We start from the raw sequence: 56391 nt of genomic DNA, 5'->3' as shown, positions 1-56391 counted from the left end.
TTACCCAGAAGGTTGGGGGAGCCGCGCCAGCCAACAAAGCTTCGGATTTGAACACGGCAGCTGCGTGGTTGGTTTCCGGAGATTTGACGAAAGTTCCAAAGGAATTGGCTGACATCATTCGCGAATGCCGAGCAGCAATTGATCAGGGTGATATCGACCAGATCGAATTGTTGTATGTGCACAATCTGATGCAGTCAAAGAATGTAGCAGACGAGCTTGAAACTGCCCGGAGACATTTGGAACGGGGTTTCGAAGGAAGAAATATTCAGGTTACTGCCAAGGAGATTGGGCTAGAAGAATGCGAACGCCTCTTCGTGGCGAGGGAAAGTGGCATCCTCGTGAAAGACGAGATCCTTGTCCCCGCCCCTGTATTGTTCGAAGAACAAGGTAAAGATTGGCGAGCAGCTGTAATTTCGCTTCCAGCTTCTTGGCTGTACGAGCAGTTTCACACTCATTCCACAGAACTGTTTTCCGCGAACTATCGCGGATTCCTGGGTGTAAGCAAGCGTAGGAAGATCAACGCGGGCATAAAACAGACGGCTGAGAACGCCCCTACGGATTTCTGGATGTTCAATAATGGGCTGACACTGTTGACCCTCGATTACCAGCAAACGAGGGATGGCACCCTAATTTCAGGATGCTCGATCATCAATGGTGCGCAGACCACTGGCTCTATAAGTCAAATCGATCGTTCGAAACACGATCTGTCTCAAGTGCGCGTGTTAGCGCGTGTGGTCGCTTGCGGGCAACAAGAGACGGTTCGGAACATAGTGAGATTCAACAACACCCAGAACGAGATCACGACCTGGGATCAATATAGCAACACAGAGACGCAACGGAGGCTCGCCGATGAGTTTGCTGCTTTGGGCCATGGATACTCATTGAAGCGTGGCTTTGGTCAATCGCTTTCCGGCCTTGGGATTGAGGTGGTGGCGCAGCCGCTTCTTGCGTTTTCCGGAGCGCTGGACGACGCGGTACGAGGAAAAAACACAATCTTCGACAGGAAGTCTGCCTACAACCGAGCCTTTGAAGGAAAGTCAGCCCGTCACATCCTGTTTGTGTATGCGCTAGCAAAAGCTATCGACGATATTCGTTCTGAGCTTAAGTCGAAGAATGCAGCAGGGCAACTCATTAAAGCGCAGCAAAAGCAACTTCGGATTGCACGCATAGTGCGTTTTAAGTACTTTTTCATGGCAGTTGTTGGCGCCTGCCTAGAAACTATCGTTGCGAGACGGGTGGACACAGAGCACGTTGCGTTCAGCCAGGAGGCATCTGACGCCAGGAGAAAAACCCTCGAGGAGCTTGCGTTAGCGTGGAAGCCTGTGGTCATGGCCATTTTTTCGATCTTCGCAACTCAGATTGGTGATGAGCCTGCTGACGTCTTGGCCGACGGCGCCCAAGTGACGCGTCTGGCGGAGACCATTTCCGGCATCGTGCTTGCCACAAACCTCAATCAGCAGCCTGCCATCCAAGAATTTATCGCTTTGCTGTAGGAGTCTTTGGGAGCCGCCGCAAACCTTGTTGGCTCCACAAGTTTCTTAGGAAGACTGATCAGCGTGAGGGTATTTTTGCGGGTATTTTTATTTGTCTGGTGTGTAAGGTGCTTATTTTTCAATAGCTTGATCGCATTGTTCGAATCCCACCATCTCCGCCAGATTTCCAGCCTGGCATGCCAGGCTGGCAAGAAACCCGCAGAACGCAAGTTCTGCGGGTTTTTTCTTTGCGCGCGCGTCGTCGCGCGGCGGGCCGGCGCCACGTCGGCTTTAAGAAAATTCTTGGTTTGGGCGGTAGGACGGAATTCTATGATCGGCGGCATGATCGTAGCCCCCCGCACCCGGGAAGCCCCGACCGCGGCGGCGCCGGGGCTGTCCATGCTTTTACTGCACCTGTTCGCCGTCGCGCTCGCGGCCTGCTTCCTGGTGGGGACCGCGCTGTACGCCTACGGGGCGTTCACCGCCGAGGTCTCGAAGTACCGCCGCCGCATGAACGCCGGCGCCTACAACGCCCAGTTGTATTTCGACCAGCGCGAGGCGCTGCTGCGTTCCGTGGCGGCTTCAACTGTGCGCAACAGCCGCCGCTTGCCGCTGTCGCAGATGCCGCAGACGCTCGGTCCCTCCGGCCAGGTCACGGTGGCGCCGCTGGCCGATGCCGGCGGCGCCTTTGACTGGGCGTTGATCCTCACGCCGCGCGATCGCGTCAACGTGGCGCAACTGCGCGCCCACATCGTCTACGTCTCGCCGTCCGGCGGCGCGGCCGCCCGCCTGGCGATGCCGGCAGATGGCGGCGTCACGCCGATGTCCGGCGACACCGCCCGCTGGCTGGCGCAGGCGCTGCGGCTGCGCAGCGCGCGGCCGGGGCCGGACGGCCGCACGCCGATCGTCTGGCTGCGGCCGCCGATGGATCCGGCCAATCGCCTGTTCCTCTACACGCCGGCCGATGTCGCGGGCGAGGACCGCACCTGGATCGGGCTCGAGGTGGGCGGCCTGGGGGCGGTGCTCGACCCGGTGGAGTGCGCCAGCGGAGGGGCCAGCTACGCGCTGTATGACGGCGACGGCGCCATGGCCCTGCATGGCGGCAAGCTGCCGCCTCGGGTCGAGGAGACGCCGGCCTACCTGTCGCGCGATTCGTTCCGCCTGCGCGGGGCGAGCTGGTGGCCGCAGACGCTGGTGCTGGTCAAATCGGTGGGCGAGGCGGGTTGGCGGCTGGCCTATTACGTGCCGATCAGCGACCTGATCGAGGATGGCGCGCCGGCGTTCGAGGCGGCCGCCGGCGTGGCGCTGGCGCTGCTGGCGGCGGTGCTGCTGGCGGTACGCCATCTGCGCCTTCGGCTGGTGCGGCCGGCGCAGCGGCACTACGCGGCGCTGCTGGACAGCGTGGCGCTCAACCGCAAGATCGTCGAGGTGGCGCCGGTCGGCCTGTGCCTGCTGCGGCGCGCCGATGGCGCGGTGCTGCTGTCGAACGCCGCGGCCCGTCAATGGCTGGGCGAGCGCGACCACTGGCGCGAGACGCTGCTGCGGGCGGGCGCCGAGACCGGCGGCGAGGAATGCACGCTGGAGAACGGCCGCAGCGCCTACGTGGCGTTCGCCGCCACCACCTATCAATCCGAAGACGTCGTGCTGTGCGGCATCAGCGACATCACGGCGCAGAAGAAGGTCGAGCACGCGCTGCGCCAGGCCAAGCTGGCCACCGACCAGGCCAGCGCCTCGAAGGCGATGTTCTTTGCCGCCATCAGCCACGAAATCCGCACGCCCCTCTACGGCATTCTCGGCACGCTCGAGCTGCTGGCCATGAGCGGCCTGAGCGCGCCGCAGCGACAGTACCTGGACACGATCCAGCAGTCGTCGTCGACGCTGCTGCGCACCGTCAACGGCACGCTGGACCTGTCGCGCATCGAGGCCGGCCGCGAGGAGCTGGAGATCGGCGCGTTCTCGCCGGCCGAGCTGGTGGAACAGGTGGTGGCCAATTACGCGGCGCGGGCCGCCGCCAAGGGGTTGACCCTGTATGGCCTGAGCGAGGTCGGCATGCCGATGACGGTGCGCGGCGACGCGGTGCGCATCCAGCAGATCCTCAACAATCTGGTCAGCAACGCGGTCAAGTTCACCGAGGCGGGCCGCGTGGTGCTGCGCGCCTGCGCCGCCGTCGCCCGCGAGCCGGGGCAGGTCCGGCTGCGGTTTCAGGTGGCGGACACCGGCCCGGGTATCCGCGAGGACCACCGCGCGCGGCTGTTCGAGCCGTACTTCCGGATCCCCGCGGGGCAGGGGGGCGACAGCGGCGGCACCGGCCTGGGGCTGACGATCTGCCGGCGCCTGTCGGATCTGATGGGCGGCGCGCTGTCGGTGGTCAGCGAGGAAGGGCTGGGCACCAGCATTGCGTTCTGCCTGACGCTGGCGGCGGACGAGCCGGTCGGCGCCGCGCCGGTCGCGCTGGCGCCGCGGCCGGTGTATGTCGATGGCGCGGTGCCCGAAGTGGTCGACAACGTACGCGGCTGGCTGAGCGCGTGCGGCGCGGCCGCGCTGCCGTACCGCCAGGCGGGCGACGCCGCCGGGTCGGCGGATGCGGTGCTGGTGCGGACCTGGCCGCCGTCCGCGCCGGCGCCGCAGTGGCGGCAACGGCAGGTCACGGTGTGGGCGCCCGGGGCGAGCCAGGACGCCTTCATGGCCGACGCGGCCGAAGGCGTGGCGAGCGCGTCCGACCCCGCCAGCATCTGCCGCGCCGTGCGCATGGCGCAGGACGGAGTCGAGCCCGGCGCGTCCGGCGTGGCGGGGGCTGCGTCGCGGTCGCTGGACCTGCGGGTGCTGCTGGTCGAGGACAACGCGATCAATCAGCGGGTGCTGCGCGAGCAGCTCGAATACCTGGGCTGCGTGGTGACGCTGGCCAGCCAGGGCGACGAAGCCTTGCGGCAATGGCGCGCGCAGCCGTTCGACCTGGTGCTGACCGACCTGAACATGCCCGTGTCCGACGGCTACCAATTGGCGCGGGCGCTGCGCGACGCGGGCCACGCCGGACCGATCATCGGTCTGACGTCGGGCTCGAGCGCCGAGATCGTGCAGCGCGGCCTGGCCGCGGGCATGGATCAGGTGCTGGGCAAGCCATTGCCCTTCCTGGTGCTGGCGCAGACCCTGCACGGGATCGCGAAGGATCCGACATGACTTCGCCGGCCGCCTGCCGGGCGCTGGTCCTGGACGATCATCCGCTGCAGTGCCTGTCGCTGCGCGACCTGCTGCGACAGGCCGGCGTCGGTCTCGTCGATACCGCCGAGAACGCCGCCGCCGCGCTCGAATGCCTGCGCGTCGCGCGCTACGATCTGGTGCTGACCGACATCCGCATGCCCGGCATGGACGGCGCGCAGTTCATCCGCGAGCTGGCCGGGCTGGCGCGGCCGCCGATGCTGGCGGTCGTCACGGGGTGCGGGCGCGCGCTGGCCAACAGCATCGGGTTGATGGCCAGCGAAATCGGGCTGCCGCTGCTTGGCGTCTTCGTCAAACCCGTCACGGCCGAACAGGTCCGCGGCCTGGTGGCGCAGTGGCGCGCCCGCGTCTCGGCGCGGGCGGCGGGGCGGCCCGCTGGCGCGGGCTACGCGCCGTCGCGCGGCGACGTGATGGCGGCCTTGCGCGCGGGCGACATACAAGCCTGGTTCCAGCCCAAGCAGTCGCTGGCGTCCGGCGCCATCGCGGGGGCCGAGGCGCTGGCGCGCTGGCGCCATCGCGACCAGGGCCTGCTGCTGCCTGGCGCGTTCCTGCCGACGGTGCGCCGCCACGGCCTGGAGCACGAACTGCTGATCCGCATGCTCGACGACAGCCTCGCGGCCATCAGCGCCTGGCGCCGCGCCGGCTTCCGCATCCCGGTCTCGGTCAACCTGCCGGTGCGCCTGCTGGACCGGCCGCGGCTGCCCGAGGAATTGTGCGCGCGGGTCGCGCGCCGGGGCCTGGCGGCCGAGGACATCACCTTCGAACTGCTGGAAGACGACATGACGGTGGCGCCGGGCAATTATCATATGGGGGCCAGCCGGCTGCGGCTGCAGGGTTTCGGCCTGGCCCAGGACGACTTCGGCAAGGGCTACAGCTCGCTCTACAGCCTGATCTCGACGCCTTTCACCGAATTGAAGATCGATCGCGCCTTCGTCCACGGCGCCCCCGAAGACGAGTCCCGCGCGGCCGCATTGCTGTCCGCGGCGCAGCTTGGACGGCGATTGGGGCTGCGGGTCACCGCCGAGGGCGTCGAGACCGAGGCAGCGCGGCAATTCCTGCGGCGCATCGGCTGCGATTATGCGCAGGGCTTCCTGATCTCGCCCGCGGTGGACCCGGCGGCGTTCCAGGCGCTGCTGGGCGCGCCGCCCTTTTCCAATCACCCGATTCCACCCGTGAATCCCCGCGACCCGCGTGAGCCGGTCGGCGCCGCGCGCATGGCGCGGCGCCGGCCTGGCGCGCGCGGGCAATGACGCATCCATGAAACTGGACACACCGTTGATAAGAGTCATACGCGCATCGCGCCGATTGAATATCGTCCTGTTCGCCATCCTGACGCTGCTGCTGGTGCTGGGCGGCGTGCTCTATTGGGGCGGGCAGCGCATCCTGCAGCAGGAGGAGGAAAAGCTGCGCACCGACTTCACCGTGCTGGTGGGATATATCCACGCCCACGAGAGCGTGCTGCAGGGCCTGTATGCACAGGGCCTGAACCCCGACGGACGGCGGCTGGTGGCGCCGACGCGGGTCAGCGAGACCGCCGGGTTCGAGCGCGGGTCGTGGGCCTTCTACGACGGCCAGCACGCGATCGCGGCGATGCCGTTTTCGCTGCTGTGCCAGAGTCCGGACGCGTGCCCGGTGGCCGGCGGCGTGTTCACCGGCATCGGCGATTACCTGTCGGATTTCTACGCCACGCGCTGGGCCGCGTCGGTGTATCCGGCCGCGCCGCTGTTCGTCATGTCTCCGAGCCAGCAGCTCAGCATGAGCGTGCCCGCGATCGCCACCATGTCGGGCTACGAGCCGCTGACCCGGCAGACCTTCCTGGCGGTGGTGGATGCGGTGCAGCGGGCGGGCGGCGCCACCGATCCCGAGGATCGCTCGGGCAGCGAGGGACCGAGCGTCCTGTGGGTGCGCGACCCGCATCTGCCGGATGCGATAGTCGGCATGCTGCCGGTGATGCTGCCGCTGAACGGGCGCGGCGCCGAGCCCGCCACGCGGCGCAATGTCTACGCGGTCTCGCTGCTGAGCCGCGGCCGTGTCAGCATTTCCGAGCGTATCCGGCAGGTGCCGTTGTTCGACCGCTTCTGGCTGGTGCGCCAGGGCGGCGAGGTGCTGCTGGGCGAGGGCGCTCCGCCGGTGATGGCGCCGGGCTTTCGTTTCGCCCGCGACGGCCTGCTGCTGCGCATCGCCGACAAGAGCGGTCAGTGGAACGGCTATTACCAACTGGCCTACAGCGGCTTCTTTCGCGCCAACATGTGGTTGCCGGCCGCGGTGCTGCTGATGCTCGGCCTGGGGCTGGCGGCCGGCTGCGGCTACCTGTTCTGGTACAACCGGCGTGTCATCCATCCCGCCGAGATCGCCCATCTCGACATGGTCGAGAGCGAGGAGTTCAACCGCACCGTGCTCGACACGGCGCCGGTGGCGCTGTGCGTGCTGTCGCGGCTGGAGGGCCGCATCGTGTTCGGCAATGCGCTGGCGGCGCAGTGGCTGGGCATCGGCGTGGGCGAGCAGTTGCGCGATTCGGCCGAGACCAACAAGCTGCTGCGCCAGGTGCTGGGCGCGTCCGGCCCCGGCACCCTCGAGACCTTCCGCACCCATGACGGGCGCACGCTGTTCGTTGCGTTCGCGCCGACCCGCTACAAGAAGCAGGATGTGGTGCTGTGCGCCTTCGCCGATATCAGCGCGCGCGCCGAGATGGAGCACACACTTGCGCAGGCCAAGCAACAGGCCGATCGCGCCAACGAGGCCAAATCGACCTTCCTGGCCACCATGAGCCATGAAATCCGCACGCCCCTGTACGGCGTGCTGGGCACGCTGGAGGTGTTGTCGCTGACGCCGCTGAACGAGGCGCAACGCCGCCACGTCGACCGCATCCAGGATTCCTCCGTGATCCTGCAGCAGCTCATCAGCGACATCCTCGACATCACCAAGATCGAATCGGGCCAGTTGGCGCTGCAGCGCGAGGGTTTCGATCCGCGCGAGCTGGTCGAAAACTGCATCGCCTCGTATGCCGGCGTGGCCGAGCGCAAGGGGCTGGTGATCTACAGCGGCATCGACACCGCGACGCCGGCCTGGGTGATGGGCGACGGCGGCCGGATCCGGCAGATCCTCAACAACCTGGTCAACAACGCCATCAAGTTCACGGACTCCGGCCACGTGGTGGCGCGGCTGCGGGCCGAGGCGCTGGAGGGCGGGCGCGCGCGCCTGCATTTCCAGGTGGTCGACAGCGGCGTCGGCATCCGCGAGGAGGATCAGGCGTTCTTGTTCGAGCCCTTCTACCAGATCGACGGCGGTTCGCACCTGGTGCGCGGCGCCGGCATCGGCCTGTCGATCTGCGCGCGGCTGGCGGCTTTGATGGGAACCGCCATCCAGGTGACCAGCGAGCCGGGGCTGGGCAGCAGTTTCTCCATCGCCATCGACCTGGACCTGGCCGAGGCGCCGCCGGCACCGTCGCCGCGGTTGCACGGGCTGCGGGTCTACGTGCGCAGCGCGCGCCGGGCGCTGAGCGCGAACCTGTGCGAATGGCTGGAGCATTGGGGGGCGCAGGCGAGCGTGGCGCCGGCCGTCCTGCCGTCGGACGAGTCAGGCGAGCGCGTGCTGCTCGACGTGCAGATCGGCGGCGAGGCGGCCGCGCCCATCGAGTGGGACGGGCCGGTGGTGCTGGCGGGCGGCCAGGACGACGCTGGCGCCACACTGCACCGCGCCGACCGGCACTACCTGAACAGCATCGGCTTCGCGCTGGAACGCTGGGCCAGCGGCGACGCCGCCGTCGCCACCAGGCAGGCCGCCGCGCCGCACTACGCGCCGCTGAACCTGCGGATCCTGGTGGCCGAGGACAACCCGATCAACCAGGTGACGATGCGCGACCAGTTGCAGCAACTGGGGTGCGAGGTGACGCTCGCGCCGGACGGAGCCGAGGCGCTGGCGCAATGGAACATCGGGCCGTTCGATGCCGTGCTGACCGACGTCAACATGCCGCGCATGAACGGCTACGAGCTGGCCAGCGCCTTGCGGGCCCAGGGCGTGGCCGTGCCGATCATCGGGGTGACGGCCAACGCGTTGAAGGACGAGGAAGCCCGCTGCAGGGCCGCGGGCATGAGCAGTTGGCTGGTCAAGCCGCTCAAGCTGAGCCTGTTGTGGAGCGAGCTGCGCGCGCAACGCGGTGGGGCCGCCGAACCGGGGCAGCCGCCCAGCGCATCGGAAGCCGCGGCCGCCGCCGCGTCCATCGCCGCCGCCTGCGCCGCGGGGGCGCCGCCGCTCGTGGGCAAGTATCGCGAGGTCTTCGTGCAGACCATGAGCGAGGACCTGGCGCGGTTGGAGCGGGCGCTGGCCGCCGCCGACGTGCGCGACCTGAAGGCGGTGCTGCACCGGATGCGGGGCGGGTTCGGCGCGGTCCAGGCGATGGCGCTGTACCAGCAGGCCGAGGCGGCCGAAGCGCGGCTGCGCGCCGGGAAACCGCTGAGCGATCCCGCGCGCGCGCAGGTGACGGCGCTGGCCGATGCGTTGCGCGCGATGCTGGCGGCGTTGTGAGCGGGCGGGTTCAGTCCAGCGCGTCCAGCAGCGCCCGCGCCTGCGCCACGACATCGTCGTCGTTGGGGCGGAACACCAGCGGCAGCGCCTGCGCCAGGCGCGTGAAGTGCGCCTGGCTGCTGCGCGCGTAGGCCGGGTCGTAGTGGCGGTCGATGAGTTCGCGCGCCAGCTCGGTGCGACGGCCTTCGTCGATCAGGCGCAGCCAGCCGCCGACGGTGTCGCGGCTGTGCAGTCCGACCAGGCGCTGCAACTGCGACTTGAAGCCGGCGGGATCGTCGAACAGTTGCGCGTAGTCCTGCTGCAAAAACTGCGCGCGGTCTTCGCGGCTGGCGGTGACGGCGACGCAGGCGCCCCGGTGCAGCGCGGCCAGCAGCGAGTCCGGCAGCGCCACGGCGCCGATCTTGCGGCTTTCGGCTTCGACGAACACTGGCCGGTCCGCGTTCAGCGCGCGCAGCCGCGCCGCCAACCGCGTGTCGAAGCCCTTTTGCGTCGGTTGCGGCACCCCCGCAAGGGCGCCCAGCAGCGAGCCGCGATGCGCCGCCAGCGCTTCCAGGTCCAGCGTCTGCGCGCCGGCCTGCGCCAGCGCGTGCAGCAGCCGCGTCTTGCCGCTGCCGGTGGGGCCGGTCAGCACCACGAAGCGCAGGCCGGCGGGCAGGGCGTCCAGGGCCTCGAGGGTGGCGCGGCGGTAGGTCTTGTAGCCGCCATCGAGCTGGCGCGCGCGCCAGCCGATCATGTTGAACATCACCGTCATGGAACCCGAGCGCTTGCCGCCACGCCAGCAATACACCAGGGGACGCCAGCTTTGCGGGCGATCGGCGAAGGTGGTGTCCAGGTGGTTGGCGATGTTGCGCGCGGCCAGGGCGGCGCCCAGCCGCGTGGCCTCGAAGGGCGATTGGCGGTACAGCGTGCCGACCCGGGCCCGCTCTTCATTGCTGAACACCGGCGCGTTCAGGGCGCCGGGGATGTGGTCATCGGCATACTCGAGCGGCGTGCGCACGTCGATGATGTCGTCGAAGTCATCGAGCCGGTCCAAACCGGCCAGCAGGTGTTTCAAGGCGGGGCCATCCAGGAGGGAATGGCGAATTTTCGCACGGCGCCGGGTCGGACCCGTGCCGGGCGCGCAACGGGGAGCACTTGCGGGACCGTGGGAAGGGCGGAGGGCCGGCCGGGCATGTGCGCCCGGCCGGCCCTCGCGGAACACGGCCGCCGCCGGCGGCGATCAGGCGCCGAAGGTCAGCGCGTTGGTCAGGTCGCCCATCGGCTTCTGGCCGCGCGCGGTCATGGCGTCGTCGCGCGCCTTCAGGCCCTCGAGCGTCGGCAGGTCGAACAGGCGGGTGGCCAGGCGCAGGATCGAGCCGGTGTCGTAGATGGTGTGGTCGACGGAGCCCTTCTTGGCGAACGGCGAGACCACCAGCGCGGGAATGCGCGTGCCGGGGCCCCAGCGATCGCCCTTGGGCGGCGCCACGTGGTCCCACCAGCCGCCGTTCTCGTCAACGGTGATGACCACCACCATGTTGGCCCACTGCGAGCTCTTGCGCAGGCTGTCGACGATGTGGGCGATGTGGCGGTCGCCCGAATCGACGTCGGCGTAGCCCGCGTGCATGTTCAGGTTGCCTTGCGGCTTGTAGAACGTGAGCGGGGGCAGCTTGCCGGCTTCGGCATCGGCCAGGAACTTGTTGGTCGACGACAGATCGCCGAGGCCGCCGTCGCGCAAGTGCGCGGTGCGCGCGGCGGTGCCGGGGCCGGTGCTCTGGAAGTAGTTGAAGGGCTGGTGGTGCGCCTGGAAGTTGGGCGAGGAGGGGAAGCCGGTGTTGGCGGTGGAGTCGATCGCCGCCTGCCAGCCGCCCGCGTACCAGGCCCAGTCCAGGCCCTTGGCGGTCATCAGGTCGCCGATGTTGTCGTGCGTCTGCGGCACCATGAACACCGAGGTCGGATCGGCCTGGGTCGGGTTGGCGGCATCGCGGGAAAAGGCGGGCCAGTAGGGCGGGCCCATGGTGTTCACGCCGTAGCCGTCCGGCGTCAGGGCGCTGGCGCCGAACTGCGGCGCGCCGGTGAGGGCGCTGGCCGGCGAGGTCGGCTTGGGTTGCAGGTTGGGATCGGTCGGATCGGCGCTCTGCAACTGGGCGATCTGGCCGCGCACGTTGATCGAGGCGTTCGCCAGGTCCGGATAGAACGGCGGACGGGCGGCGGCGAGGTATTGATGGTTCAGGAACGAACCGCCGAACGCGCCCTGGAAAAAGTTGTCGCACAGCACGAATTCCTGGGCCAGTTTCCACAGGCGCAGGTTGTAGGCGGAGTCGCTGTAGCGGCCCATGACCAGCGCGCCGGAGTCGGCCCAGGCCACGAAGCGGTCGTTCTTGCCGCCGTTGATCTGCATCTGATTCTGGTAGAACACGTGCCACAGGTCGCGCGTGACCACGCCTTGCGGCAGTGGCTCGCCTTGCGGGCCGCGCAGGTCGAAGGGCGCGTTGGGCAGGTTGTTCATGTAGGGCGCGTTCTCGGCGACCTGGTAGGTGACGTGGTTGGCCTGTTGCGAGGTCGGCACCATGCCGCCCCACACCGGCGGCAGCACCGATAGCGTCGTGCCGTCGCGGTCCTTCTGCGTGTAGTCGGCGGCGGTCAACGCCGACAACGGCTTTTCGACGCCGGGGAAGTTGGAGAACAGGTTGTTGAAGCTGCGGTTTTCCGCGAAGATCACCACCAGCGTCTTGACGTTCTTGCGCAGTTGCGTCGTCAGGTCGGGGGCGGGAGCGGGGGTGTTGTCGTCATCGTCGCTGTCGCCGCTGGAACAGCCGGCCAGCGCGCCCATGGCGGCGGCGCTGGCGCCGAGCGCGGCGATACCGGTCAGGAAGCCCCGGCGGGTGGCGCGGACGGGAGTGTCGGCGTCAGCGTGATCGGCGGCCGTCGACGTCGCGGCAGCCTGCGCGTTCGCGCTCTTTTCTTTTTCAGACATGGTTGTAGACCTTGCGGAGAGGGTGGCGCCCTGTCATGGCGACACGAGGGTTGCCGGATGACAGCCGGCATTCACGGCGGCTAGCCTAGGTTTGCGACGTTGTATCAATGTGACCATCGGCTGTCGGCAAGCTGTACGCCAGGGAGACTCCCGCCAAATTCCCTTAGACTGGCGCCATGGCTGACATCCGAGTGAAAGCAATGACCGACCATTCCGCAGGCGGATCCGCGCGCCAGGCGTCGCCTCGCACCAAGCCGCCGGAGGTGCGGCTGGACGAGTTGATGGGCGCCGCGCAGGCGCTGTTCCTGGAAAAAGGGGTCGACGCCACCACCATCAGCGAGATCACGGAAGCGGCGGGCGTGGCCAAGGGCACGTTCTATGTCTACTTCCCGTCCAAGCACGAGATGCTGCATGCGCTTGCCGAGCGCTACGTGCGCGAATTCGTCGCGCAACTGGCCAGCGCGATCGACGCCTGCGACGCGCACGACTGGGTCGGGAAGCTGCGCGCATGGGTGCATGCCAACGTCGCGACCTATCTGCGCACTTACCGCGTGCACGACATCGTTTTCACGCATCAGCATCACCATGCGCGCGAAGGGCATACCGGCAACGACGTGGTCAGGCAACTGCAAGGCATCCTGCAGGCCGGGGCCGAGGCGGGCGCATGGCGGGTGGACAATCCGCGCATGATGTCGCTGCTGATCTACGCCGGGGTGCACTGCGCCACGGACGACGCGATCCTGTCGAAGCTGTCGGATCCCACCGACTTCGCGCGCGGCATCGCCGACGCCTATCTGCGCATGCTCGGCGCGGCCGTGTAGCGCCGCGACGATTCAGGACGGCAGCCGTGGCCGGCCGTGTTTTGGGTAGGCACGGCGCCCGACTTGCGCGGTCTGCGAAACAACGCTATGATTCAAGGCTTGCTTTTTAACGCGCCCGTAGCTCAGCTGGATAGAGTACCTGGCTACGAACCAGGGGGTCGTAGGTTCGAATCCTGCCGGGCGCGCCATTGAATGTTTGCTGTATGGTTGGCTAGAGTTTGATTTGAAAGTCAGCTCAAAGGTTGCCTTATAGGCTAAACGATGGACCGCCCAAGTCGAGCGCTTGGGTAAAAATGAAGAGCAAATGCAGTGCGGTGGTGAAATTATTCTGATATAATTTTGCCTCTTTACCGGAGCGCCCGTAGCTCAGCTGGATAGAGTACCTGGCTACGAACCAGGGGGTCGTAGGTTCGAATCCTGCCGGGCGCGCCACTCACTTGGATGCATATTCCGAGGTGAGTACGGAAAAGGGAAAGAAACGCAAAAAAGCCGCGCCGCCACATGAAAATGTGGCAATGAAAAATGTGGCAATGCATGGCGTGGCAAGGTGGCGCAGTCATATGCGCCGCGACAATGAGAAGGCCTTTGATCTCGGATCGAAGGCCTTTTTGTTTGTATGCAGCATGTTTGTATGCAGCATGTTTGTATGCAGCATGTTTGTCTGCGGCATGGTTGTGCACTGCATGCTTGCCGGCCGTTCTTGCCGAATGTTCCTGCTCGGCGCCTTTGTCGGCCATGCCATGGTCGGGCATCTTGGGGGCATGCCGTGGAACGTCGCGGGCACGGGCGCATGCCGGCACGGTTTCCGACGGGATCAGGGCGCGGCAATGGCGCCCGTCGCGGCAGGGGCCGGCGTGGCGGCGGCGACGTCGTCATCCTCCAGCCCCCAATTGCCCACGGTGTACCAGTCGTCGCCCAACAGTTCGGCCGGGTGCATGGTGCGATCCGAGCCATTGCCACAGGCCAGTTCGTTGGTGGAACAGTAGCGGTCGCAGCCCCAGCAGACGCGCTCGGGGTGTTTGGGGTGCAGGGGAAATTTCTTGGCCATGCCGGTGTGTCTCCATGCTCGCTGGATCCAGCGTAACGCCGTGGGCGACCGCGGCGATTGATCTGGCGCAATCCGGGTGGGAGGCAGCCGGCGGCCCTCCGATTTGCGGACCGTCGCGAATCCATGTTATAAACACGCCTCTTTAGCGCGCCCGTAGCTCAGCTGGATAGAGTACCTGGCTACGAACCAGGGGGTCGTAGGTTCGAATCCTGCCGGGCGCGCCATCGCATTACGTGTCGATGAAATAGGCGCTGATAGGCGCCGAGTCGTCGGCGCGAAGCTAAAAAAGCCTGGCCTTGCGCCGGGCTTTTTCGTTTTTGCGCGCGGGACACGCGGTCCGCGGTGATGCGCGCCTGGGGGGCGGCTTACCGGCTTAGTGGCTTACTGGCTTACTGGCTTACCGGCTTTCTGGCTCACTTCTGGATGTCCTGCCGCTGGCGCTGATAGCTGTCGTACGACGTGGACGCCGCGCCCATGCAGCGCTGGCGCTCCTGCATGTCGGTGATCCTGCCGCATTCATTGCGTTGCCAGGCCTGGCCGGTGTCGTAGGCCTGCCGCGACGAGCAGGCGGTGCCGAGCGTGGCGGCCGCCACGCACGCGAGCAACAGGGTGTAGCGCATGCGGTTCTCCGAGAATGCGCTGAGTGTACATTCGCTGATCTGCGCAGACACCATGAGCCGCCGCGAGATCAGACTCGCCTGCGCCGACGCCGCCGCGCGCCTTACCAGACGCGGTACACGCGGCCGGTCTGCACGCCCTCGACGCTGCGGCTGTAGGCCAGCGCCACGCGTTGGGCGGACGCGGCTTCGAAGCCAAGGAAGTAGGGGCCGTAGCCGTCCCACGATTCCTGCAGCACGGTCGGGCTGACCGAGTTGATGCGCGCGCCTTGCAGTTCCACCGCCGCGCCGCGCACGAAGCCATCGATCGCCGAGTTGACGGCCGACGCGTTGGCGCCGAAGCGGATCGGCTCGTCGCTGACGATGCCGCTGGTCAGCGTGATCGAGCCGCCCTGGTTCAGGTAGTGCTGGCCGATCAGCGCCAGGTCGACCTGACCCAGCAGCTTGTCATGCAGGCCGATCTTGAATTGTTCGGCGGTCATTTCGGCCAGCGGGCCGAAGTGCAGCGCGCCGGCGGTGGAGACGATGGCGTCGACCTTGCCGATGCGGTCGAACAGGCTGCGGATGCTGTCGCTGCGGGTGATGTCGACCTGGTATTGGCCCTGGGTCTTGCCGATGGCGATGACCTCGTGGCGCTGGCCCAGTTCGTGGGCGACGGCGCGGCCGATGGTGCCGCTGGCGCCGATAAGTGCGATTTTCATGGAAACTCCCGAGTTTGATGTGGGGCGCGCGGCATGGACGCCAGCGCATGAAGGCATTCTGCGATGTCCATTCCTGTGGAAAAATCCGGGAATGGTTGGAACACTTCATACCCAGGGTGCGTAATTCATGGATCGTCTGCTCAGCATGGAAGTCTTCGTGGCGGTGGTCGAGCTGGGCAGCCTGACGGCGGCGGCCGCGCGCCATGAGATGTCCGCCGCCATGGCGGCCAAGCACATCAAGGGCCTGGAGGCGCGGCTGGGACTGCGGCTGATGAACCGGACCACGCGGCGCCAGAGCCTGACCGAGGCGGGCCAGGCGTACTACGCGCGCTGCAAGGAGATCCTGGCCGACATCCGCGACGCGGAGCAGGGCGCCGAGGCGTTGCGGGTGGCGCCGCGGGGCAACCTGCGCATCACGTCGACGGTTTCGTTCGGTTCGTTCGCGCTGGCGCCGGTGATCGCCGATTACCTGGATCGTTATCCGGACGTCAGCGTCGAACTGGCCCTGAGCGACGCGGTCGAGGACCTGGTGGCGTCACGCTACGACCTCGCGGTGCGCATCGGCGAGCCGCGCGATTCCAGCCTGGTGGCGCGCCCCATCGGCCGCTACCAGATGATCATCTGCGCCGCGCCGGCCTACCTGGCGCGCCATGGCACGCCCCATACGCCCGCCGACCTGACCCGGCACCAGTGTCTGGACTTCTCGTACTGGAGCCGCCGCACGGGCTGGCGGCTGGCCGATGGCGACGGCGCGCAGGCCGACTATCCGCCGACCAGCCGCTTCGTCTCGAATAACGGCCAGGCGCTCAGGCAGGCGGCGCTGGCCGGCTTCGGCATCGTGCTGCAGCCCGAGCTGTTGCTGGCCGAGGACGTGCGCGCGGGCAAGCTGATGCCGATCCTGCAACCATACTGGCCGGCAGCACGGCCGGTCACGCTGCTGTATCCGAAGGACAGGCAGGCGTTGCCCAAGCTCACGACGTTCGTGGAGTTCGTCGTGGCGCGGTTCACGGAGAAGGGCGGGCGGCGCTGAGCGGCTTCAGCCACGTCGTCGGTCCACCGCCGTCAGGCACAGGCCGGTCTTGAGGAGCTGGTAGACCTGGCCGCCGAGCCAGGTGACTTTCTCGCCCGAACTGGTGCGACAGACGCAATGCGCCTTGGGATCGAAGCGGGAAGTGCCGAGCGCGGAGTAGGCGTCGGGGTCCGACACGAAGCGTTCGATGCGATACAACGTGCCGTCGGGGGCCGTGGCCAGTACGTCAGTCAAGCGTCTTGCGGTTCCGAGCATTTCAGGTACCTCCCCATGCGCGGTCATTCTTACGCGGCGCCAAAGTTGCTCGAACAATTCCATTGGTCAGGCGAATGCGGCCTGCATCAGTGGAAATGTCCTCCTAACGATGAATCATCGAGCTGGTCGGGCGTGACACCCAGCGCGGCCGAGATGCGGTCCAGAATGATCTGGCGCGGTCGCGGACGCGGCCTTTCCAATTCGATGTAGATGGAGTGATCCACTCCGAGGCGGGCAGCCATGTCAGCGGTGCTGATGTTCAGGTGCTCGCGCCAGGCGCGTATCAGGCTCCAATCGTTGCCGGTTTTTAGTCTAGCTACAGCGGATGGTACGACGTTTTTTTGCGCCGCGTGTGATTCTTGCGCGACAGCGGGACGGCAGGCGTCGCGCACGGTGTTGCGCGCCTTGGCGTTCTTGCGTGCCTCGGCCAGGGGGGGCGCGGCGCCGGGTTCGGCGGTGAAGATGATCCCACCATTGACCTGGCGGTACAGATTACCGCCGATCCAGGCCAGGGCTTCGCCATTGTCGAGCATGCATTCGCAATCCAGGTGGTGGTTGCTGGGAATGCTCTCGAGTTTGGCAATGGTTTCCGTGGTCGTGGCATGTCTCACCACGCGGTGGAGGACACCGTCGGGCGAGCGCACGAACACGTCGGGAAGTCTCCAGGAAAACGGAATGATGATCTCCATGGCTGCAATGGTTCGCTACCACTGTATCCCTCTGCGCGCGCGATGGAATTTGGGGTTTCCCCTGCATCGCGGACGTTTGTCCATGGTAGTCCTGATTCGCTCAAAACATCTTCACAAATCTTCACCCGGGAGCCGGCTGTGCAGCGCCGGCGAGCCCGCAAAATAACGGATTGGACGCCAGGATTGCCGTGATGTTTTCTGTTGGAGCGGGCGCCTTGCGGACCGCGCCGGCCGTGCCGCGCGGCCGCGCGCTGGCAGGGTGGGCCGCGGGCCTTTCGTGCGCCTTTCATGTGCTGGTGGCCGGCCTGTTGTGGCGGGCCGCCAGCGAGCGCGAGACGCCGCCGGCGCCGGCGGCGATCCGCCAGAACGATTTCTACGTGACGCTGTTGCCGCCGCGGGCCGGGCCGCAGCCCTCCGCGTCATCGGCGACGTTCACCGTGGCGCCATCGGTCGCGCCGTCTTCGCCCCTATCCTCCGAGGCCGTCGAGCCGTCTTCGTCCGCATTGCCGCGGTCGTCCACGCCGTCCTCTTCCAGGCTGGCGAAGCCATCCGCGTCGCGTCAGGCCACGCCCGCCAGGACGCCTACGGCCAATACACCACGCGACTTTCGCTGGCGCGGTGAGGATGCCGCGGCGCAAGGCCTGCCGCGCGCGCGTGGCGAGGCGAGGGTGGACCTGGCGCCCAGGACGCGCGCCGAACCCTCGGCGCTGGCCAAGGGTATCGCGCAAAGCGCGCGGCCGCCTTGCCGCGACGCGCATGCGGGTCTTGGATTGCTGGCATTGCCGTTCCTGCTGGCCGACACGGTGCGTGACGGCGGCTGCAAGTGGTGACGCGGCGGCAGCGCATCGCGGTATTGCCGGCCGGGTTCAGAAGCCGGCCGCGGCCAGCAATCGCGGCATGACGTCGGCGGCCGCGCCGCGCAGGTTGAAGTCGGCGTGCGCGTCGAGCGGCGTGGGCGCCGGGTTGACCTGCACCACGGTCGCGCCGGCCCGCGCGGCGCGCAACGGCAGCTCCGCCGCCGGATACACCAGCGCCGATGTGCCGATGCTGAAGAACAGGTCGCAATCGTCGCACGCCTGCTGCGCCGCGCGCCAGGCGCCGGCCGGCAGGCTTTCGCCGAACCAGACCACGCCCGGCCGTATCGGCGCGCCGCATTCGACGCAGGCGGGCGGCGTGATCGCGCGCTCTTCGGCGGACGTGTCGAGGCCGTCGTCCAGGGCGCGCGGGGCGATGCGGGCGGCGTGTCCGCACGCGCTGCAGCGCGGCGCGTGCAGGCTGCCGTGCAGATGGATCACGGCGTCGCTGCCGGCGCGCTCATGCAGGTTGTCGACGTTCTGGGTGACCAGGGTCAGCGCGGGGATGCGTCGCGCCAGCGCCGCGATGGCGCGGTGGGCCGCGTTCGGCTCGGCGCGCGCGACCTGTGCGCGGCGCCATTCATACCAGCCCCAGACCAGGTCCGGCTGGGCCGCGAAGGCCTCCGGCGTGGCCAGGGCGCGGGCGTCGAAGCGCGCCCACAAGCCGGTGAGCGGGTCGCGGAAGGTGGCGATGCCGCTTTCGGCGGACACGCCGGCGCCGGTGAAGACGGTCACGCGCCGGGCGCGCGCCAGCCGGTCGGCGAGCGCGGGCGCAATGGTGGGAATCTCGGTTGCCATGCGGGGAATGCGGTGAAGGGGCGGGTTCGATACGCTGCACGCGTGGCCCCCGGGCTGTCAAGCGCGGGATAGCGCGCGGGCGGGACATTGCGGCGCGCGTCCCAGATGATGGATACTGGATAGCCAAATTGGGATGTTCAATGGCATGGCCCGAGCGGGCCGCGCCCGATCCGGAGAGATGCTATGCCCGAAGCCACCGCCGGCCTGGACCGGCTGCGCCATTTCATTGCCACCGCGACCCGCCTGGCCACGCCCGACGGGCTGGCGCAGTCGCCCGAACTGCAGGCCGCGTTCGCCGCGCTGATCGCGCATGACGACTGGCTGCCCGAGGCCTGTACCGCGCCGCATCCCCAGTACTACCAGCAGTACCTGCTGCACTGCGATCCGCTCGAACGCTTCTCGATCGTCAGCTTCGTGTGGGGGCCGGGTCAGCAGACGCCGGTGCACGATCATGAGGTCTGGGGCTACGTCGGCATGCTGCGCGGGGCGGAGGTGAACCAGCGCTATACGCGCGGCGCCGACGGCCGGCTGGCGGCGCGTGGCGAGCCGGAGACCCTGCATCCGGGCGACGTCGAACGCCTGTCGCCACAGGAGGGCGACATCCACCGCGTTTCGAACGCCTTCGATGACAAGGTCTCGATCAGCGTGCACCTGTACGGCGGCAATATCGGCGCGGTGTCGCGCCATGTCTACGACCCGGCCACGGGCCAGGCCAAGCCGTTCGTGTCGGGCTATTCGGCGCCCAGCGTGCCCAATCTGTGGGACCGTTCGGCGGCGGTGCGCGCGGCCTTGCCCGCCGCGGGCCGCTGAGGCCTGTTCGCCGGGCATGGCCCGTGCTATGGTCGCGTCCTAAATATTGGGAAAACCAAAAAAATGGACAAGACACTGCTCAAGGGGTTGATGGTGCTGGAGGCGGTCACGGACGTGGATAATCCGCCCCGCACCATCGATGCGCTGGCCGCCCGGGTCGGGCTGACGCGCAGCAATACCCACCGTACCCTGCAAACATTGATCCACGCCGGCTACGTCGTGCGCGACGAGGACGGCGGCGGCTATCGCGGCGCGGTGCGCCTGTTCGAGCTGGCGGCGCGCCAGCTCGGGCAGCTCGACCTGCGTCGGCTGGCCGCGCCGTTCATGCGCACGCTGGCCGACCAGACCGGCGAGACCGTGCACCTGTCGGTGCTGGACGGCTTCGACGTGGTCTACGTCGACAAGATCGACAGCCCGCAACCGATCCGCGCCTATTCCATGGTGGGCGGCCGCGCGCCGGCCTACGCGGTGGCCACCGGCAAGGCGCTGCTGGCCTATCAGGCCGAAGGCTACGTCGAGCGCTACGCCGACCGGCTGGCGCGCCATACGCCGGCCACGCTGGTTTCGATGCCGTTGCTCAAGGAAGAACTGCGCAAGGTGGCGCGCACCGGTTATGCGGTCAATCGCGGCGAATGGCGCGAGGGCGTGGGCGGCCTGGCCGTGGCGCTGTTCAACAGCCTGGACCAGCCGGTGGCGGCGATCGGCATCTCCGGTCCCCTCGACCGCCTGAGCGCGGCCCGCATGAAGCAGTTGGCCCCGGACGTGGCGGCGTGCGCCCAGGCGCTGTCCCAGGGCATGGGGTATCGGCGCGGGTTTCTTGGGCAATGACGGGGGCCTCCCGCGCATGCCGTGCGTCCTCATGAATCCTAAATAGTAGGATTCAATTTTCAATTAATGGTTTACCGCGGATTCTTCGCGGTGCTATGCTGGCCCGCGGCCTGGCGCCGCGTTTTCGCATCCGGAAAGAACGCAGGCAGGCGACACGATGCCACGGTATCGCGCGCGGCCTTGGATTCTTTTCTTCATTCCAAATACTGAATTGGCATAACGAGAGGTCGACCATGACATCCGGTTCGGCATTGGCCGGCATCACCGTGCTCGAGATCTGCAACGTCGCCGCGGGGCCGTTCTGCGGCATGCTGCTGGCGGACATGGGCGCGGACGTGATCAAGCTGGAAAATCCGGAGGGCGGCGATACGCTGCGCAGTTGGCCGCCGCTGAGCCAGGGCTACAGCGAGAACTTCGCCTCGCTCAATCGCAACAAGCGCTCGGTCACGCTGAACCTGAAGGATCCGGCAGACCTGGCCCTGGCGCGCGAACTGGCTGCCAGCGTCGACGTGCTGATCGAGAACAATCGGCCCGGCGTGATGGACCGGCTGGGCCTGGGCTACGCGGCGTTGCGCGAGGTCAATCCGCGCCTGGTGTACTGCTCGATCTCGGCCTATGGCCAAACCGGCCCGCGCGCCCAGGAAGGCGGCTTCGATCTCACCATCCAGGCCATGAGCGGCCTGATGAGCGTCACCGGCGAGGCCGGCGGCGGGCCGGTCAAGTGCGGCGTGCCGGTGGCGGATTTCTCTGCCGGTCTCTACGGCGCCTTCGCCATCGCCTCGGCGCTGCGCGCCGCCCAGGCCAGCGGCCAGGGCACGCATATCGACGTGCCGATGCTCGGCGCCACGCTTGGCATCGCGGCGCTGCAGACTTCGGAGTTCTTCGGCAGCGGGCGCGATCCGGTCAAGCTGGGCTCGGCCCACCCGCGCAACGCGCCGTATCAGGCGTTTCGCTGCAAGGGCGGCTATTTCGGCATGGCGGCCGGCAACAACGCGCTGTGGAAGGGCGTGTGCGTGACGGTGGGCCGCGAGGACCTGCTGGCCGATCCGCGCTTTACCGACACCAGCGCGCGTGCCCGCAACCAGGACGCGCTGCGCGAGATCCTGGAAGCGATCTTCGCGGCCGACGACGCGCCCACCTGGCTGGCGCGGTTCCGCGCGGCCGGCGTGCCGTGCGCGCCCATCAACACCTATTCCGAAGTGCTGGCGGACCCGCAGGTCGAGCACATGGGCTGGGTGCAGGCCCTTGAACTGCCGAATGGCGTGGCGACGCGAACCTTTGGCCTGCCGGTGCGCTTCGACGGCCAGACCACCGCGCTGCGGCGCCCGCCGCCCGCGCTGGGCCAGCACAACGACGAGGTGCTGGGACCGCTGCGCGACAAGGGGCGGCGCGCATGAGCGCGGCGCTGCAGGTCGAGCGGCGCGGCGCCGCGCAGGTGCTGACGCTGGCGCGCCCGGACAAGATGAACGCGCTGTCGGCCGAGCTGGTCGAGGCGCTGATCGCGGCGGTGGACGCGGCGCCGGCGCAGGGCGCACAGGTCATCGTGCTGCGGGGCGCGGGCCGCAACTTCAGCGCCGGCTTCGATTTCGGCGAGCTGGAGGCGCAGAGCGAGGGCGACCTGCTGCTGCGCTTCGTGCGCATCGAGACCCTGCTGCAACGCGTGGCGGCCTCGCCCTGCCTGACGGTGGGGCTGGCGCATGGCCGCAACTTCGGCGCCGGCGTCGATCTGTTCGGCGCCTGCAAGTGGCGCGTCAGCGCGCCGGACGCGAGCTTTCGCATGCCTGGCCTGAAGTTCGGGCTGGTGCTGGGCACGCGCCGCTTCGCCGCGCTGGTCGGCGCCGAGCGCGCCCGCGCCATCCTGGAACAGGCCAGCACGTTCGGCGCGGCCGAGGCCTACCGCGACGGCTTCGTCAGCCACGTGACGGCGCAGGAATCGTGGCCCGAGATCGAGCGCCAGGCCGGAGAGGCCGCCGGCGCATTGACCGGCGCGGCCCGGGCGCAGTTGTATGCGGCCCTGTCCGCGGAGCAGCCCGATACCGACCTGGCGCGGCTGGTGCGCTCGGCCGCCGAGCCGGGCCTGAAGGCGCGGGTGGCGGCGTACCTGCAGGCGCGCTGACGCCGCCGGCCCGGCCGGCGCGACGATAAGAAAGCGAAGGAGGCAGCATGGGTTCGGGATTCAATCAAACGCACAAGCAGTGTTCGCTGGCCGAGCTGGCGGCGCTGGTGCCGGACGGCGCGTCGATCGCGCTGGGAGGCAGCTTTCTGCACCGGGGGCCGTTCGCCTTCGTGCGCGAACTGATCCGCCAGGGGCGGCGCGATCTGGAGCTGGTCAAGCAGTCGCCGGGCTACGACGTGGACATTCTGTGCCGCGCGGGCGCGCTGCGGCGCGTGCGCGCCGGCATCGTGGCGATGGAAGGCAATTTCGGCCTGGCGCCGTGGTATCGCAAGGCCATCGAGCGCGGCGAGGTCGAGCTGGAGGAACATGCCTGCAACAGCCTGACGGCGGGCCTGCGAGCCGCCGCCTACGGCGTGCCGTTCCAGCCCTGCGGCGGCCTGCACGGCAGCGCCCTGCCGACCCTGAACGGCTGGAAGTGCCTGGAGGATCCCTACGGCAGCGGCGAGCGCACCTGGGTGATCCCGGCGGTGCGGCCCGACTTCGCGGTGATCCAGGCCTCGGAAGTGGACGCGCGCGGCAATGTGCGGGTGCATGGCACGGCGCACTGGGACCGCATCATGTCGCGCGCCGCCGGCAGCGTGCTGGTGGTGGCCGAGAAACGGGTGGACAGCGCCGTGTTCGAGGCGCAGCCCGAGGCCACGCTGGTGCCGTATTTCATGGTGCAGGCCTATACGGTGCTGCCACGCTCGGCCTGGCCGGGTTCGTGCTGGCCGGACTATGCCATCGACTATCCGGCGGTCGAGGCCTATATGGACAGGAACGGCGACCTGGCGGCCCACCTGGCCGCCGCGCCGGAAGCGGGAGCGGCGAATGGCTGAGCAATGGTCGGGGTTCTCGTACATCGTCACCAATCTGGCGCGCTTCATCCGGCCCGACGAGATCACCTTCAGCGGCGTCAATTCGACCCCGCCCATGCTGGCCTGCCTGCTGGCCAAGCGCGCCTACGACTGGGACTACATTTATATCAACGTGGCGGGCGGGGTCGACCCGCGTCCGTCGCACATCCCGTTGTCCAGCTCCGATCCGGTGCTGGCCGAGCACAGCGCCTCGATCTTCGCCAACGAGGACTTCTACGACCTGTGCACGCGCGGCCGTATGGACCTGGCGTTCCTGGGCGCGGCGCAGATAGACGGCGCCGGCCGCGCCAACAATTCCTGCATCGGTGACTGGCATGCGCCCAAGGTGCGGCTGCCGGGCGGCGGCGGCGGGGCGGTGATGATGCCCACGGCGCGGCGCACCTGCACCTGGCGCACCGAGCATTCGCGCCGGGTGTTCGTGCGGGAGCTGGATTTCGTGACGGCGGGCGGCGGCTTTGCCGGCGTGGCGACGCCGATCGCCGTGTTCGTCAAGCGCGACGGCCGGCTGGCGCTGCAATCCTGGCATCCCGAGTCCAGCCTGGCGGAAGTGCGCGAGCGCACCGGTTTCGATTTCGATGCCGAGGGCGCCGGGCCGACGCCGCCGCCGACCGAGGCCGAGCGGCGCGCCTTGCGCGAGCTGGATCCCGATGGGGAGTTCGAGCGTGACGCGGCGGTGACGCTGCGCTAGGGCCCGTGCGGCTCCCGCCCGTTGGAAAGGGCGTTCAGGCCCGGCGCCGGCCGGATGCGCGCCGCGTGGGCTCAGTCGTGGTTGCCGGCGCGCAGGCGCGCCAGTTCGGCGGAAAGCTCGGCCACCAGCGCCTGGGCGCGCGCCAAAGGATCGTGGCCGGCGACAGCCGGTTCGACGGCGGCCGCGGCGGTGCCCGACGCGCCGCGCAGGCGCGGCTGCACGCTTTCGTGGCCGACGCTGACGTCGACGTCGAACACCAGTTGTTCGGCGCGATGCCAGGTGCTGAACCACTCCAGCGGCCGGCCATGCTGGTCCATGCCCTGGCCTTCCAGCATCAGCAGCGGCGTGCCCGCCGGCACTTGCAGCAGGCCGGCCAGGGCGGCATCCGCCGCCACTGCGCGGATCTGGTTGCGTCCCGCGCCGGGATGCAGGCCGAAGCGCCGCGTCAGCACGCCGTGCAGCGAAGCGTCGGTGAGTTCCTCGGCGCGCAGCCCGGGCACGGCGGCGGCGGGCAGCCAGGTGCGCACGTAGGCCAGCGGCGCATCGGCGACGTGGCGCAGCCGCTCCAGCAAGAGCAGGTCCTGGGTGCCGAAGAACTCGGCCACGGCCTTGGGCGGCTCGCTGGGCGCGAGATCGAGCACGCGGGTCTTGAGCGTCACGCCGGATTGCGCGAACTGCTCGTACAGGCCGGTGGAGCGTTGCACCAGGCGGCGGTGTTCGCGCGGCGCGGCCACCACCGCCGGGCGTCCGGCCTCGCGCTGGATCAGGCCTTCGGCGGCCAGGGCCGAGAGGGCCTGCCGCACCACGCTGCGGGCCACGCCGAAGTGCTCGCACAGCGCCGCCTCGCTGGGCAGCAGGGCGCCGGCGCCGAGCTTGCGGGTGCGGATGTAGCCGCGCAGCAGGGCCGCCACCTGGGCGTGCAGCGGCACGTCGCCGGAACGGTCCAGCGCGGGCAAGTCTTCAGCGTTGGCGGGCGCCATGGAATCAACCTCCTGTTTGAGCCCGCGCAGTTTCCCATACATGCGTCCAGCCCGGGGCCAGATGCGCGGCGCGCTCGGCGGCCAGGATCAGACTGTCTTCGCGGGCGATGCCCTGGCCCGCGATGTCGAACGCGGTGCCGTGATCGACCGACACGCGCACCACCGGCAGGCCGACGGTGATGTTAACGCCGTCATCGCCATAGACGGCCTTGAAGGGGGCGTGGCCCTGGTCGTGGTAACAGGCGATCACGAACTGCCACTTGCCGCGCACGGCTTGCGGGAACAGCGCGTCGGCCGGGATCGGGCCGGCCGCCAGGATGCCGGCGGCGTTGGCCTCGGCCACGGCGGGCGCCAGGATGTCGGCGTCTTCGGTGCCGAAGATGCCGTTCTCGCCGGCGTGCGGGTTCAGGCCCGACACCGCCACCGGACGGTCGCCGCGGCCCAGGGCCTTGGCGAACGAGCCGGCCAGGCGCAGCACCGCGCGCATGCGCGCCGGCGTCAGGTCCTCGATGGCCTGGCGCAGCGACACGTGGGTGGTGGCGTGGAAGATGTAGAGATCGCCGGCGGACAGCACCAGCGAGAAGGTCTTGACGCCGAATTCGTGCGCCAGCAGTTCGGTGTGGCCGGGCCACTTGTGGCCGGCGGCGTGCATGGCGGCCTTGTTCAACGGCGCGGTGACGATGCCGTCGACCTCGCCGGCGCGCGCCAGGGCGCAGGCGGTGGTGACGAAGCGCACCGAGCCGTCGCCGGCGTCGGCGCTGATCTCGCCCAGCTTGACGTGGCCCAGCGAGGGGCCGGCCTGCAACACTTCGATGATGCCGGGGGCGTTGGTGGCGTCGGCCGGACGCTCGACGCGGCGCACGATGGCGGGATCGCCGCCCAGGCCGCGCACGGCGTTGGCCATCACGTCGACGTCGCCAACCACGACCAGGCGCGCCTTCTGGCGCAGTTCGTCATGGCCCATCAGCATCTTGGCCGTGATTTCCGGCCCGATGCCGGCCACGTCGCCGAGGGTGACGGCCAAGAGCGGCAGCTTGGGAGCGGGGGTTTGTGTCATCGCTTGAATCTCCTGTCGCGGATCGCGCGCACGGCGCGAACCAGTACGTCTTCGGCGCCAAAGCCGCCGGCCTTGGTCACCACGGGCAGGCCGTCGGCCGTGCCGCCGGTCAGCGTGCCCAGGGGCACGCCGCCGATCACTTCATCCACCAGGGCGATGCCGCCGGCGCCCAGCGCCAGCAGCACCTGGCGCGCGCCGTCGCCGCCGGTGGCGACCACGCCGGCGGCGCGCGAGGCGCCGATGGCCTGCGCGGCCAGCGCACCCAGGCGCTGCGCCACGGTGTCGGAATCGAGTCCTTCGCGCTGGCCGGCCGGGGCCAGCAACAGCAGCGTGCCGGCGGCGTCGGCGCCGGCCTGCGCGTGGGCGCGCAGCAGCGGCTCGCACCACTTGCGCCAGGCCGCGTCATCGGCCAGGTCCGCCAGCGAAGGCGCCCAGGTGCGCGCGCCGGCGGCTTGCAGCGCGGCGGCCTGCGCGCGGGCGGCGCTGTGTTGCGAGGTCACCACCACGACCACCGGGGCGGTCTGGTCGGCGCCGGCCCAGACGCGGGCCAGCGGCACCGCCAGGCCGCCGGCGCCCACCGGCAGGGCGCGCGGCCCCAGAATGCCGATGGCGCGGGCCAGCCGTTCCAGGTCGGCGTCGTTGCGGGCATCCACCACCACGGTGGCGCCGGCCTGCGCGATGCGCGCGGCCAGCGATTCGGGCGATTCACCCGCCTTGGCCGCGACGTGGGCGCAGCCCAGCAGGGTCGGGATATGGCTTTCGGTCACGGGCGTGACCGGATCGGTGGCGGCCGAGGTGGCGGTGACGGGCTGGCCGTTCACCATGAGCATGCCGTCTTCCACGGTGCGGCCGGTGGCCGGGAAGGCCGGGCACACCACCGCGATGGCATCCGCGCCCCAGGCCTCGCGCGCCGCGTCGATCTCGGCCTTGAAGGCGCCGCGCAGCGTCGAGTCCACTTTCTTGTACAGGCGCGCGACGCCGGCGGCGCGCAGCCGCTCGACGTTGCGCCGGATCACCGCGCCCGCCTGCGCGGCGGGCAGGGCGCGGCTGTGGGTGGTGACCGCCAGCACGTCGACGTCGTCGGCGGCCGGCGCGGCCAGCGCCTCGTGCGCGCCGTCGATCGACAGGCGGGTGGTCCAGCCGGCCCGAACGAACTGCACGGCGGTGTCGCCGGAGCCGGTCAGGTCGTCGGCGACGATGGCGATGGCGGGGTTCAAAGGGCCTCCCCGCGCGCCTCGCGGTAGCCGCCCGCCGCCGCGTCGTCGGCGGCGTCCTCGGACTTGAGTTCACCGGCGCGCTTGAGGAAGTACGAAGCCAGCACCGGGGCCAGGATCGAACTGATCAACACACACGCGGCGACCTGCGCGGTGGCGGTCGAGACGTACTGCTGGAAGTTGGGATCGGCGGCCGCGACCACGGCGGGCGTGGCGATGGCGTTGCCGGCGGTGGTACCCGCCGCGAAGCCCAGGCCGCTCTTGCCGCCGCGGCGCAGGATCAGGCGATAGCCCAGGTAGACCAGGCCGCCGGTGATCGGGCTGATGATCAGGCCCAGGATCAGGCCGCTGACGCCGCCGCTGACGACCGCGCCCAGGTTGATGCCGGTGCCCAGCGCAAAGGCGAAGAAGGGGATGACGATGTTGGGCACGGGCTTGAGCACGTCGCGCCACTTGGGATCGAGGTTGCCGACCACCACGCCCAGCAGGAACGGCACCAGCGCCGCCACCAGGGCGATCATGGGGATGTCGGCCAGGCCCGAGGCGCCTAGGAACAGCAGGCTGAAGAAGGGGCCGTCGTTGACCGCGCTGGCGACGTAGGCGCCACGGTCGCGGGCGTCGCCGTACTGGCCGGTGTAGGCCAGCCACAGGCCGCCGTTGCTGTTGTCGAAGGCGGCCAGCATGGCCAGGATCGACACGCCCAGCACGCCGTCCAGGCCGACGTAGCTGCCCAGGATGATGATGAGGGTGGCGGGGACCAGCGTCTTCATCAGCAGGATGGTGCCGGCGGTGGCCAGGATCGGGCCGCCGGTGCGGGTGTTGACCTGGGTGCCGGTGGCGAAGATCAGCAGCGCGATCAGCGGCAGCGCGCTGTTCTTGAACAGGGCGGTGGTGAAGCCGCCGATGGCCAGCGCGTCGGGCGCGAAGGTGCCAATCAGCGACCCCAGGATCAGCGGGATCAGCATCAGGCCGCCGGGGATTTTCTGCATCGTGCCAAAGAAGGGCGAACGGGGGGTTGCGGTCGTCACAATCGGAGTCTCCAGGGGGATTTTCTCGCGGCGCAGACGTTCATGCGTGCGTCTGTCAGGGGGTTGAAAGCCGCCAGTGTACACCTGTACGTACAGCATGTACGTACAGGATCTTCCCGTGTGGCGCGAGCGCGACGACTGCGGACCCGCTCAATCCAGCCCGACAAAGCCGCCCGTCTGGTGGCTCCAGAGCCGGGCGTACAGCCCGCCCTGGGCGATCAGGCTGGCGTGGGTGCCGGATTCGACGATGCGGCCGCCGTCCAGCACCACCAGCCGGTCCATGCGGGCGATGGTGGACAGGCGGTGCGCGATGGCGATGACGGTCTTGCCCCGCATCAGCGCCTCCAGGCTTTCCTGGATCGCGGCCTCGACCTCGGAATCGAGCGCCGAGGTGGCTTCGTCCAGGATCAGGATGGGCGCGTCCTTGAGCAGCACGCGGGCGATGGCGATGCGCTGGCGCTGGCCGCCCGACAGCTTGACGCCGCGCTCGCCGACGTGGGCGTCCAGGCCGCGGCGGCCGTCGCCGTCGACCAGCGCGTCGATGAATTCGGCGGCGCGGGCGCGGTCGATGGCGTCGCGCAGTTGCGCCTCGCTGGCGTCGGGCCGGCCGTACAGCAGGTTGTCGCGGATCGAGCGGTGCAGCAGCGAGGTGTCCTGGGTGACCACGCCGATCTGCGAGCGCAGGCTTTCCTGGGTGACGCCGGCGATGTCCTGGCCGTCGATCAGGATGCGGCCGCCTTCCACGTCATACAGCCGCAGCAGCACGTTGACCAGGGTCGACTTGCCGGCGCCCGACGGGCCGATCAGGCCGATCTTTTCGCCCGCATGCACGGTCAGGTCCAGGTGCGGGATGATCTGGCGGCCGCTGCCGTAGTGGAACGACATGTCCTCGAAGCGCACCTCGCCTTGCGTGATGCGCAAGGGCACCGCGTCGGGGCGATCCACGACCTGGCGCGGTTGCGAGATCGTGGCCAGGCCGTCCTGCACGATGCCGACGTTTTCCGAGATGCCGTTCACTTCCCACATGATCCAGGCGGACATGTTGTTGATGCGGATCACCAGCCCCAGCGCCAGCGTGATCGCGCCCAGGCTGATGCTGCCGATGCTCCACAGCCACAGCGCCAGGCCGGCGGTGCTGGCGATCAGGATGCCGTTGAGCGTGTTGATGGACACGTCCATGGCGGTGATGACGCGGGTCGACAGGCGCTGCTTTTCGGTCTGTTCGGTCATGGCCTGGCGCGCGTAGTCTTCCTCGCGGCGGGCGTGGGCGAACAGCTTGAGCGTGGAGATGTTGGTGTAGCCGTCGACAATGCGGCCCATCAACCGGGAGCGCGCTTCCGAGGCGATGACGGCGCGCGATTGCATGCGCGGCACGAAGTACGCCAGCATGCCGCAGTAGATGGCGATCCACAGCACCAGCGGAATCACCAGGCGCCAGTCGGCCTCGGCGAACAGGTACAGCGCGCTGGCCGCGTACAGGATGACGTGCCACAGCGCATCCACCGACTGCACCGCCGAATCGCGCAGCGAATTGCCGGTCTGCAGCACGCGGTTGGCGACGCGGCCGGCGAAGTCGTTGTGGAAGAACGCCAGCCCCTGGTTCAGCACGTAGCGGTGGTTCTGCCAGCGCACCAGCGTGGTCAGGCTGGGCGAGATGGTCTGGTGCGACAGCAGGTCGTGCAGCGCGATCGACAGCGGCCGCAGCACCATCACCACGAACGCCATCCACACCAGCGTGTAGGCGTGCTCGCGGAAGAAGTCCGCCGGCGGGGTGTGCTGCGCCATGTCGACCAGGTCGGCCAGGAAACTGAACAGCGCCACTTCCACCAATGCGCCGCCCAGGCCGACCAGCAGCAGGATGGCGAAGATCGGCCAGACCTGCCACAGGTAATAGGCGTAGAAGCGCAGCACGCGTCCCGGCGGGGTGATGTCGGGGGCGTCGCGGAACGGGTCGATCAGGTTTTCGAAGTAGCGGAAGACGGGATTCGATTTTGCGCCGGGCATGGCAGGTCCGTAGAAGGAGGCCGCCCAAGCGTATCAGGGTAACCCCTTAAAAATAAAGGGGCTGCGCGCCGTCATCCGTATTGCGCGCGCCGCGTTCCGCCCTCGCGCCGGCTGGCCTTGTCGGTGATGAGGTTGTCCTGCGCCATGCGCTGGCCGCGCCCGGCGATGCGGGTCAGCAGGTCGCGCAGCAGGGCGACCTCGGCGGCATCCAGGTCCTGCACCAGCAGGTCGTTCAGGCGCACGACCTCCGGCAGCAGGGCGCGGTAGCGGTCCAGGCCTTCGGCGGTGGCCTCGACGCGCACCACGCGCCGGTCGGCGCTGTCGGGCAGGCGCCGCAGCCAGCCTTTCTCGCACAGGGAACCAAGAGTGCGCGAGGTGCGCGCCAGGTCGAGCCTGGCGGCCGCGGCCAGTTCGGCCGAGGTCATGATGCCGCCCTCGACCGCGCAGGCCAGCAGGCGCCATTCGCGCCGGGTGATGCCGAAGCGGCCTTCGCACAGCCGCACGAAGACGGGGTTGGACTGCGCCCAGGCCTGGTATAGCTGGTACATCAGCATTCCGGCCAGGGGGTGTTCGACGGGATCTTGCGGGGGCATTGTCGTCTCCTGCCAACGGCGCGCCGCGTCCATGGCGTGGCGCATATCGTTATGGCGAGTATTGGCAGTTCATATCGTTATGACAAGTACTGGATTAGATCAAGCAATCTTCACGGCGCTACAGTCGTCTCGCCTATCCAGGCCCAGGCCCGGCATGCGCAAACATAACCGACAGCGGGCCGTTGTCACCAGGGAGACTACCGTGCGTAATTGGATATCCTGCGCCGCGTTCGCGGCGCTCGCGGCGGCTTCGGCCGCGCCCGCCTGTGCCCAGCAGGCGCCGCTGGACGGCGCCCTGACCATCGTGGTGGGCTATCCGCCGGGTGGCAGTTCCGACCGCATCGCGCGGCTGGTGGCCGACCGCCTGAAGGACCGGCTGGGCGTGACCGTGGTGGTCGAAAATAAGACCGGCGCAGGCGGCCGCATCGCGGCCCAGGGCCTGCATGCGCTGGCCGCGCGGCAGAACGTGCTGATGCTGGCCAATCCCGCCGTCATGGTGGTGGCGCCGCTGGTCTACGCCGAACCCGGCTACGACGCCCGCCGCGATTTCCAGCCAGTGTCGCTGGTCAGCCGCTACAAGTTCGCCTTGGCGGTGGCGGCCAATTCGCCCATCCGCGACGTGGCGGGGCTGCGCCAATGGCTGCGCGACAACCCGCGCCAGTTCTCCGTGGGCGTGCCGGCCACCGGCAGCCTGCCGCATTTCTTCGCGCTGATGCTGGGCCGCCAGATCGGCCAGGAACCCGAGGTGGTGGGGTATCGCGGCTCGGCGCCGCTGATCTCCGAACTGATCGGCGGCGTGCTGCCGCAGGCGGTCGATACGCTGGACACGCTGCTGCCGCAGCACCGCGCCGGCAAGATCCGCATCCTGGCGACGTCGGGCGAGGCGCGCGACCCGCTGCTGGCGGACGTGCCAACCTTCCGCGAGGCCGGCGTGGACCTGGCGGCCGACGGCTGGAACGCGTTCTTCGCCTCGTCGGCGATGGCGCCGGCCAAGGCCGCCCGGCTGGGCGAGGACATCGCCGCGGTGATGCGCGAGCCGGCCATGCAGCAGGCGGTGCGCGAGTCGTATCTGGAGCCGGTGACGGCGGATGCCGCCGCCACCGGGCGCGAGCTGGACGCCTACCGGGCCCAATGGGAACCGGCGGTGAAGGCGTCCGGCTTCACGGCCACGCAATAGGCGGGCGACGATGAGCACGGTGCAGAATGTGTTGTTCATCATGGCCGACCAGTTGCGGGCGGATCACCTGAGCTGCTATGGCCATCCCTATTTGCAGACGCCCAGCCTGGACGCGCTGGCCGCGCGCGGCGCGCGCTTCGAGCGGGCTTTCGTCAATTCCGGCGTGTGCGGCCCGTCGCGCATGAGCTATTACACGGGTCGCTATCCGTCGCGCCACGGCGCCACCTGGAACCGGGTGCCGCTGTCGGTCAACGAGATCACGCTGGGCGAATACCTGGCGGGACAGGGGCGCGACCTGGCGCTGGCGGGCAAGACCCACGTCATTCCCGACCGCGCCGGCATGGAGCGCCTGTCGATCGACGGCGGCTCCGAGCTGGGCGCGCTGCTGTCGCGCGGCGGCTTCATCGAGGTCGATCGCTACGACGGCCACCACGAACCGGGCAAGGAAAGCGGCTACCCCGCGTTCCTGCGCAGCCAGGGCTACGACAGCGCCGACCCCTGGACCGACTACGTCATTGCCGGCGTCGACGCCCACGGCCAGGTGGTCAGCGGCTGGAACATGCGCAACGTGCACCTGCCGTCGCGGGTGGCCGAGCCGCATTCCGAGACCGCCTACATGACCGACCAGGCGCTGCGTTTCATGCAGCAGCGCGGCAGCCAGCCCTGGGTGCTGCACCTGAGCTACGTCAAGCCGCACTGGCCTTATATGGCGCCGGCGCCCTACCATCAGCGCTACACGGCCGACCAGTGCCTGCCGGTGCGGCGCAGCCGCGAGGAGCTGGCCGGCGCGCATCCGGTGGTGGCGGCCTACCGCCAGCATGAGGAAAGCGTCAGCTTCTCGACCGATGAATGCGTGCGCGTGGTGCGTCCGGCCTACCAGGGCCTGATCCGCCAGCTCGACGACCACCTGGGGCGGCTGTTCGACTACATGGAAGGCGCGGGCCTGATGCGCAACACGCTGATCGTGTTCACGGCGGATCACGGCGACTTCCTGGGCGACCACTGGCTGGGCGAGAAGGAACTGTTCTACGACACCGTGCAGCGCGTGCCGTTCATCGTGATGGACCCGTCGGCTGAGGCCGATGCGACGCGCGGCCAGGCGCTGGCGGACATGGTGGAAAGCGTGGATCTGGTGCCGACGGTGCTGCGCGCGCTGCAGGCGCCCCGCCCGTGGCACCGGCTCGAAGGGCGCGAATTGCAGACCGTGCTGCACGGCCGTGGCGCCGAGGATCCCTGGCGCGACTGCGTGTTCTCGGAACTGGACTACAGCTTCCGCCAGGCGCGCCTGCTGCGCGGCAAGACGCCGCAGAACGCGCGCGCCTGGTCGGTCCGCACCGACCGCTGGCGCTACGTGTACTGGCTGGACGAACCCGAGCAACTGTACGACCTGCAGGCCGATCCCGACGAGTTCCAGGACCTGGGCGCCAGCGCCGCGCACGCCATGGTGCGGGCGCAACTGCGAGAGCGCCTGCTTGACTGGATGCTGCGCGGCAAGCGCCGCACCACCCTGAGCGATGCGGCGGTGGAGCAGGGCACCAACGCGCACAAGCGCGCCGGGGTGTTCTTCGGGCAGTGGTGAGCGCCCGGCGCGCGGCGCCAGACGGCGGCGCGCGGGTTGCCGTCCGCGGCCGCGCCCAGGTTTGCGTCAGGCGCCCGCGGTGTCCTTCTGCGGCGCCGCGGCGGCCGGCTTGAGTTCGCGCCGCAGGATCTTGCCGACGTTGGTGCGCGGCAGGTCATCGCGGAATTCGATGTAGCGCGGGACCTTGTAGCCGGTGAGCTGGGTGCGGCAGTGCGCGATCAGCGTCTCGGCGTCCAGGTTGGGGTCCTTGCGGATCACGTACAGCTTGACTGCTTCGCCGGAGCGTTCGTCGGGCACGCCGATGGCGGCCACTTCGCGCACGCCGGGATGCAGCGCGGCGGCGTCCTCGACCTCGTTCGGATAGACGTTGAAGCCGGACACCAGGATCATGTCCTTCTTGCGGTCCACCAGGAAGACATAGCCGGTGTCGTCGACGTAGCCGACGTCGCCGGTGCGCAGATAGCCGTCGGGCGTCATCACCAGCGCGGTCTCGTCGGGCCGGTTCCAGTAGCCGCGCGTCACCTGCGGGCCGCGCACGCAGATCTCGCCGCGTTCGCCCACGCCCAGCTCGCGTCCGTCGTCGTCGCGGATCGACAGGTCGGTGGACGGCACGGGCAGGCCGATCGAGCCGGTGAAGACCTTCACGTCGAGCGGATTGATGGTCACGGCGGGCGAGGTCTCGGTCAGGCCATAGGCCTGCGCCAGCGCCCGGCCGGTGACGGTCAGCCAGCGCTCGGCCACGGCGCGCTGCACCGCCATGCCGCCGCCCATCGTCAGTCGCAGGCGCGAAAAATCCAGCCTGGCGAAATCGGGGTGGTTGAGCAGGGCGTTGAATAGCGTGTTGACGCCGGTGAAGGCGCTGAACGGCACCTTGCCCATCTCCTTGATCAACCCGGGGATGTCGCGCGGGTTGATGATGAGCAGGTTGCTGGCGCCGATCTTCATGAAGGCCAGGCAGTTCGCCGTGAGCGCGAAGATATGGTAGAGCGGCAGGGCGGTGACGATGCATTCCTCGCCGTCCTTGACCAGCGGCTTGATCCAGGCGTGGGCCTGGGTGACGTTGGCGGCCAGGTTGCCGTGCGTCAACATGGCGCCCTTGGCCACGCCGGTGGTGCCGCCGGTGTATTGCAGGCAGGCCAGGTCGTCCTGCGTCAGCGCGACTTCGTCGAACGGCGCGTCGCGCCCGGCGCGCAGGGCGTCGCGCAGCCGTATCGCGCCGGGGATGGACCAGGCCGGCACCATGCGCTTGACGCGCTTGACCACGAAATCGACCAGCCGGCCCTTGAGCGGGCTGAGCAGTTCGCCGATGGAGGTCACCAGCACCCGCTCGATGGCCGTGGCCGGCAGGGCCTTCTGCACGGTGGCGGCGAAATTGTCGGCCACCACGATGGCGCGCGCGCCGGAATCGATCAACTGGTGCTCGAGTTCGTGGGCGGTGTAGAGCGGATTGCAGTTGACGACGACGCAGCCGGCGCGCAGCACGCCGAACAGGCACACCGGATACTGCAGCAGATTGGGCATCATCAGCGCCACGCGGTCGCCCTTGCGCAGGCCGTTGGCGCGCAGCCAGGCGGCGAAGTCGCGCGTCAGGGCGTCGAGCTCGCCGTAGGTCAGCGTCTTGCCCATGCTGATGTACGCGGCCTTGTCCGCGAAGCGCCGGCAACTGTCGCGCGCGATCGAGGCCAGCGTGGTGGCCTCGTCCAGCTCGATCTCCGCTGGCACGCCCGGGGGGTAGCTCTTTTGCCAGATTCGTTCCATCTTCACGGGGTTCCCAGTAGGGCTTTTTTCAGGGAGGACTGCGCCGGGTTGTCGCCCAGCCACACCCGCAGCAGGGCGCGGGCGAAGGCGGGATCGTCGATTCTGCCGCGCTGTTTGCCGTTGTCGGTGATGGTGACGCCGCGGGCGTCGAAGTCCAGGTCGATCACATCGCCTTCGCGCGCCGAGCCGATCTCGGCCATCAGCGACGACAGGCGCGCGGCGGACGGTTGCAGCGCGGCGAGTTCCTGTTTGGGCGTATTGTCGCGCAATCCTTCCTGCAGCGCCGCGTCCAGGCTCTTGCTATCGACATCCCGCAAGAGTTGCAGCCGCATGCGGCGCGGTTCGTTGCTGTCGATCAAGGCCTTGGCGTCCTGGCTCCTGGCGCTGGCATACAGCGCCGCCACGTACACCTTGACCACGAACTTGGTGCGCAGGCCGGCGCCGTTCAGCACCAGTGCGCGGCCGTCTTCGGACAACTGCGCGGGGAGGCGCACGCCGGCCACGTCCATGTCGGCGGCCAGCGCGGGGGCGGCCGTCAGGCAGGCGGCCAGGACCAGGCTCAGGGCGGCGGCGCGCCCTCCGGGGATGATGTCACGCATGGGTCTCCTCCAGTCGTTTTCTGCTTGTAGTACTTCTTGTCGGCGATGTAGATCGTGCGTTCCACGACGGCATAGACGACGCCGTCCTTGTCCTTCAATTCCACGGTGTAGGTCCGGGTGGTCTCGTGGTCACGCGCAAGAATCCTGCGTATGTCCGCGATTTCTCCCGGCGGCAGCCGGAAGTCCACATACAGCGTGGTGTAGGCGGGCTTGCGGTAGCGGATGGAAGCCGCCTTGTCCCACACGATGTGGTCCGCGCCCAGCGCCGCCATCAGCATGGTGGGGTGGGCGCCGTCGGTCACCGCGAACAGCGAACCGCCATACATGGATCCGACGATGTTGCGCGTGCGCCGCAGCAAGGGCAGCTTGATGCGGATGTGCTGGAAATCGTGCGACACGTGCAACACCCGGCCGCCGGTGGCGCGGAACGCCGGGTGCAGGTTGAATCCCACCCGCATCAGGCGCGCGCGCCAGGCCGGCGACAGGCGTTTGAACCAATAGGGCTTCACGGCTTTTCCATCCGGCTTGCGTCACATGGCCTCGAACAGGCCCGCCGCGCCCATGCCGGTGCCGATGCACATCGTCACCAGACCGTACTTGCCGCCGGTGCGGCGCAGCCCGTGCATCAGTGTGGCGGTGCGGATCGCGCCGGTCGCGCCCAGCGGGTGGCCCAGCGCGATGGCGCCGCCCAGCGGGTTGACCTTGGCCGGGTCGAGCTGGAGCTCGCGCATCACCGCCAGCGATTGCGCGGCGAAGGCTTCGTTCAGTTCGATCCAGTCCAGGTCGTCCTGGGCGATGCCGGCGCGCGCCAGCACCTTGGGAATGGCGGCCATGGGGCCGATGCCCATGATCTCGGGCGGCACGCCGGCCACGGCGAAGCTGACGAAGCGCGCCAGCGGGCTGAGGTTGAATTCGCGCAGCACCCGCTCGGACACCAGCACCACCGCGGCGGCGCCGTCGGACATCTGCGAGCTGTTGCCGGCGGTGACGCTGCCGCGGGCGGCGAACACGGGCTTGAGCCGCGCCAGTCCCTCGGCGCTGCTGTCGGGGCGCGGGCCTTCATCGACTTCGACCAGGCGGCGGCTCTCGCGCACGTCGCCCTTGGACCCGCCGGGCAGCCGCGTCACCACCTCGAACGGCGTGGTCTCGGCGCGGAAATGGCCGGCCGCGATGGCGGCGTTGGCCTTCTGCTGCGAGGCCAGCGCGAACGCGTCCTGGTCTTCGCGCGACACCTTCCATTGCTCGGCGACCTTTTCGCCCGTCAGGCCCATGCCGAAGGCCATGCCGATGTTCTCGGGGTGCGAGAAGATGGCCGGGTTGAGCGACACCTTGTTGCCCATGATCTGCGGCATGGCGCTCATGGATTCGGTGCCCGAGCCGATCATGATGTCGGCTTCCCCGGTGCGGATGCGGGCGGCGGCGTCGGCCACCGCCTGCAGCCCGGAGGCGCAGAAGCGATTGACGGTGACGCCGGCCACGCTTTGCGGCAGGCCGGCCAGCAACAGGCCGATGCGCGCCACGTTCATGCCCTGTTCGGCTTCCGGCATGGCGCAGCCGGTGATGACATCGTCGATGCGCGCCGGATCCAGCCACGGCGTCTGCTTCAGCACGCCCCGCAGCGCCGCCGCCAGCATGTCGTCGGGCCGCGTGGTGGCATACACCCCATTGCGCTTGCCCACCGGCAACCGCGTCGCCGCAACGATGTAAGCCTCTTGAATCTGCTTGCTCATATCATTTCCTCGTATCCATAACAGTCACCCTACGTCCATCACGGTTTCTCACTAGCGGGGCCGCGCGGATCCGGCTTCGCCGGTCCGCCGCCGGCGCCCCTGGGGGTAGCGCCGCAGGCGCTTCGGGGGGACCGATGCTCGGCTCCGCCGGTCCGCCACCGGCGCCCCTGGGGGAGGCGCCGCAGGCGCTAGGGGGGCTTAATTCCGCAATGGCTTGCCCGTGTCCAGGGTGTGGCGGATGCGGGCCTGGGTCTCGGGCGTGCGCAGCAGCGCCACGAACTCCTTGCGCTCGACCGCCAGCAGCCATTCCTCGTCGACCTTGGCGCCCGTCTCGACCTCGCCGCCGCACAGCGCCACCGCGGCGCTGCGGGCCACGCGGTAGTCGTGGGCGCTGATCATGCCGCCTTCGCGCATGTTGACCAGCACCATCTCGAAGTTGGCGATGCCGTTGCGGCCGGCCACGGGTACGTCCTGCAGCCGCGGGGGCGGCGCGTAGCCGGCGGTGGCGGCGGCGCGCGCCTGGCCGATGGCCACGAACAGCAGCTCGCCGGGATGGAACAGCACGACGTCCTGCTCGCGCGCAAAGCCCAGGTCCACCGCCTCGATGGCGCTCTTGGCGACCCGCGCCATGGCGATGGTCTGGAACACCGGCTGCAGGAACGGGAACACCTCGCCGGGCGTGGCCGTCTTTGCCGCCAGCGCCGCGGCGCGGCCGGCGAATTCCTTGCTGCCGCCGCCGGCCGGGATCAGGCCGACGCCCGCCTCGACCAGGCCGATGTAGCTTTCCAGCGCCAGCACGCGGTGCGAGGCGTGCATCAGGAATTCGCAGCCGCCGCCCAGCGCCATGCCCTGCACGGCCGCCACGGTGGGGATCTGCGCGTATTTGAAGGCCTGCGAGGTGCGCTGGAACTTCTCGACGGTGGCTTCCAGCATGTCCCACTGGCCGGCGGCGCAGGCTTCGGACACCTGCTGCAGGTTGGCGCCCACCGCGAATGGCGCGTCATGCCAGATCACCAGGCCGTCGAACTCGCGCTCGGCACGGGCCACGGCCTGCAGGATGCCTTCGAGCACCTCGGCGCCCAGCGTGTGGTTCTTGGACGTGACCGACAGGATGGCGATGCCGGCGTCGACCTCGGGCAGGTTCCACAGGCGCACGCCTTCGTTTTCCCAGACCGTGGTGCCGCGGTCGTCGGGGCCTTCGCCGAACACGCGCTCGGGGAACAACTGGCGCCGGTAGACCGGCAGCGCCGAGCGCGGATGCAGCTTGCCGCTGCGCGCGGAATACGAGCCGGCCGGCGTGTGCACGCCCTGGCGCTCGGGCTCCAGGGCCCAGGCCGGCAGCGGCGCGTCGCTCATGGCGCGGCCGGCGGCGATGTCTTCGGCGACGGCGCGGGCGATGGCCTGCCAGCCGGCGGCCTGCCAGGTCTCGAACGGGCCCTGGGCCCAGCCGAAGCCCCAGCGCATGGCCAGGTCCAGGTCGCGGGCGTTGTCGGCCACCTGGCCGAGCTGCACCGCGCTGTAGTGGAAGATGTCGCGGAACAGGCTCCACAGGAACTGGGCCTGCGGATGCTCGCTGGCGCGCAGCGCGGCGAAGCGCCTGGCCGGATCGCGTTCTTTCAGCAGCGCGGCGACCTCGTCGGCGAGCTTGCCGGCGCTGGGGCGGTAGTCCTGCGCCTGCAGGTCCAGCACCTGGATCTCGCGGCCGGCCTTGCGGTAGACGCCGGCGCCGCTTTTCTGGCCCAGCGCGCCCTTGGAGATCAGGGCCGACAGCCAGGCGGGCAGCGTGAAATAGCGGTGCCAGGGATCGTCCGGCAGGTTCTTGTCCATGGTGCCGACCACGTGGGCCAGCGTGTCCAGGCCGACCACGTCGGCGGTGCGGTAGGTGGCGCTCTTGGGACGGCCGATCTTGGGGCCGGTGAGGGCGTCGACCTCGTCGAAGCCCAGGCCCAGGCGCTGAGTGTGGTGCATGGCGGCCAGGATCGAGAACACGCCGATGCGGTTGGCCACGAAGTTGGGCGTGTCGAGCGCGCGGATCACGCCCTTGCCCAGGGCGGAGGTCAGCCAGGTCTCGAGCTGGTCCAGCACCGGCGCCTGGGTGTGCGCGGTGGCGATGATTTCCACCAGGCGCATGTAGCGCGGCGGATTGAAGAAATGGATGCCGCAGAAGCGGTCGCGCAGCGCGGCCGGCAGGGCGTTGGCCAGCGCGTCGATCGACAGGCCGGAGGTATTGGAGGCGATGATGGCGCCGGGCGCGACGTGCGGCGCGATGCGCTCGTACAGCGCGGTCTTCCAGTCCATGCGCTCGGCGATCGCTTCGATGATCAGGTCACAGCCGCGCAGTTGTTCGATATGGTCGTCGTAGTTGGCCGGGGTGATCAGGGCCAGGCGCGCGGGGCTGGCCAGCGGCGCGGGCTCCAGCTTCTTCAGGCCGGCCAGGGCTTTCTTGACGATGCCGTTGCGGTCGCCTTCGGGCGCGGCAAGGTCGAACAGCGTGACGGGCACGCCGGCGTTGGCCAGGTGGGCGGCGATCTGCGCGCCCATGACGCCGGCACCCAGCACGGCGACGTGTTTGACGACGAACTTGCTCAAGGAAGTCTCCTGAAAAGGCGGGCGGAAGACGGGGCCGGCCCGTCATCCGCCCCGGCGGGGCTAGAAGCGGGACGACAGTTGCAGGCCGAAGATGTGGCCGCTGCTGTCATAGGTGCCCGCGACGCGGCCCTTCGTCAATGCGTTGCCGGACGTGGTGTCGATATCCGTCTTGCGCAGGTACAGATAGGTATAGCCCAGATCCAGCGTGGTGCTCTTGGTGGCCTGCCACTGCACGCCCGTCGAGAACCAGTAGCGGTCGTTGTCGGGCAGCGAGGTGGGCCGGTCCTCGGCCTTGTGGACCGGCGACTGGTCGTAGGCCAGGCCAAACTTCCACTTCCAGTCCGGCGCAAACTTGTAGGTCGTGCCCACGGCGATGCGCCAGGTGTCGCGGAAGTTCAGCGGCAGGTCGTCATCGCGCGCGCCGGCGCCGGAGTTGCGGATCTTCAGGTCGGGGATGCTGCTCCAGCCGGTCCACGAGATGTCGCCCAGCAGTTCCCACTTCTCGTTGAGCTGGTGGGTGGCGCTCAGGATCAGGGTGTCGGGCAGGTCGACCGAGGCCTTGGCGTCGAACGAGACCGACTGGCGGGTCGGGCCGATGTTGTCGATGTCGGTGTCGCCCTTGGCCGTGTGCTTGATCTTGGAGCGGTACGACAGGCCGATGCGGGTGTCTTCGGTAGGTTGCAGCATGAAGCCCACGTTCCAGCCCCAGGCGTCGCCCTTCAGGTTGAGGTCGGCGTCGCCGTTGGTGATGAACGTGCCGCCGCCTGGCAGGGCCACGGGCACCACGGTCTTCTTCTTGTAGTTGGCGTCGATGTGCTGCCAGTTCACGCCGAAGCCCATCGAGAACTTGTCATTGACCTTGTAGGCGATCGACGGGTTGATGTTGATCGTCTTGATCTCGAATTTGTTCGAGTGGTATTGGCCTTCCCAGCCCTTGTCGTATTCGGTCATCAGGCCGAACGGCGCGCCGATGCCCAGGCCGATGAACCACTGGTCGCTCAATTGCCACGAGCCGTACAGGTTGGGCACGACGCCCAGGTTGCCGGCGTCGCCGCCGTCACCGCCGGTGGGGCGGGTGCCGCCCAGCGCCGTCGGATTGCGGGTGTTGCCGTTGTCCGAGAACTTGAACGAGGGTTTGATCAGATTGACGCCGCCCGAGACATTGATGCCCGGCAGGTAGGTCATGCCCGCCGGGTTGTAGTAGATGATGCTGGCGTTTTCCGGATTTGCCGCCGAGCCCGCGTAAGCGTTGCCCAGGCCGCTGGCGTTCTGCTCCAGGAGCTGAAAGCCGGCGCCGTGGGCGGCGCTGGTGGCGCCCAGGCCGACCACAATGGCCGACAGGGTGCTCAGGGACAATGAACGTCTGCTCATGGTACTGCCTCCTCATGTTGGATAGGTATGTCTCTATGGCACTGCCGGTCTCGTCGTCCCGGTCTATCCGGCTCAAGGGGGTCCAGGCCGGTTTGGTTTGTTGACGCGTTGCTGCGTTAGGCACTGCGACTGCTCTGGTAATGCAGGGGGCCGCCCGTGAACGGCGCGAAGCCGGTTCCGAAGATCACGCCGGCGTCGGCCAGGTCGGCGTCGGCCACCACGCCGGCCTCGACCCGCTCGCGGGTGGCATCGATCAAAGGCTGGATCAGGCGCTCTGCCAGGCCGGCCGGCGCCTGTGCGCCGCCGTGGCCGTCCTTGACCGGCTTGCCGTCGCGCCAGGCGTAGAAGCCGCGCCCGCTTTTCCTGCCCAGGTCGCCGCGCGCCAGCTTCTCGGCCAGGCAGCGCGGCGGCTCGGCGCCGCCAGCCAGCTCCTGCCCGGCCGCGCGCGCGATGTCCAGGCCGACCGTGTCCGCCAGTTCGAGCGGGCCCATCGGCATGCCGAACGCCACCATGGCCGCGTCCACGGCGGCTGGCGATAGACCTTCATCGATATTTCGCATGGCCTGAAGCATATACGGTGCCAGCACCGCATTGACCAGGAAACCGGGGGCACTACGCACCGGCAAGGCCAATTTTCCGATCTGTCCTACAAAGGCGTTGGCGCGCGCCAGCGTTTGCGCGGCAGTGCCGTCCGCATGCACGACTTCCACCAGCGGCATCTTGGCCACGGGGTTGAAGAAGTGGATGCCGATCAGCCGTTCGGGGCGGGCCAGCCCGGCGCTCAGCGTTTCCAGCGACAGGCTGGAGGTGTTGGTGGCCAGCAGCGCGTCGGCCTTCATGCGCGGCTCCAGCGATTGGTACAGCCCGCGCTTGGCCTCGGGGTTCTCGCTGATGGCCTCGATCACCACGTCGGCCAGCGGTACGCCGCCGCCGGTGGGGTCGGGCATCAGCCGGTCGAAGGCGGCGCGGGCCGCGCGCCGGTCCTTCAGGCGGCGCGCGAACAGCGTCGCGGCGCGCTTGAGGGCGGGCGCGATGCGGGCCATGTCCTGGTCCTGCAGCGTCACGGTCAGGCCCTTGAGCGCGCACCAGGCGGCGATGTCGCCGCCCATCACACCCGCGCCGACCACGTGCACGTGGCGCACCGGCGCGATGCCGGGCTGGCGGCCGTTGGCCTTCAGGCGTTCCTGCAGCCGGAACACGCGCAGCAGGTTGCGGGCGGTATCCGAGGCGATGATGGCATCGATCAGCGCCGGCGCCTGCAAGGCGTTGCCGCCGTGCTTTTCCCAGAGTTCGATGATGGCGGGCGCGGCCGGGTAGTGGCCCAGCGGATCCTTGGCGGCGACCTGTTTGCGGGCGCGCTTGGCGGCGACTGCCTTGAGCGGCCAGCGGTTGAGCCAGGCGCCCAGGCCGCGCGCGCGGCGCGGCGGCTTGCCCGACAGCACCATGCCGCGCGCCGCCGCCTGCAGCAGGCGGGTCGGCACGCGCGCGTCCACCAGGCCCAGCGCGGCCGCGCGGCGCGCGTCGGCGCCGCGGCCAGTCAGCATCATGTCGAGCGCGGCCGGCGCGCCGACCACGGCCGGCAGGCGCAGCATGCCGCCCCAGCCGGGAAAGATGCCCAGCATCACTTCCGGCAGCGCCAGCGAGGCGCCGGGCGCGTCCTCCACCAGCCGGTAGCGGCAGGCCAGCGCCAGTTCCAGGCCGCCGCCCAGGCAGTGGCCCTGGATCAGCGCCAGCGTCGGGTAGCGCACCGCCGCCAGGCGGTTGAACAGGTTCCAGCCGCGCGCCACCAGGGCGCGGCCCTGTTCCGGCGTGTTCAGTTCGGCGAATTCATTGACGTCGGCGCCGACGATGAAGCCGGTCGGCTTGCCCGAGCGGATCACCAGGCCCTTGGGCGGCTGCGCGTCGAGCGCGTCCAGCACCGTCGCCAGTTCCGCCATGGTGTCGGCGGACAGCGCGTTGACGGCGCTGCCGGCGCGGTCGAACGTCAGCCACGCCAGGCCGTCGGCGTCGCGCTCCAGGCGCCAGTGCGAGAGCGTCTCCAGCGTGTTCATGGGCGGTCCTCCAGGGTTTCGACCAGCATGGCGCCACCCAGGCCGCCGCCGATGCAGATGGCGGCCATGCCGCGGCGCGCGCCGCGACGCTTGAGCGCCTCCAGCAGGTGCAGCACGATGCGGGCGCCGGAGGCGCCGACGGGATGGCCGATGGCGATGGCGCCGCCGTCCACGTTCAGGCGCGCCGGATCGAGTTCGCCCCACGCGGGCGTGCCGAAGTGTTCCTGGCAATAGGCCTCGTCCCGCCAGGCCGCCAGGCAGCCTAGCACCTGCGCGGCGAAGGCCTCGTTGATCTCCCACAAGTCCAGGTCATTGAGGCCCAGTCCGTGGCGTTGCAGGATCGGGGTGGCGGCGTGCACCGGCCCCAGGCCCATCATGGCCGGATCGAGGCCGGCCCACTGGCTGTCGATGATGCGGCCCAGCGGCCGCAGGTTCCAGCGCCGCACCGCTTCCTCGGAGGCCAGCACCAGCATCGCCGCGCCGTCGGTGACCTGCGAGCTGTTGCCGGCGGTGATGTTGCCCCAGGGCTTGTCGAACACCGGCTTGAGCTTGGCCAGCTTTTCAGGCGTGGAGTCCTCGCGCACGCCGTCGTCGTCCGGGTACAGCTTGCCCTGCGTGTCGATCAGCGGCGTGATCTCGGCGAAGGCGCCGTTGGCGCGCCCGGCCAGCGCGCGCGCGTGGCTCTGCGCCGAATAGGCGTCCATGGCCTGGCGGCTGATGCCGAAGCGGGTGGCGACGTTCTCGGCGGTCTGGCCCATCGACAGGCCCACCACCGGGTCGGTCAGGCCCTTGAGCAGGCCGATGACCGGCGCCAAGTGACGCAGGCGCAGGCGGCCGAGCGTGGCGAGCTTGGCGCCGACGCCGCGGGCCGCGTACCAGCCGGCCAGCCAGCGCACCATGTCGTCGGAAAACAGCACCGGCGCGCGCGACAGGGCGTCGACGCCGCCGGCCAGCACCAATTGCGAGCGTCCGGTCTGAATGTTGGCGATGGCCGAGTCCAGCGCCTGCATGCCCGAAGCGCAATTGCGCATCACGGTCCAGCCGGGCACTTTGTTGCCGCAGCCCAGGCGCAGGGCGATCACCCGGCCGATGTTGACTTCGTCGGGCGACGGCGCGGCGCAGCCCACGATGACCTCGTCCAGGTCCGTGGGCGCGTAGGGCTGTCGCAGCAGCAGGCCGCGGCCGGCCTGCACCGCCAGATCCCCGGCGGCGAACGGGCCGGGGCCCGTGCGCGCCTTCAGGAATGGCGTGCGGGCGCCGTCGACCACGTATACCGGTTTGAATGCCATCCGATCTCCTCTGCGTGTTGACTGGGTCCTCAGGCGGCCTTGCGTTCGGCCGCTGGCTTGACCGCGCCTGTGACGCCGAGGTCAAAGGGGAAATCATCCACTCTCACCACGCTATCGCGCAAGGCATTGCGACGCTTGACCACCGCATATTCTTCGGCGGTGATGCCGCCGGCGGCAAAGACGGCGTCGGCCAGGTCGCGCACGTTGGCCTGCGGATTGCCTTCGAGCGTGCCGCGCTTCTCGAACTCGCGGATCTTCGATTCGATCGGCTCGGCCTCCAGCGTGGCGGCCAGCGCCTGTTCGATCGCGCCGACCGGTTCGTCGGCGGTCGCGGGCAGATGGCAGCCGGCGGTCAGGCGGTCGCGGGTCGCGCCGGGGTTGATGAGCAGCCGAGCCACGTCCTGGCCCAGTTGGTCCGACGGCAGCGACTGCGGCCGGCCCCAGGGGAAGACGATGCGGCGCAGGCTCCACGCCACCACCCGGTTGGGATAGTTTTCCAGCAGGCCGTCGATGGCGTCCTGCAAGCGGAACAGCGCGTCCTGCACCGACCAGTGCGCCAGCGGCGCGTCGGCGCTCTGGCGGCCTTCGTCCTCGAAGCGCTTGAGCGCGGCGCTGGCCAGGTACATCTGCGACAGGATGTCGCCCAGGCGCGCCGACAGGCGTTCGCGGCGCTTGAGGCTGCCGCCCAGCACCAGCATCGAGGTGTCGGCCAGCAGCGCGAAAGCGGCCGAATAGCGGCTCAGCAACTGGTAGTAGCGCTTCATCTCAGGCGCGACGTCGGCGTCGATGCCAATGAAGCGTCCGCCGGTCAGGGCGGTGCCCAGCGCGCGCAGCGTGTTGCGCGCGACAAAGCCGACGTGGCCCCAGAAGGCCTGGTCGAAATCGATCAGGCCCTGCCTGCGGTCGGACGACTGCGCCGCGCGCATCTCGGCCAGCACGTAGGGATGGCAGCGGATCGCGCCCTGGCCGAAGATGATCAGGCTGCGGGTCAGGATGTTGGCGCCTTCCACGGTGATGCCGATGGGAATCTGTTGATAGGCGCGGCCCAGGAAGTTGGAGGGCCCCAGGCAGATGCCCTTGCCGCCGATCACGTCCATGCCGTCATTGACGACCTGGCGCGCGCGCTCGGTGACGTGGTATTTGACGATGGCCGACACCACCGACGGTTTCTCGCCCAGGTCGACGGCGCCGGCGGTCATGCTGCGCGCGGCGTCCATCATGTAGGTGTGGCCGCCGATGCGGGCCAGCGCCTCCTCGACGCCCTCGAACTTGCCGACCGGGGTGCGGAACTGGCTGCGCACGCGGGCGTAGCCGCCGACGGCGCGGGCGGTCAGCTTGGACATGCCGGTGTTGGACGATGGCAGCGAGATCGAGCGGCCGGCCGCCAGGCATTCCATCAGCATGCGCCAGCCCTGGCCGGCCATGGCCGGGCCGCCGATGATGAAGTCCAGCGGCATGAACACATCCTGGCCGCGGGTCGGGCCGTTCATGAACATGGCGTTCAGCGGGAAGTGGCGGCGGCCGGTGTCCACGCCGGGATGGTCGTGCGGCACCAGCGCGCAGGTGATGCCGATGTCCTTCCTGCCGCCCAGCAGGCCGTCCGGGTCGTACAGGCGGAAGGCCAGGCCCAGCAGCGTGCAGACCGGCGCCAGCGTGATGTAGCGCTTGTCCCAGCTAACGCGCATGCCGATCACTTCGCGGCCCTGCCATTCGCCTTTGCAGACGATGCCGCTGTCGGGAATGGCGGCGGCGTCGGAACCGGCCCAGGGGCTGGTCAGCGCGAAGGCCGGCACTTCCTCGCCGCGCGCCAGGCGCGGCAGGTAGTGGTTCTTCTGTTCGTCGGTGCCGTAGTGCAGCAGCAGCTCGGCGGGGCCGAGCGAGTTGGGCACCATCACCGACACCGCCAGCGCCGACGAGCGCGTCGACAGCTTGGTCACGATCTCGGAGTGGGCATAGGCCGAGAAGGCCAGGCCGCCGTATTCCTTGGGGATGATCATGCCGAGGAAGCCGCTGCGCTTGAGATAGTCCCAGACCTCGGGGGGCAGGTCGAAGCGCTCCTGCGTGATGTTCCAGTCGTTGACCATGCGGCAGGCCTCTTCGGCCTGGTGGTCGAGGAAATGTTGTTCCTCGTCGGTCAGACGCGGGCGCGGGTAGGCCAGCATGCGCTTCCAGTCGGGGCGGCCGCGGAACAGCTCGCCTTCCCACCACACCGTGCCGGCCTCGAGCGCGTCGCGCTCGGTGTCAGACATCTGCGGCAGCACCTTGCGGTAGAGATTGAAGATCGGCGCCGACAGCAAGGCCCGCCTGAGCGGGCGCACGCCCAGCAGGATGACGGCCAGCAGCGCGATGACGATCAGCGCGACGATGACTGCGTTCATTTCCTAGTCTCCTTTTTTTGAATTCTCTGGAACCGCCGCGCCGCGCCGACCCGGGGCCGCTAGGTGGCGGGGTGCTGCGGCAGCGGAGCGCGCAGGCCGCCGAGCAGGAAGCTCATCAGGCGGGGCAGCAGCAGCTCGGGGTTGTCGGGTTGCTCGGACTCGTCCAGCGTCCAGCCGGTCACCGAGCGCAGCAGGTCGGTGCCGATGATGGCGTAGGAGGTGGCGCCGAGCATGAACTGGAAACGCCACACGATTTCGGCGCGCGGCACGTCGGGCAGGGCGGCGAACAAGGCATTGCGATAGCGCTCGAGCACGTCGGCGTATTCCTCGGCGAACAGGGCGCGGATGAAGCCGGCGGGGTCGGTCATGGTGCGTTCGAGCAGCGGCAGGAAAGTACTGCCGGCCTGCTCCGGATCGGCCGCCAGCCGCAGCAGCGTGCCGAAGAAGGCGTCGACGATCTGCGACGGCTTGAGCGGCTTGCCCTGGGCCTGGGCCTCGAGCTCGTCGAGCAGTCGCAGCCGTTCGCGGTTCAGGACTTCCAGGCGGCGCTTGAGCACGGCCTGCACCAGCGATTCCTTGGAGCCGAAGTGATAGTTGACCGAGGCCAGGTTGACGCCCGCCGCGCCGGTGATCTGGCGCATGGACGTGCCGTCGTGCCCCTGCTGGGCAAACAGGGCTTCGGCGGTGTCCAGGATCGATTCGCGCGTGCTGGAGGATCTGAGTTCTTGCATTAAGTTGAATTCAAACGTTTGTTTGAAAGCAGTATGCGTAAAAGATCGCAAGCGTGCGACCCCTGCAATCCCGAATAGGGTTTACCCCTAAAAACGGAGTGCGTGCGGCGCTCGTTCCTTTGCATGAGAACCCCTGCCGTTGGCTGAGGCGGAGCGCGGCGTGTCGTCCAAACGGCGTTGCGCCGTTTGGCCTCGGACTTGCGCCCTAGGATGAAAGCCGTCTGGAAGGTCGGGGCGAAACGCCGCAGTATCACAGCGAGGACTTGAGAGCGTGGCACCGTGGATGCGCCTGGCGAGCCCGATCGCCGTTCCGGTGCCGCAGGCCATATCGACCTGACACAGGAGCAGGAGACATGAAGACCTACAGAGTGGGGCTGTTGATCGATGGCACCGACCAGCCCGGCTGGATCCACGACATGGCTGAGTGGCTCGCGCGCAGCCAGGATTTCGATCTTTCCGCACTGCTGGTCATGGAGAAAGACGCCGCCGGCCTGGCGCCGCGGTTTGGCGCCAAGGCGCTGTTCGGCACGCTGTCGCGGCTGGAGTCGCGCCTGCTGCCGGCGCGGCAGCGCCAGATGCTGGCCTGCCGCGACTTGCGCGACGGCCTGCCCGCATCGACCACGGTGCTGACCCTGCCGGCGGGCCCGCGTGACAGCGGACGCGATGACGGCGTGGCGGCGTTGGGGCTGGACCTGGTGATCATGCTGGGCGCGCTGCCGCCGCCGCGCTCGCGGATGGCGGGCTGGGCGCGGCACGGCATCTGGCGGCTCAGTTATTCCGACATCGCCGTTTCCACCAGCCGCTATGCGGGGTTTTGGGAGGTCTATCAGCGCGAGGACCATACCACCGTGAAGCTGTGGCGGGTGGGCGCCAGCGCGGACGAGGATGCGCTGCTGGACCAGCGCAGTTTCAATACCGAGGTGTTCTGGCTGAAGAACCAGACCCGCGCGTTCAGCCTCGGCAATTTCATGGTCTATGACGCGCTGCTGGCGCTGGCGCGGGCGCGGCCTGGCGCCGCGCCTCCCGGCATGCAGATCATGAGCGGCCAGCGCCGCGACGATCCGGCCGAGTGGGACAGCGCCGCCTATATCGCCCGTCAGGCCTGGTTAATGACCGATTTGATTGTGCGCCGCGTCATGAGGCGCAATGTGCGCTGGCGAATCGGTATGTTCCCATCGACCCGGCAACAGGCGGTGGTATCCGAGGCCATGGTATTGCAGCCTCCCAAGGGGCGTTTTTTCGCGGATCCGTTTGTTTATATGCGGGGCGATCATCCATATATTTTTTTTGAGGATTACGATTTTCACTCGCGCAAGGGAACGATCTCGGTCGCCACCTATGAAAACGGGGCTTTTCAGTTGCTCGGGACCGCCCTGAATCTGCCTTACCATTTATCATTTCCATATATTTTTGAATATGAAGGAACGACGTACATGGTGCCGGAAACGTGCGGAAATCGTAGTATTGAATTATGGAAATGCACGGAATTTCCGCTGAAATGGGAGCTTGATCTGACGCTCATGACCGATGTTTCCGCGGTCGATACTATTATTTTCAAACGCGGTGAATACTGGTGGCTATTAACCAATATCGATCGCACCGACGGCCAGAATCACTGCGATGAATTGTTCGCCTTCTTCGCCGACTCGCCGCGCTCGAGCCACTGGACGCCGCACGCCTGCAACCCGATCGTGCGCAACCCGATGCGGGCCCGCAACGCCGGGATCGTTGTCTCGCCTGGCGGAGAGGTGATCCGCTGCGCGCAGTACCAGGGCTTCTGCCACTACGGCAAGGGCGTTTCGCTGAACCGGATCGAAGAACTGTCGCCGTCGACCTACGTCGAGACCGACGGCGAGATCCACTACGCCAGCTTCCTGAAAAAACGCCATGCTTCAATGCACCATTGGCATCATCAGGGTGGCCATACGGTATTTGACTTCGCGTATATGGAGTAAATGACGCAAGCTACCGGAAAATAAAAGTGTTACCTATATTTCTTTTGCGGCGGATAGCCGCGGGCATAATGTGTCGGTGGAAACATATCGACAAGTCTGCCGCCCGATCCGGCCGCGTCGCGACTGCCTTTCCGTCGGCGCCGGTCGCGCCCCGTTCCCCCCGCGCATGCCTTGAACATGGCCTTGCCCAAGCCGGCCTGCCGGCCTGGGAGCCGCTTGGCGCGCGGCTTTGCGCGCGGATGGGCTTGGTGGAAACCCTAGCGGATGAAAGGATGAGAGGGGTGTCTCATCCTGTTTTATGAGTACGTTTACGGCTAACGAATGATTTCTGTTTTTGTCGGATTATATCGCTTGCCAGCGTCTTGATTTTGCCAATTTCGAACCATAAGATGGGTTCATGCCATCCGTTATGTTGGCTACGAAAGTCTCCCAGCCCAAATGGCCCGGTGCAGCGTCATTAGATATTCCGGGAAATCGCGGACCACCCCCGCGGGGTTGGAAAAAAAATAGTCTTCAGCACAGCGAAGATCCCTTCTAGGCCTGTTGAACAACCGGGAGGCCACCATGGCCAAGATGGTCCTGATTGAAGCCCATCCGCTTCTGCGGCTGGGGTTATGGCAGATTCTGAGCAAGTTGGACGATGTGTGGGAAATCGAAGGAATGGGGTTGGCCGATGTCTCGAAGGCCAACGGGGCGCATGCCGGCGCAGATCTTCTGATCTACGGCCTGCCCGTGGACAGCGAGGAAGCCTGGAGCACGCTGCATGAGATCCAGCGCGAACTCAGCCCCAAGCGCATCCTGCTGCTGACCGATGTCATGCCGCTGCCGATGCCGGTGCAGGGCTTGCCCGGCGCCAGCGTGTACGGTTGCCTGATGAAGACGGCGTCGGTGGAGATCCTGGAAGCGGCCATCCGCCTGGTCATGGCGGGCGGGCAGTGCTTCCCGAGCGAGCAGGCGTTGCAGGCGCCGGCTCAGGCCAGTTGCGTGCTGCCGGCGCGCGAGACCGATGACGCTGGCAAGGGCACCATGCCGATCAGCGCGGGCGCGCAGTTGCTGCAGATCACGCCGCGCCAGTACGAGGTATTGGTGCTGCTGGCCAGGGGCTATCCCATCAAGACGGTCAGCCGCATGCTCAACATCTCGGTGGCCACCGCGAAAACGCATGCCTGCACGCTGTACCAACGCCTGCACGTCAAGAACAAGGGCGAGGCCGTGTACGCGGCGCTGCAACGCGGCGCCACGCTGGAATGGCATGAGCCCAACGCTCGCGACGTGGACGCCGGACAGATGTATGGGCGCAAGCTGGGCTGAAGCGCCGGGGCTCGGCGCCCCGGCTCGCGCCATCCGCCAGACCGCGCGCGGCCCCCGCCCATCGGCCCGGCCGGGCGCTCCCCGCCATCCCGCCTAGGGCATACACTGCAGCATCGGCGGTCGCCGTGCCGCAGCATTCCTCCTCCAATCATCCTCCTGTACGAGATTCAGCGAACGTAGCCGCTGATAGCATGGGTTGTGTCCGCAAGCATGGGTTGAGACGGCGAATCGCTATGCCGCCAGAGCCCACCCCGCGCGGCGGACGAGATTCCCGTGAGCCGGGTGACGCGCCGGAACCGTCGTCGCTGCCGTGCGCCGCCTTGCCATGGGAACCGTGTCTGGACCCTGTGTCACAAGGTTCCCCCCGGGATGACAACCGTTCTGATCGAAGACTACGCGCTGCTTCGCGTCGCTATCCAGCATGTGTTGGAGCGCGTGCGCAATGCCGAGGACATCCTGGCGATCTCGCCAGCCCATCTCTTGAACATGCCGGGCTCGATCAATCGGCCAGTGGAATTGCTGGTGGTCGGCTGCAGCGGGGTAACCGAGCCCGACATCGGCCTGCTGTCGCAGGCGATGGCGCTGTTCATGCCGCGCCTGGTGCTGGCGCTGTACGCGGTGCTGGACCAGAACGTCATGGCCGCCTGCGCGCGGGCCGGCGTGGCGGGTTATCTGCCCAAGGCCTCCAGCCCGGATGCGTTGGCCGCCGCGGTCAGCCTGGTGCTGGCGGGCGGGGAATGCTATCCGCAGCCAGCGGCGCGGCCATTGGGCGCCTCGCAGACGGCGGCGCCGGAATTGCGCGAGCTGACGCAGCGGCAGGAGGAGATCCTGCAATTGCTGGTGCAGGGCAAGACCATGCGCGAGATCGGCCAGCACGTGGGCATTTCGGTGGCCACCGTCAAGAGCCATGCGCGCACCCTGTACTGGAAGCTGAACGCGCGCAACCAGGCCGAGGCCGCCTACATCGCGGTGCAGATGGGCCTGGTGCGCGGCAGTGGCAAGCCCGGCGAACCCACCTGAAGAAGTCCCAGGAAAAAGGCGGCGCGCCCTCAAGCGCGCCGCCCTGGATGGCGCCAGGCCGTGATGGCGGCGTCAGCGGCCCGTGTCGCGGCGCGCGGCGCTGGCGGCGCTGGCAGGGCTGGGCGCGGCCGGCACGGTGACGGGATCGACCACCGCCGCGAACTCCCGTTCGGCGGCCGCCAGCACCGCGTCGATGTGCAGATAGCGCAGCGCGTGGCGGCGCGCGGCGGTGCCGAGGGTTTCGCGGATCTGCGCGTTGTTGGCCAGCTTGCGCACCGCCTCGGCCATGGCCGCGGCATCCTCGGGCGGCGTGACCAGGCCGCAGTGCGCCACCACGCCGGCCAGCTCGGTGCCGCGCGCGGCGCCGCACACCACCGGTCGGCCGCTGGCCAGCATGCCGGTCAGTTTGGACGGCATGACCAGATCGGCGGCGCCGGCGCGTTGCGGCAGCAGGTGGATGTCGGCGGTGTTCAGCAGCGCGCCCAGGCGTTCGCAGGGCTGCAGGTCGAGAAAGCGCACCCGCGCCAGGCCCTCGCACTGCGCCTGCAGCGGCGCGCGTTCGGGACCCTGGCCGCAGAACACGAACCACAGGCGCGGTTCGTGCTCCAGCAACCGCGCCACCTGCGCCAGCGTGAGCAGGCCCTGCTTGCCGCCCATGTTGCCGGAGTACAGCGCCACCACCGCGTCGGCGGGAATGCCGAGCTCGGCGCGCAGATTGCCCGCGCGGTCGGGCGCGATGGCGTTGACGTCGATCCAGTTGGGCAGCAGCACCGCGCGCTGCGGGTCGATGCCCTTGTACAGCGCCAGGTCCTGCATGCGCCGGGAAATCGTCGAGACGCGGTCGAAGCGCCGCATCAGCCAACGCTCGGCGCGCTGCACCAGGCCGCGCAGTCGCGCGCCCTTGAGCAGGCCCAGGTCGAAGGCGGCGTCCACTTCATAGTCCTGGATGTGCAGCCAGGCGCGCGCGCCGCTCAGCCGCGCCGCCAGCCATGCGGCTGGGGCGCAGAAGAGGGCGGGCTCGACCACGAGGATCAGGTCCGGCCGGCCTGCCGCCGCCCGCAGCAGCGACGGCAGGCTGGACAGCGCGAAGCTGGCCAGGTGCACCAGGCGCTTGGCGCCGCCGGGCTTGCGCGGCACCCACAAGGGCGCGCGCCGGACGTCGACGCCGGCGCGCGTCTCGCGGCGGTAGCGGCCGGCGTGATAGCCGTCGTGGACCTGCCATTGGGGATAGTAGGGCGGCGCGGTGACCACGCTGACCTGGTGGCCGCGGGCGGCCAGCCATTCGGCCATTTCCGCGTTGTACTTGCCGATGCCGGTCAGCTCCGGCGCGTAGTTGATGCTGTACAGAAGGATCTTCATGTTGGCGGCTCCACGCGGGGTTTGACGGGACGGCAGGGATTGCCCAGGCACACCATGGCGGGCGGCAGGTTGCGGAACACCGAACTGCGCGCGCCGACCACGGCCTCGCGGCCGATGGTGACCCCTGGGCCGACGAACACGTCGGTGGCGACCCAGGCGCCTTCCTCGATGCGCACAGCGCGTTCGCGCAGCGGGAAGTCGGGCTTGCCGGCGTCGTGGTCGGCCGCGCACAGGTAGCTGCGCTGGGAGATCACGGCATGGGCGCCGACGTGGATCGGCCCCAGGCTGTAGAGCACCGCGTCGTCGCCGATCCAGGCGTAGTCGCCGATTTCCACCTTCCAGGGATAGGTCACGGTGGCGCTGGGCCGGATCAGGACTTTGCGCCCGACGCGGGCGCCGAAGCAGCGCAGCAGCCAGCGCCGGAAGCCGTAGGCCACCTGCGGCGACCAGCGGAACAGCGACCCCTGCACCAGCCACCACAACTGCACCGTCAACGCCGAGCGGCCGCGCTGTCCAGGCGCCACGGCGAACTGGTCGAGCCGCTGCAGCGCGCTCATTTGGCGGCTCCGGCCACCGCGTCACGCTGTCCGCGCTCGGGCTCGGCCAGTCGCGCCTGCCGGATCTCCTCGGTCTTGATGCGGATCTGCCAGTAGTACATGGCGCGCGCGATGGCGTAGTCGAAGCCGGCGCGTCCGTCGAGGAACCCCAGCCGCAGCACGTACGAATGCAGGAACGAGATCGGCGCCTTGAACGGCATCGCCTGGAATACGCGCTTGAGCAGCGCCCGCGCGCCAACGTTGGCCTCGCGCGGGTCGTTCATCAGGCCCTTGATGCGCAGGTTGGCTTCCCAGTCGGAGTAGCGGTTGTGCTTGTCGAAGTAGTGGTACAGCGAGTCGTGGTCGTTGTGCACCATGCGCGCCCGCAGCGCGAAGGTTGCGCCCTGCACCTGGGGCTGGTAGTGGCCCTCGACCTCCCACATGTGGGCCACGTCCAGGTCGTCGTAGTCGAGAAAGCGCGAGCGCTCGCGCGCCAGCAGTGCCAGCTTGTAGACGCGATGGCCGTGGCGCAGCTTGCGGCCGCAGAACACGTAGTCGAACGGCACGAAGGCGCCGCCGGCGCCGGCGGCAAAGCGCGGCAGCGCGGCGCGGATCTCGGCGGCCAGCTCGGGCGTCATTTCCTCGTCGGCGTCGACGTACAGCACCACGGGGTGGGTGAAGGGCAACTGCTCCAGGCACCACTGCTTCTTTTTCGGGTACTTGCCATTCCACTGGAAGTTGCTGACCTTGGCGCCGAGCGCGGCGGCCATGGCGCAGGTGGCGTCGGTGCTGTTGGAATCGACCACGAAGACTTCGTCGAAGTCGGCCAGCGCCTTCAGGCATTTGGCGATGTTGCGTTCCTCGTTCTTGGTCATGACGACCACGGACACCGGTATCTTGGACATGATGCTTTCCTTTCAGGAGGCGGCGCGCCGCATCAGCGGCTGGAACAGCTCGATGACGTCGCGGCAGTGCCGCTCCAGTGAAAAGGCGTCGGCGCGCCCGGGGCCGTCGGCCGCCAGTTTCGCGCGCATGTCGCCGTCGTAGGCCAGGCGGCGCACCGCCGCGGCCAGGGCCGCCGCGTCGCCCACCGGCACCAGCAGCCCGTAGCGGCCGGCGTCGAGGATCTCGGCCGGCCCGTGCGGACAATCGGTGGAAATGACAGGAACCCCCAGGCACAGCGCCTCGACCAGCACGTTGCCGAAGCTCTCGCGCACCGAGGTCAGGGCGAAGGCGCCGGCGCCGGCGATGACCGGGAACGGGTTGTCGATGTGGCCGGCCAGCGTCACCGGGCTGCGCGAGGCGCGTGCGTCGATACGCTTTTGCAGGGCGGCGTGTTCCGAGCCTTCGCCCAAAATGGTGAAGCGGATGCCCGGGTCGTCCAGCAGCGCGGCGGCGTCGATCAGGGTGGCATAGTCCTTGACGGCCTCCAGGCGACCGACCGCGACCACGTGGTAGGGCGCGGCGGCAGGCTCGGCGTCCGTGGACGTCGCGCTCTGCTCGCGCACCTCGTCCAGCGGCACGCCGTTGTAGATGGTGCGCACCTTGCCGCGCAGCGGCGGAAACATGCTGACCAGGTCTTCCTTGACGCCGCGCGACACGCCGACGACGGCGTCGTGGCGGCGGTAGGTCTGGCTCACCAGCCAGCACTTGAGCCGCCGCATGCGCGACGCGCCGTAATGGATGGCGGGGCTGCTGTGCTCGAAGGCGACGGTGGCGAATTTGCCGCGCAGCAGCTTCCTGGC

General features: G+C 68.6%; 47 protein-coding genes and 3 tRNA genes (2 of these 50 only partly in view). 21 read left to right on the top strand and 29 right to left on the bottom strand.

Annotation, left to right across the window (positions count from 1 at the left end; genetic code table 11):
* On the top strand, nt 1-1493 hold the 3' portion of the coding sequence (locus AAID08_RS20010) for an AIPR family protein (protein WP_395756826.1). 223 nt of this gene lie to the left of the window's left edge; only the last 1493 of its 1716 coding nucleotides appear in the window; its start codon lies beyond the left edge, outside the window; the stop codon is at nt 1491-1493.
* On the opposite strand, the gene AAID08_RS20005 is transcribed toward AAID08_RS20010, so the two are convergent.
* Nucleotides 1454-1873, bottom strand: coding sequence for a hypothetical protein (locus AAID08_RS20005; RefSeq protein WP_343718697.1), 420 nt, complete (start codon nt 1871-1873; stop codon nt 1454-1456). The two genes, AAID08_RS20010 and AAID08_RS20005, sit on opposite strands and share 40 nt — an antisense overlap.
* On the opposite strand from AAID08_RS20005, the gene AAID08_RS20000 reads away from it, so the two are divergent.
* Genes AAID08_RS20000 through AAID08_RS19990 form a run of 3 tightly spaced genes read left to right on the top strand, consistent with a single transcriptional unit; the run spans nt 1872 to nt 9212 of the window.
* Nucleotides 1872-4649: an ATP-binding protein gene (locus AAID08_RS20000; protein ID WP_395756825.1), complete on the top strand. Its 2778-nt coding sequence runs from the start codon at nt 1872-1874 to the stop codon at nt 4647-4649. The two genes, AAID08_RS20005 and AAID08_RS20000, sit on opposite strands and share 2 nt — an antisense overlap.
* The gene (locus tag AAID08_RS19995) at nt 4646-5938 is read left to right on the top strand and encodes an EAL domain-containing protein (RefSeq protein ID WP_054503098.1); all 1293 of its coding nucleotides are present in this window, start codon (nt 4646-4648) and stop codon (nt 5936-5938) included. Before AAID08_RS20000 ends, AAID08_RS19995 begins: the two co-directional genes overlap by 4 nt.
* Nucleotides 5939-5993: 55 nt before the next feature.
* A complete protein-coding gene (locus AAID08_RS19990; protein WP_395756824.1) occupies nt 5994-9212 on the top strand; it encodes an ATP-binding protein in 3219 nt (1072 codons plus the stop codon).
* Between the two features lie 10 nt (nt 9213-9222).
* Here the strand turns inward: AAID08_RS19990 and mnmH are convergent, their stop codons facing one another.
* Nucleotides 9223-10266, bottom strand: coding sequence for a tRNA 2-selenouridine(34) synthase MnmH (gene mnmH, locus AAID08_RS19985; RefSeq protein WP_064524221.1), 1044 nt, complete (start codon nt 10264-10266; stop codon nt 9223-9225).
* A gap of 165 nt (nt 10267-10431) precedes the next feature.
* On the bottom strand, nt 10432-12165 hold the full coding sequence (gene acpA / locus AAID08_RS19980) for an acid phosphatase (protein ID WP_395756823.1): 1734 nt from the start codon (nt 12163-12165) through the stop codon (nt 10432-10434).
* Nucleotides 12166-12365: 200 nt separating this feature from the next.
* Between acpA and AAID08_RS19975 the strand changes: the two genes are divergently transcribed.
* The 3 genes from AAID08_RS19975 to AAID08_RS19965 all read left to right on the top strand — a co-directional run bounded on the left by AAID08_RS19975 (nt 12366) and on the right by AAID08_RS19965 (nt 13418).
* Nucleotides 12366-12986 (top strand): TetR/AcrR family transcriptional regulator, encoded by a 621-nt coding sequence (locus AAID08_RS19975; protein WP_054503095.1) that lies wholly within the window; start codon nt 12366-12368, stop codon nt 12984-12986.
* 111 nt (nt 12987-13097) lie between these two features.
* Nucleotides 13098-13174: transfer RNA gene (locus AAID08_RS19970), tRNA-Arg, on the top strand.
* A 167-nt stretch (nt 13175-13341) separates the two neighbouring features.
* Nucleotides 13342-13418, top strand: a tRNA-Arg gene (locus tag AAID08_RS19965).
* Nucleotides 13419-13800: 382 nt separating this feature from the next.
* On the opposite strand, the gene AAID08_RS19960 is transcribed toward AAID08_RS19965, so the two are convergent.
* Complete coding sequence (locus AAID08_RS19960) at nt 13801-14034, bottom strand: DUF3079 domain-containing protein (protein ID WP_054503094.1); 234 nt, start codon at nt 14032-14034, stop codon at nt 13801-13803.
* A 147-nt stretch (nt 14035-14181) separates the two neighbouring features.
* Here AAID08_RS19960 and AAID08_RS19955 point away from each other — a divergent pair.
* Nucleotides 14182-14258: transfer RNA gene (locus AAID08_RS19955), tRNA-Arg, on the top strand.
* Between the two features lie 189 nt (nt 14259-14447).
* On the opposite strand, the gene AAID08_RS19950 is transcribed toward AAID08_RS19955, so the two are convergent.
* Together AAID08_RS19950 and AAID08_RS19945 are read right to left on the bottom strand one after the other, a co-directional pair.
* A complete protein-coding gene (locus tag AAID08_RS19950; protein ID WP_054503093.1) occupies nt 14448-14654 on the bottom strand; it encodes a hypothetical protein in 207 nt (68 codons plus the stop codon).
* Nucleotides 14655-14755: 101 nt separating this feature from the next.
* A complete protein-coding gene (locus AAID08_RS19945; RefSeq protein ID WP_395756822.1) occupies nt 14756-15352 on the bottom strand; it encodes a short chain dehydrogenase in 597 nt (198 codons plus the stop codon).
* A gap of 127 nt (nt 15353-15479) precedes the next feature.
* Between AAID08_RS19945 and AAID08_RS19940 the strand changes: the two genes are divergently transcribed.
* The gene (locus tag AAID08_RS19940) at nt 15480-16382 is read left to right on the top strand and encodes a LysR family transcriptional regulator (RefSeq protein WP_175166619.1); all 903 of its coding nucleotides are present in this window, start codon (nt 15480-15482) and stop codon (nt 16380-16382) included.
* 6 nt (nt 16383-16388) lie between these two features.
* Here AAID08_RS19940 and AAID08_RS19935 read toward each other — a convergent pair whose 3' ends face one another.
* Nucleotides 16389-16637, bottom strand: a complete 249-nt coding sequence (locus tag AAID08_RS19935; protein ID WP_175143250.1) for a hypothetical protein — start codon at nt 16635-16637, stop codon at nt 16389-16391.
* An 86-nt stretch (nt 16638-16723) separates the two neighbouring features.
* Nucleotides 16724-17326: a helix-turn-helix domain-containing protein gene (locus tag AAID08_RS19930; RefSeq protein ID WP_054503089.1), complete on the bottom strand. Its 603-nt coding sequence runs from the start codon at nt 17324-17326 to the stop codon at nt 16724-16726.
* Nucleotides 17327-17517: 191 nt separating this feature from the next.
* Here AAID08_RS19930 and AAID08_RS19925 point away from each other — a divergent pair, with 191 nt between their 5' ends.
* The gene (locus AAID08_RS19925) at nt 17518-18156 is read left to right on the top strand and encodes a hypothetical protein (protein WP_162876627.1); all 639 of its coding nucleotides are present in this window, start codon (nt 17518-17520) and stop codon (nt 18154-18156) included.
* A gap of 36 nt (nt 18157-18192) precedes the next feature.
* Here AAID08_RS19925 and AAID08_RS19920 read toward each other — a convergent pair whose 3' ends face one another.
* A complete protein-coding gene (locus AAID08_RS19920; RefSeq protein ID WP_064524233.1) occupies nt 18193-18978 on the bottom strand; it encodes an NAD-dependent deacylase in 786 nt (261 codons plus the stop codon).
* 183 nt (nt 18979-19161) lie between these two features.
* On the opposite strand from AAID08_RS19920, the gene AAID08_RS19915 reads away from it, so the two are divergent.
* The 6 genes from AAID08_RS19915 to AAID08_RS19890 all read left to right on the top strand — a co-directional run bounded on the left by AAID08_RS19915 (nt 19162) and on the right by AAID08_RS19890 (nt 24337).
* Nucleotides 19162-19788, top strand: coding sequence for a cysteine dioxygenase (locus AAID08_RS19915; protein ID WP_395756821.1), 627 nt, complete (start codon nt 19162-19164; stop codon nt 19786-19788).
* 63 nt (nt 19789-19851) lie between these two features.
* Nucleotides 19852-20616: an IclR family transcriptional regulator gene (locus AAID08_RS19910; protein WP_054503086.1), complete on the top strand. Its 765-nt coding sequence runs from the start codon at nt 19852-19854 to the stop codon at nt 20614-20616.
* Between the two features lie 233 nt (nt 20617-20849).
* The gene (locus AAID08_RS19905; protein WP_054503085.1) at nt 20850-22013 is read left to right on the top strand and encodes a CaiB/BaiF CoA-transferase family protein; all 1164 of its coding nucleotides are present in this window, start codon (nt 20850-20852) and stop codon (nt 22011-22013) included.
* Nucleotides 22010-22732: an enoyl-CoA hydratase/isomerase family protein gene (locus AAID08_RS19900; RefSeq protein ID WP_175166621.1), complete on the top strand. Its 723-nt coding sequence runs from the start codon at nt 22010-22012 to the stop codon at nt 22730-22732. The genes AAID08_RS19905 and AAID08_RS19900 overlap by 4 nt, the downstream gene beginning before the upstream one ends.
* Nucleotides 22733-22779: 47 nt before the next feature.
* Nucleotides 22780-23610 carry a CoA transferase subunit A gene (locus tag AAID08_RS19895; protein ID WP_054503083.1) on the top strand — a complete coding sequence of 277 codons (831 nt, stop codon included), beginning with the start codon at nt 22780-22782 and terminating at the stop codon, nt 23608-23610.
* Complete coding sequence (locus tag AAID08_RS19890; protein WP_269873098.1) at nt 23603-24337, top strand: CoA-transferase subunit beta; 735 nt, start codon at nt 23603-23605, stop codon at nt 24335-24337. The genes AAID08_RS19895 and AAID08_RS19890 overlap by 8 nt, the downstream gene beginning before the upstream one ends.
* 71 nt (nt 24338-24408) lie before the next feature.
* Here AAID08_RS19890 and AAID08_RS19885 read toward each other — a convergent pair whose 3' ends face one another.
* The 6 genes from AAID08_RS19885 to AAID08_RS19860 all read right to left on the bottom strand — a co-directional run bounded on the left by AAID08_RS19885 (nt 24409) and on the right by AAID08_RS19860 (nt 31213).
* On the bottom strand, nt 24409-25317 hold the full coding sequence (locus tag AAID08_RS19885; RefSeq protein ID WP_049072947.1) for a GntR family transcriptional regulator: 909 nt from the start codon (nt 25315-25317) through the stop codon (nt 24409-24411).
* Nucleotides 25318-25321: 4 nt separating this feature from the next.
* Nucleotides 25322-26374: a 4-hydroxythreonine-4-phosphate dehydrogenase PdxA gene (gene pdxA / locus AAID08_RS19880; RefSeq protein ID WP_054503081.1), complete on the bottom strand. Its 1053-nt coding sequence runs from the start codon at nt 26372-26374 to the stop codon at nt 25322-25324.
* Nucleotides 26371-27591, bottom strand: a complete 1221-nt coding sequence (dtnK, locus tag AAID08_RS19875) for a D-threonate kinase (protein ID WP_054503080.1) — start codon at nt 27589-27591, stop codon at nt 26371-26373. The genes pdxA and dtnK overlap by 4 nt, the downstream gene beginning before the upstream one ends.
* A complete protein-coding gene (locus AAID08_RS19870; protein ID WP_081273428.1) occupies nt 27588-28616 on the bottom strand; it encodes a 2-keto-3-deoxygluconate permease in 1029 nt (342 codons plus the stop codon). Before AAID08_RS19870 ends, dtnK begins: the two co-directional genes overlap by 4 nt.
* 150 nt (nt 28617-28766) lie before the next feature.
* Complete coding sequence (locus AAID08_RS19865) at nt 28767-30620, bottom strand: ABC transporter ATP-binding protein (RefSeq protein WP_054503078.1); 1854 nt, start codon at nt 30618-30620, stop codon at nt 28767-28769.
* 71 nt (nt 30621-30691) lie between these two features.
* On the bottom strand, nt 30692-31213 hold the full coding sequence (locus tag AAID08_RS19860; RefSeq protein WP_054503296.1) for a MarR family winged helix-turn-helix transcriptional regulator: 522 nt from the start codon (nt 31211-31213) through the stop codon (nt 30692-30694).
* A gap of 202 nt (nt 31214-31415) precedes the next feature.
* On the opposite strand from AAID08_RS19860, the gene AAID08_RS19855 reads away from it, so the two are divergent.
* Both AAID08_RS19855 and AAID08_RS19850 read left to right on the top strand, forming a co-directional pair.
* Nucleotides 31416-32390, top strand: coding sequence for a Bug family tripartite tricarboxylate transporter substrate binding protein (locus AAID08_RS19855; protein ID WP_049072952.1), 975 nt, complete (start codon nt 31416-31418; stop codon nt 32388-32390).
* Nucleotides 32391-32400: 10 nt separating this feature from the next.
* Nucleotides 32401-33969: a sulfatase-like hydrolase/transferase gene (locus AAID08_RS19850; RefSeq protein ID WP_116791899.1), complete on the top strand. Its 1569-nt coding sequence runs from the start codon at nt 32401-32403 to the stop codon at nt 33967-33969.
* 66 nt (nt 33970-34035) lie between these two features.
* Here the strand turns inward: AAID08_RS19850 and AAID08_RS19845 are convergent, their stop codons facing one another.
* From AAID08_RS19845 to AAID08_RS19800, 10 genes are all read right to left on the bottom strand, one after another.
* Complete coding sequence (locus tag AAID08_RS19845; protein ID WP_395756820.1) at nt 34036-35727, bottom strand: AMP-binding protein; 1692 nt, start codon at nt 35725-35727, stop codon at nt 34036-34038.
* Between the two features lie 2 nt (nt 35728-35729).
* Nucleotides 35730-36326, bottom strand: a complete 597-nt coding sequence (locus AAID08_RS19840) for a chalcone isomerase family protein (RefSeq protein WP_054503074.1) — start codon at nt 36324-36326, stop codon at nt 35730-35732.
* Nucleotides 36287-36835 (bottom strand): DUF4442 domain-containing protein, encoded by a 549-nt coding sequence (locus AAID08_RS19835; RefSeq protein WP_054417268.1) that lies wholly within the window; start codon nt 36833-36835, stop codon nt 36287-36289. The genes AAID08_RS19840 and AAID08_RS19835 overlap by 40 nt, the downstream gene beginning before the upstream one ends.
* A gap of 21 nt (nt 36836-36856) precedes the next feature.
* Nucleotides 36857-38056: an acetyl-CoA C-acyltransferase gene (locus AAID08_RS19830; RefSeq protein ID WP_054503073.1), complete on the bottom strand. Its 1200-nt coding sequence runs from the start codon at nt 38054-38056 to the stop codon at nt 36857-36859.
* A gap of 198 nt (nt 38057-38254) precedes the next feature.
* Complete coding sequence (locus tag AAID08_RS19825; protein ID WP_395756819.1) at nt 38255-40645, bottom strand: 3-hydroxyacyl-CoA dehydrogenase/enoyl-CoA hydratase family protein; 2391 nt, start codon at nt 40643-40645, stop codon at nt 38255-38257.
* 60 nt (nt 40646-40705) lie between these two features.
* Nucleotides 40706-42016, bottom strand: a complete 1311-nt coding sequence (locus AAID08_RS19820) for an OmpP1/FadL family transporter (RefSeq protein WP_054503071.1) — start codon at nt 42014-42016, stop codon at nt 40706-40708.
* 116 nt (nt 42017-42132) lie between these two features.
* Nucleotides 42133-44067, bottom strand: coding sequence for a 3-hydroxyacyl-CoA dehydrogenase NAD-binding domain-containing protein (locus AAID08_RS19815; RefSeq protein WP_395756818.1), 1935 nt, complete (start codon nt 44065-44067; stop codon nt 42133-42135).
* Complete coding sequence (locus tag AAID08_RS19810; RefSeq protein WP_064524256.1) at nt 44064-45356, bottom strand: acetyl-CoA C-acetyltransferase; 1293 nt, start codon at nt 45354-45356, stop codon at nt 44064-44066. The genes AAID08_RS19815 and AAID08_RS19810 overlap by 4 nt, the downstream gene beginning before the upstream one ends.
* A gap of 29 nt (nt 45357-45385) precedes the next feature.
* Entirely contained in the window at nt 45386-47734 is a 2349-nt protein-coding gene (locus AAID08_RS19805) for an acyl-CoA dehydrogenase (RefSeq protein ID WP_395756817.1), read from the bottom strand.
* 59 nt (nt 47735-47793) lie between these two features.
* Complete coding sequence (locus AAID08_RS19800) at nt 47794-48465, bottom strand: TetR/AcrR family transcriptional regulator (RefSeq protein WP_054503067.1); 672 nt, start codon at nt 48463-48465, stop codon at nt 47794-47796.
* A 353-nt stretch (nt 48466-48818) separates the two neighbouring features.
* Here AAID08_RS19800 and AAID08_RS19795 point away from each other — a divergent pair, with 353 nt between their 5' ends.
* The 3 genes from AAID08_RS19795 (at nt 48819) to AAID08_RS19785 (ending at nt 52751) form a co-directional block, all read left to right on the top strand.
* Complete coding sequence (locus AAID08_RS19795) at nt 48819-50420, top strand: hypothetical protein (RefSeq protein ID WP_395756816.1); 1602 nt, start codon at nt 48819-48821, stop codon at nt 50418-50420.
* A gap of 564 nt (nt 50421-50984) precedes the next feature.
* A complete protein-coding gene (locus AAID08_RS19790) occupies nt 50985-51731 on the top strand; it encodes a response regulator transcription factor (RefSeq protein ID WP_064524407.1) in 747 nt (248 codons plus the stop codon).
* Between the two features lie 369 nt (nt 51732-52100).
* Entirely contained in the window at nt 52101-52751 is a 651-nt protein-coding gene (locus AAID08_RS19785) for a response regulator transcription factor (protein WP_054503064.1), read from the top strand.
* Nucleotides 52752-52823: 72 nt separating this feature from the next.
* Here AAID08_RS19785 and AAID08_RS19780 read toward each other — a convergent pair whose 3' ends face one another.
* The 4 genes in view from AAID08_RS19780 to AAID08_RS19765 are tightly spaced (at most 12 nt apart) and all read right to left on the bottom strand, a layout consistent with a single transcriptional unit that may run on beyond the window.
* Nucleotides 52824-54110 (bottom strand): glycosyltransferase WbuB, encoded by a 1287-nt coding sequence (locus AAID08_RS19780; protein ID WP_395756815.1) that lies wholly within the window; start codon nt 54108-54110, stop codon nt 52824-52826.
* On the bottom strand, nt 54107-54667 hold the full coding sequence (locus tag AAID08_RS19775) for a putative colanic acid biosynthesis acetyltransferase (RefSeq protein WP_054503062.1): 561 nt from the start codon (nt 54665-54667) through the stop codon (nt 54107-54109). The genes AAID08_RS19780 and AAID08_RS19775 overlap by 4 nt, the downstream gene beginning before the upstream one ends.
* Entirely contained in the window at nt 54664-55551 is an 888-nt protein-coding gene (locus AAID08_RS19770; RefSeq protein WP_081273429.1) for a glycosyltransferase family 2 protein, read from the bottom strand. Before AAID08_RS19770 ends, AAID08_RS19775 begins: the two co-directional genes overlap by 4 nt.
* 12 nt (nt 55552-55563) lie before the next feature.
* On the bottom strand, nt 55564-56391 hold the 3' portion of the coding sequence (locus tag AAID08_RS19765; protein WP_395756814.1) for a glycosyltransferase. It continues 303 nt past the right edge of the window; only the last 828 of its 1131 coding nucleotides appear in the window; its start codon lies beyond the right edge, outside the window — the gene reads right to left on this strand; its stop codon occupies nt 55564-55566.

It is taken from the genome of Achromobacter sp. EB05 (assembly GCF_044232075.1).
GTDB classification, from domain to species: Bacteria; Pseudomonadota; Gammaproteobacteria; order Burkholderiales; family Burkholderiaceae_B; genus Achromobacter; species Achromobacter dolens.
Note: the sequence above shows the minus strand (reverse complement) of the source record. Positions and strands in the feature narration are given on the sequence as shown.

Coding starts and splice junctions, on each gene's coding strand:
- AAID08_RS20000 (WP_395756825.1), top strand. CDS start 1,872: ATGCTTTTACTGCACCTGTTCGCCGTCGCGCTCGCGGCCTGCTTCCTG.
- AAID08_RS20005 (WP_343718697.1), bottom strand. CDS start 1,873: ATGGACAGCCCCGGCGCCGCCGCGGTCGGGGCTTCCCGGGTGCGGGGG.
- AAID08_RS19995 (WP_054503098.1), top strand. CDS start 4,646: ATGACTTCGCCGGCCGCCTGCCGGGCGCTGGTCCTGGACGATCATCCG.
- acpA (WP_395756823.1), bottom strand. CDS start 12,165: ATGTCTGAAAAAGAAAAGAGCGCGAACGCGCAGGCTGCCGCGACGTCG.
- AAID08_RS19975 (WP_054503095.1), top strand. CDS start 12,366: ATGACCGACCATTCCGCAGGCGGATCCGCGCGCCAGGCGTCGCCTCGC.
- AAID08_RS19960 (WP_054503094.1), bottom strand. CDS start 14,034: ATGGCCAAGAAATTTCCCCTGCACCCCAAACACCCCGAGCGCGTCTGC.
- AAID08_RS19950 (WP_054503093.1), bottom strand. CDS start 14,654: ATGCGCTACACCCTGTTGCTCGCGTGCGTGGCGGCCGCCACGCTCGGC.
- AAID08_RS19945 (WP_395756822.1), bottom strand. CDS start 15,352: ATGAAAATCGCACTTATCGGCGCCAGCGGCACCATCGGCCGCGCCGTC.
- AAID08_RS19940 (WP_175166619.1), top strand. CDS start 15,480: ATGGATCGTCTGCTCAGCATGGAAGTCTTCGTGGCGGTGGTCGAGCTG.
- AAID08_RS19935 (WP_175143250.1), bottom strand. CDS start 16,637: ATGCTCGGAACCGCAAGACGCTTGACTGACGTACTGGCCACGGCCCCC.
- AAID08_RS19930 (WP_054503089.1), bottom strand. CDS start 17,326: ATGGAGATCATCATTCCGTTTTCCTGGAGACTTCCCGACGTGTTCGTG.
- AAID08_RS19925 (WP_162876627.1), top strand. CDS start 17,518: ATGTTTTCTGTTGGAGCGGGCGCCTTGCGGACCGCGCCGGCCGTGCCG.
- AAID08_RS19920 (WP_064524233.1), bottom strand. CDS start 18,978: ATGGCAACCGAGATTCCCACCATTGCGCCCGCGCTCGCCGACCGGCTG.
- AAID08_RS19915 (WP_395756821.1), top strand. CDS start 19,162: ATGCCCGAAGCCACCGCCGGCCTGGACCGGCTGCGCCATTTCATTGCC.
- AAID08_RS19910 (WP_054503086.1), top strand. CDS start 19,852: ATGGACAAGACACTGCTCAAGGGGTTGATGGTGCTGGAGGCGGTCACG.
- AAID08_RS19905 (WP_054503085.1), top strand. CDS start 20,850: ATGACATCCGGTTCGGCATTGGCCGGCATCACCGTGCTCGAGATCTGC.
- AAID08_RS19900 (WP_175166621.1), top strand. CDS start 22,010: ATGAGCGCGGCGCTGCAGGTCGAGCGGCGCGGCGCCGCGCAGGTGCTG.
- AAID08_RS19895 (WP_054503083.1), top strand. CDS start 22,780: ATGGGTTCGGGATTCAATCAAACGCACAAGCAGTGTTCGCTGGCCGAG.
- AAID08_RS19890 (WP_269873098.1), top strand. CDS start 23,603: ATGGCTGAGCAATGGTCGGGGTTCTCGTACATCGTCACCAATCTGGCG.
- AAID08_RS19885 (WP_049072947.1), bottom strand. CDS start 25,317: ATGGCGCCCGCCAACGCTGAAGACTTGCCCGCGCTGGACCGTTCCGGC.
- pdxA (WP_054503081.1), bottom strand. CDS start 26,374: ATGACACAAACCCCCGCTCCCAAGCTGCCGCTCTTGGCCGTCACCCTC.
- AAID08_RS19865 (WP_054503078.1), bottom strand. CDS start 30,620: ATGCCCGGCGCAAAATCGAATCCCGTCTTCCGCTACTTCGAAAACCTG.
- AAID08_RS19860 (WP_054503296.1), bottom strand. CDS start 31,213: ATGCCCCCGCAAGATCCCGTCGAACACCCCCTGGCCGGAATGCTGATG.
- AAID08_RS19850 (WP_116791899.1), top strand. CDS start 32,401: ATGAGCACGGTGCAGAATGTGTTGTTCATCATGGCCGACCAGTTGCGG.
- AAID08_RS19845 (WP_395756820.1), bottom strand. CDS start 35,727: ATGGAACGAATCTGGCAAAAGAGCTACCCCCCGGGCGTGCCAGCGGAG.
- AAID08_RS19840 (WP_054503074.1), bottom strand. CDS start 36,326: ATGCGTGACATCATCCCCGGAGGGCGCGCCGCCGCCCTGAGCCTGGTC.
- AAID08_RS19830 (WP_054503073.1), bottom strand. CDS start 38,056: ATGAGCAAGCAGATTCAAGAGGCTTACATCGTTGCGGCGACGCGGTTG.
- AAID08_RS19820 (WP_054503071.1), bottom strand. CDS start 42,016: ATGAGCAGACGTTCATTGTCCCTGAGCACCCTGTCGGCCATTGTGGTC.
- AAID08_RS19815 (WP_395756818.1), bottom strand. CDS start 44,067: ATGAACACGCTGGAGACGCTCTCGCACTGGCGCCTGGAGCGCGACGCC.
- AAID08_RS19810 (WP_064524256.1), bottom strand. CDS start 45,356: ATGGCATTCAAACCGGTATACGTGGTCGACGGCGCCCGCACGCCATTC.
- AAID08_RS19805 (WP_395756817.1), bottom strand. CDS start 47,734: ATGAACGCAGTCATCGTCGCGCTGATCGTCATCGCGCTGCTGGCCGTC.
- AAID08_RS19800 (WP_054503067.1), bottom strand. CDS start 48,465: ATGCAAGAACTCAGATCCTCCAGCACGCGCGAATCGATCCTGGACACC.
- AAID08_RS19795 (WP_395756816.1), top strand. CDS start 48,819: ATGAAGACCTACAGAGTGGGGCTGTTGATCGATGGCACCGACCAGCCC.
- AAID08_RS19790 (WP_064524407.1), top strand. CDS start 50,985: ATGGCCAAGATGGTCCTGATTGAAGCCCATCCGCTTCTGCGGCTGGGG.
- AAID08_RS19785 (WP_054503064.1), top strand. CDS start 52,101: ATGACAACCGTTCTGATCGAAGACTACGCGCTGCTTCGCGTCGCTATC.
- AAID08_RS19780 (WP_395756815.1), bottom strand. CDS start 54,110: ATGAAGATCCTTCTGTACAGCATCAACTACGCGCCGGAGCTGACCGGC.
- AAID08_RS19775 (WP_054503062.1), bottom strand. CDS start 54,667: ATGAGCGCGCTGCAGCGGCTCGACCAGTTCGCCGTGGCGCCTGGACAG.
- AAID08_RS19770 (WP_081273429.1), bottom strand. CDS start 55,551: ATGTCCAAGATACCGGTGTCCGTGGTCGTCATGACCAAGAACGAGGAA.